This is a genomic window from Nocardia implantans, from assembly GCF_035544775.1.
GTDB classification, from domain to species: Bacteria; Actinomycetota; Actinomycetes; order Mycobacteriales; family Mycobacteriaceae; genus Nocardia; species Nocardia implantans.
In genome coordinates this window covers 1-56,483 of sequence record NZ_JAYKYQ010000013.1, presented here as the reverse complement: position 1 = coordinate 56,483, position 56,483 = coordinate 1, and the positions used below count along the sequence as shown (strand labels likewise).

57 protein-coding genes and 1 pseudogene (1 of these 58 running past the window's edge) are annotated in these 56,483 nt (G+C 68.4%); 30 read left to right on the top strand and 28 right to left on the bottom strand.

What is annotated here, in order from left to right; genetic code table 11:
* The 13 genes and pseudogenes from U3653_RS27165 to hpf all read left to right on the top strand — a co-directional run.
* Positions 1–299 carry the 3' portion of an NUDIX hydrolase gene (locus U3653_RS27165; protein ID WP_195082034.1) on the top strand. 220 nt of this gene lie to the left of the window's left edge, so the window shows 299 of its 519 coding nt (coding positions 221–519); its start codon lies beyond the left edge, outside the window; it ends in the stop codon at positions 297–299.
* A gap of 177 nt (positions 300–476) precedes the next feature.
* Entirely contained in the window at positions 477–1,727 is a 1,251-nt protein-coding gene (locus U3653_RS27160) for an alkane 1-monooxygenase (protein WP_195082033.1), read from the top strand.
* Entirely contained in the window at positions 1,724–1,897 is a 174-nt protein-coding gene (locus tag U3653_RS27155) for a rubredoxin (protein ID WP_195082032.1), read from the top strand. The genes U3653_RS27160 and U3653_RS27155 overlap by 4 nt, the downstream gene beginning before the upstream one ends.
* Entirely contained in the window at positions 1,894–2,076 is a 183-nt protein-coding gene (locus U3653_RS27150) for a rubredoxin (protein ID WP_043730863.1), read from the top strand. Before U3653_RS27155 ends, U3653_RS27150 begins: the two co-directional genes overlap by 4 nt.
* A gap of 40 nt (positions 2,077–2,116) precedes the next feature.
* Positions 2,117–2,737, top strand: coding sequence for a TetR/AcrR family transcriptional regulator (locus U3653_RS27145; protein ID WP_195082031.1), 621 nt, complete (start codon positions 2,117–2,119; stop codon positions 2,735–2,737).
* Between the two features lie 190 nt (positions 2,738–2,927).
* Positions 2,928–4,109: an alkane 1-monooxygenase gene (locus U3653_RS27140; protein ID WP_195082030.1), complete on the top strand. Its 1,182-nt coding sequence runs from the start codon at positions 2,928–2,930 to the stop codon at positions 4,107–4,109.
* 60 nt (positions 4,110–4,169) lie between these two features.
* A complete protein-coding gene (gene ahcY, locus U3653_RS27135) occupies positions 4,170–5,654 on the top strand; it encodes an adenosylhomocysteinase (protein WP_195082029.1) in 1,485 nt (494 codons plus the stop codon).
* Positions 5,655–5,848: 194 nt separating this feature from the next.
* The gene (locus U3653_RS27130; protein ID WP_195082028.1) at positions 5,849–6,496 is read left to right on the top strand and encodes a dTMP kinase; all 648 of its coding nucleotides are present in this window, start codon (positions 5,849–5,851) and stop codon (positions 6,494–6,496) included.
* Positions 6,497–6,574: 78 nt separating this feature from the next.
* Positions 6,575–7,252: an MtrAB system response regulator MtrA gene (mtrA, locus tag U3653_RS27125; RefSeq protein WP_039800350.1), complete on the top strand. Its 678-nt coding sequence runs from the start codon at positions 6,575–6,577 to the stop codon at positions 7,250–7,252.
* Positions 7,253–7,296: 44 nt separating this feature from the next.
* Positions 7,297–7,908 (top strand): annotated as a pseudogene (locus tag U3653_RS33350) (two-component sensor histidine kinase); the annotation flags it as partial.
* Positions 7,909–8,501: 593 nt separating this feature from the next.
* A complete protein-coding gene (gene lpqB / locus U3653_RS27115) occupies positions 8,502–10,325 on the top strand; it encodes an MtrAB system accessory lipoprotein LpqB (RefSeq protein WP_195082027.1) in 1,824 nt (607 codons plus the stop codon).
* Between the two features lie 177 nt (positions 10,326–10,502).
* Positions 10,503–11,147, top strand: coding sequence for a ComF family protein (locus tag U3653_RS27110; RefSeq protein WP_195082026.1), 645 nt, complete (start codon positions 10,503–10,505; stop codon positions 11,145–11,147).
* 228 nt (positions 11,148–11,375) lie between these two features.
* On the top strand, positions 11,376–12,062 hold the full coding sequence (gene hpf, locus U3653_RS27105; RefSeq protein ID WP_195082025.1) for a ribosome hibernation-promoting factor, HPF/YfiA family: 687 nt from the start codon (positions 11,376–11,378) through the stop codon (positions 12,060–12,062).
* Between the two features lie 81 nt (positions 12,063–12,143).
* Here the strand turns inward: hpf and U3653_RS27100 are convergent, their stop codons facing one another.
* Genes U3653_RS27100 through U3653_RS27090 form a run of 3 tightly spaced genes read right to left on the bottom strand, consistent with a single transcriptional unit; the run spans position 12,144 to position 13,865 of the window.
* Positions 12,144–12,668, bottom strand: a complete 525-nt coding sequence (locus U3653_RS27100) for a hypothetical protein (RefSeq protein WP_195082024.1) — start codon at positions 12,666–12,668, stop codon at positions 12,144–12,146.
* A 47-nt stretch (positions 12,669–12,715) separates the two neighbouring features.
* Positions 12,716–13,153 carry a hypothetical protein gene (locus U3653_RS27095; RefSeq protein ID WP_195082023.1) on the bottom strand — a complete coding sequence of 146 codons (438 nt, stop codon included), beginning with the start codon at positions 13,151–13,153 and terminating at the stop codon, positions 12,716–12,718.
* A gap of 10 nt (positions 13,154–13,163) precedes the next feature.
* Positions 13,164–13,865 carry a helix-turn-helix domain-containing protein gene (locus U3653_RS27090; protein ID WP_195082022.1) on the bottom strand — a complete coding sequence of 234 codons (702 nt, stop codon included), beginning with the start codon at positions 13,863–13,865 and terminating at the stop codon, positions 13,164–13,166.
* Positions 13,866–14,170: 305 nt separating this feature from the next.
* Here U3653_RS27090 and U3653_RS27085 point away from each other — a divergent pair, with 305 nt between their 5' ends.
* The gene (locus tag U3653_RS27085) at positions 14,171–15,463 is read left to right on the top strand and encodes an acetyl-CoA C-acyltransferase (RefSeq protein WP_195082021.1); all 1,293 of its coding nucleotides are present in this window, start codon (positions 14,171–14,173) and stop codon (positions 15,461–15,463) included.
* Between the two features lie 36 nt (positions 15,464–15,499).
* Here the strand turns inward: U3653_RS27085 and U3653_RS27080 are convergent, their stop codons facing one another.
* The 7 genes from U3653_RS27080 to U3653_RS27050 all read right to left on the bottom strand — a co-directional run bounded on the left by U3653_RS27080 (position 15,500) and on the right by U3653_RS27050 (position 22,605).
* On the bottom strand, positions 15,500–15,661 hold the full coding sequence (locus tag U3653_RS27080; RefSeq protein WP_157111850.1) for a hypothetical protein: 162 nt from the start codon (positions 15,659–15,661) through the stop codon (positions 15,500–15,502).
* A gap of 147 nt (positions 15,662–15,808) precedes the next feature.
* Positions 15,809–16,429, bottom strand: coding sequence for a 5,6-dimethylbenzimidazole synthase (gene bluB, locus U3653_RS27075; protein ID WP_195082146.1), 621 nt, complete (start codon positions 16,427–16,429; stop codon positions 15,809–15,811).
* Positions 16,430–16,508: 79 nt separating this feature from the next.
* Positions 16,509–17,765, bottom strand: a complete 1,257-nt coding sequence (locus U3653_RS27070; RefSeq protein ID WP_195082020.1) for a fatty acid desaturase family protein — start codon at positions 17,763–17,765, stop codon at positions 16,509–16,511.
* A gap of 99 nt (positions 17,766–17,864) precedes the next feature.
* Positions 17,865–19,301 carry a fatty acid desaturase gene (locus tag U3653_RS27065; protein ID WP_195082019.1) on the bottom strand — a complete coding sequence of 479 codons (1,437 nt, stop codon included), beginning with the start codon at positions 19,299–19,301 and terminating at the stop codon, positions 17,865–17,867.
* Between the two features lie 45 nt (positions 19,302–19,346).
* A complete protein-coding gene (locus U3653_RS27060; protein ID WP_195082018.1) occupies positions 19,347–20,504 on the bottom strand; it encodes a ferredoxin reductase in 1,158 nt (385 codons plus the stop codon).
* Positions 20,505–20,630: 126 nt separating this feature from the next.
* Positions 20,631–21,143: a DUF6912 family protein gene (locus U3653_RS27055; RefSeq protein ID WP_397071490.1), complete on the bottom strand. Its 513-nt coding sequence runs from the start codon at positions 21,141–21,143 to the stop codon at positions 20,631–20,633.
* A 40-nt stretch (positions 21,144–21,183) separates the two neighbouring features.
* Entirely contained in the window at positions 21,184–22,605 is a 1,422-nt protein-coding gene (locus tag U3653_RS27050) for a WS/DGAT/MGAT family O-acyltransferase (protein ID WP_195082017.1), read from the bottom strand.
* An 891-nt stretch (positions 22,606–23,496) separates the two neighbouring features.
* On the opposite strand from U3653_RS27050, the gene secA reads away from it, so the two are divergent.
* A complete protein-coding gene (gene secA / locus U3653_RS27045; RefSeq protein ID WP_195082016.1) occupies positions 23,497–26,361 on the top strand; it encodes a preprotein translocase subunit SecA in 2,865 nt (954 codons plus the stop codon).
* Positions 26,362–26,429: 68 nt separating this feature from the next.
* Here secA and U3653_RS27040 read toward each other — a convergent pair whose 3' ends face one another.
* From U3653_RS27040 to U3653_RS27025, 4 genes are all read right to left on the bottom strand, one after another.
* The gene (locus U3653_RS27040) at positions 26,430–26,849 is read right to left on the bottom strand and encodes a DUF732 domain-containing protein (RefSeq protein WP_067810555.1); all 420 of its coding nucleotides are present in this window, start codon (positions 26,847–26,849) and stop codon (positions 26,430–26,432) included.
* A gap of 245 nt (positions 26,850–27,094) precedes the next feature.
* The gene (gene rsgA, locus U3653_RS27035; protein WP_397071473.1) at positions 27,095–27,976 is read right to left on the bottom strand and encodes a ribosome small subunit-dependent GTPase A; all 882 of its coding nucleotides are present in this window, start codon (positions 27,974–27,976) and stop codon (positions 27,095–27,097) included.
* Positions 27,977–28,092: 116 nt separating this feature from the next.
* Entirely contained in the window at positions 28,093–29,385 is a 1,293-nt protein-coding gene (gene aroA, locus U3653_RS27030; protein ID WP_195082015.1) for a 3-phosphoshikimate 1-carboxyvinyltransferase, read from the bottom strand.
* A 726-nt stretch (positions 29,386–30,111) separates the two neighbouring features.
* On the bottom strand, positions 30,112–31,620 hold the full coding sequence (locus tag U3653_RS27025) for an aldehyde dehydrogenase family protein (RefSeq protein WP_195082014.1): 1,509 nt from the start codon (positions 31,618–31,620) through the stop codon (positions 30,112–30,114).
* 166 nt (positions 31,621–31,786) lie between these two features.
* On the opposite strand from U3653_RS27025, the gene U3653_RS27020 reads away from it, so the two are divergent.
* Positions 31,787–32,575 (top strand): SOS response-associated peptidase, encoded by a 789-nt coding sequence (locus U3653_RS27020; protein WP_195082013.1) that lies wholly within the window; start codon positions 31,787–31,789, stop codon positions 32,573–32,575.
* Positions 32,576–33,100: 525 nt separating this feature from the next.
* Here U3653_RS27020 and U3653_RS27015 read toward each other — a convergent pair.
* Positions 33,101–33,382 carry a hypothetical protein gene (locus U3653_RS27015; protein WP_195082012.1) on the bottom strand — a complete coding sequence of 94 codons (282 nt, stop codon included), beginning with the start codon at positions 33,380–33,382 and terminating at the stop codon, positions 33,101–33,103.
* Positions 33,383–33,472: 90 nt separating this feature from the next.
* Positions 33,473–33,967, bottom strand: a complete 495-nt coding sequence (gene ybaK / locus U3653_RS27010; RefSeq protein WP_195046644.1) for a Cys-tRNA(Pro) deacylase — start codon at positions 33,965–33,967, stop codon at positions 33,473–33,475.
* A gap of 297 nt (positions 33,968–34,264) precedes the next feature.
* Between ybaK and U3653_RS27005 the strand changes: the two genes are divergently transcribed.
* Together U3653_RS27005 and rsrA are read left to right on the top strand one after the other, a co-directional pair.
* A complete protein-coding gene (locus tag U3653_RS27005) occupies positions 34,265–34,897 on the top strand; it encodes a sigma-70 family RNA polymerase sigma factor (protein WP_051021205.1) in 633 nt (210 codons plus the stop codon).
* A gap of 20 nt (positions 34,898–34,917) precedes the next feature.
* On the top strand, positions 34,918–35,184 hold the full coding sequence (gene rsrA / locus U3653_RS27000; RefSeq protein ID WP_195082143.1) for a mycothiol system anti-sigma-R factor: 267 nt from the start codon (positions 34,918–34,920) through the stop codon (positions 35,182–35,184).
* 77 nt (positions 35,185–35,261) lie between these two features.
* Here the strand turns inward: rsrA and U3653_RS33345 are convergent, their stop codons facing one another.
* The gene (locus U3653_RS33345) at positions 35,262–35,336 is read right to left on the bottom strand and encodes a 50S ribosomal protein bL37 (protein ID WP_022597109.1); all 75 of its coding nucleotides are present in this window, start codon (positions 35,334–35,336) and stop codon (positions 35,262–35,264) included.
* Positions 35,337–35,426: 90 nt separating this feature from the next.
* On the opposite strand from U3653_RS33345, the gene U3653_RS26995 reads away from it, so the two are divergent.
* The gene (locus U3653_RS26995) at positions 35,427–35,642 is read left to right on the top strand and encodes a biotin/lipoyl-binding carrier protein (RefSeq protein ID WP_067810563.1); all 216 of its coding nucleotides are present in this window, start codon (positions 35,427–35,429) and stop codon (positions 35,640–35,642) included.
* Positions 35,643–35,664: 22 nt separating this feature from the next.
* Positions 35,665–37,179 (top strand): sensor histidine kinase, encoded by a 1,515-nt coding sequence (locus tag U3653_RS26990; protein ID WP_195082011.1) that lies wholly within the window; start codon positions 35,665–35,667, stop codon positions 37,177–37,179.
* 497 nt (positions 37,180–37,676) lie between these two features.
* Here U3653_RS26990 and U3653_RS26985 read toward each other — a convergent pair whose 3' ends face one another.
* Positions 37,677–37,931, bottom strand: a complete 255-nt coding sequence (locus U3653_RS26985) for a WhiB family transcriptional regulator (RefSeq protein WP_011211115.1) — start codon at positions 37,929–37,931, stop codon at positions 37,677–37,679.
* Between the two features lie 255 nt (positions 37,932–38,186).
* Positions 38,187–39,131, bottom strand: a complete 945-nt coding sequence (locus U3653_RS26980) for a diacylglycerol/lipid kinase family protein (protein WP_195082010.1) — start codon at positions 39,129–39,131, stop codon at positions 38,187–38,189.
* 198 nt (positions 39,132–39,329) lie between these two features.
* On the opposite strand from U3653_RS26980, the gene U3653_RS26975 reads away from it, so the two are divergent.
* Complete coding sequence (locus U3653_RS26975; RefSeq protein ID WP_397071493.1) at positions 39,330–39,752, top strand: hypothetical protein; 423 nt, start codon at positions 39,330–39,332, stop codon at positions 39,750–39,752.
* On the opposite strand, the gene U3653_RS26970 is transcribed toward U3653_RS26975, so the two are convergent.
* The 6 genes from U3653_RS26970 to U3653_RS26945 all read right to left on the bottom strand — a co-directional run bounded on the left by U3653_RS26970 (position 39,749) and on the right by U3653_RS26945 (position 45,119).
* Positions 39,749–40,441 carry an endonuclease V gene (locus U3653_RS26970; RefSeq protein ID WP_195082009.1) on the bottom strand — a complete coding sequence of 231 codons (693 nt, stop codon included), beginning with the start codon at positions 40,439–40,441 and terminating at the stop codon, positions 39,749–39,751. The genes U3653_RS26975 and U3653_RS26970 overlap by 4 nt on opposite strands.
* Positions 40,442–40,445: 4 nt before the next feature.
* Positions 40,446–40,922, bottom strand: coding sequence for a GNAT family N-acetyltransferase (locus tag U3653_RS26965; protein WP_195082141.1), 477 nt, complete (start codon positions 40,920–40,922; stop codon positions 40,446–40,448).
* 44 nt (positions 40,923–40,966) lie between these two features.
* Positions 40,967–41,572 carry an acid phosphatase gene (locus U3653_RS26960; RefSeq protein ID WP_195082008.1) on the bottom strand — a complete coding sequence of 202 codons (606 nt, stop codon included), beginning with the start codon at positions 41,570–41,572 and terminating at the stop codon, positions 40,967–40,969.
* Positions 41,573–41,640: 68 nt separating this feature from the next.
* Entirely contained in the window at positions 41,641–42,153 is a 513-nt protein-coding gene (locus U3653_RS26955; protein ID WP_195082007.1) for a nitroreductase/quinone reductase family protein, read from the bottom strand.
* A gap of 44 nt (positions 42,154–42,197) precedes the next feature.
* The gene (locus U3653_RS26950) at positions 42,198–43,415 is read right to left on the bottom strand and encodes an Rv3212 family protein (protein ID WP_195082006.1); all 1,218 of its coding nucleotides are present in this window, start codon (positions 43,413–43,415) and stop codon (positions 42,198–42,200) included.
* Between the two features lie 27 nt (positions 43,416–43,442).
* Positions 43,443–45,119: a DEAD/DEAH box helicase gene (locus U3653_RS26945; protein WP_323124401.1), complete on the bottom strand. Its 1,677-nt coding sequence runs from the start codon at positions 45,117–45,119 to the stop codon at positions 43,443–43,445.
* 464 nt (positions 45,120–45,583) lie between these two features.
* Between U3653_RS26945 and U3653_RS26940 the strand changes: the two genes are divergently transcribed.
* The 3 genes from U3653_RS26940 to U3653_RS26930 are packed head-to-tail and all read left to right on the top strand — an operon-like array spanning position 45,584 to position 48,280.
* Complete coding sequence (locus U3653_RS26940) at positions 45,584–46,441, top strand: SCO6745 family protein (protein WP_195082005.1); 858 nt, start codon at positions 45,584–45,586, stop codon at positions 46,439–46,441.
* Between the two features lie 54 nt (positions 46,442–46,495).
* A complete protein-coding gene (locus U3653_RS26935) occupies positions 46,496–47,551 on the top strand; it encodes an alpha/beta fold hydrolase (protein ID WP_195082004.1) in 1,056 nt (351 codons plus the stop codon).
* 27 nt (positions 47,552–47,578) lie between these two features.
* Positions 47,579–48,280, top strand: a complete 702-nt coding sequence (locus U3653_RS26930; protein ID WP_195082003.1) for a ferritin-like fold-containing protein — start codon at positions 47,579–47,581, stop codon at positions 48,278–48,280.
* Between the two features lies 1 nt (position 48,281).
* Here the strand turns inward: U3653_RS26930 and U3653_RS26925 are convergent, their stop codons facing one another.
* Complete coding sequence (locus tag U3653_RS26925) at positions 48,282–49,121, bottom strand: helix-turn-helix domain-containing protein (RefSeq protein ID WP_195082002.1); 840 nt, start codon at positions 49,119–49,121, stop codon at positions 48,282–48,284.
* Between the two features lie 102 nt (positions 49,122–49,223).
* On the opposite strand from U3653_RS26925, the gene U3653_RS26920 reads away from it, so the two are divergent.
* Positions 49,224–49,763, top strand: a complete 540-nt coding sequence (locus tag U3653_RS26920; RefSeq protein ID WP_195082001.1) for a YceI family protein — start codon at positions 49,224–49,226, stop codon at positions 49,761–49,763.
* A 67-nt stretch (positions 49,764–49,830) separates the two neighbouring features.
* Positions 49,831–50,058 (top strand): DUF3107 domain-containing protein, encoded by a 228-nt coding sequence (locus tag U3653_RS26915; RefSeq protein WP_067810591.1) that lies wholly within the window; start codon positions 49,831–49,833, stop codon positions 50,056–50,058.
* A gap of 72 nt (positions 50,059–50,130) precedes the next feature.
* On the opposite strand, the gene fasR is transcribed toward U3653_RS26915, so the two are convergent.
* On the bottom strand, positions 50,131–50,796 hold the full coding sequence (gene fasR / locus U3653_RS26910) for an HTH-type transcriptional activator FasR (RefSeq protein ID WP_067810596.1): 666 nt from the start codon (positions 50,794–50,796) through the stop codon (positions 50,131–50,133).
* A 479-nt stretch (positions 50,797–51,275) separates the two neighbouring features.
* Here fasR and U3653_RS26905 point away from each other — a divergent pair, with 479 nt between their 5' ends.
* From U3653_RS26905 to U3653_RS26890, 4 genes are all read left to right on the top strand, one after another.
* Complete coding sequence (locus U3653_RS26905; RefSeq protein ID WP_323124402.1) at positions 51,276–52,247, top strand: DUF3152 domain-containing protein; 972 nt, start codon at positions 51,276–51,278, stop codon at positions 52,245–52,247.
* Positions 52,248–52,389: 142 nt separating this feature from the next.
* Positions 52,390–53,574 carry an adenylyltransferase/sulfurtransferase MoeZ gene (gene moeZ, locus U3653_RS26900; protein ID WP_195081999.1) on the top strand — a complete coding sequence of 395 codons (1,185 nt, stop codon included), beginning with the start codon at positions 52,390–52,392 and terminating at the stop codon, positions 53,572–53,574.
* A 417-nt stretch (positions 53,575–53,991) separates the two neighbouring features.
* Entirely contained in the window at positions 53,992–54,843 is an 852-nt protein-coding gene (locus tag U3653_RS26895) for a TIGR02569 family protein (RefSeq protein WP_195081998.1), read from the top strand.
* A 216-nt stretch (positions 54,844–55,059) separates the two neighbouring features.
* Entirely contained in the window at positions 55,060–56,172 is a 1,113-nt protein-coding gene (locus tag U3653_RS26890) for a C40 family peptidase (RefSeq protein ID WP_195081997.1), read from the top strand.
* A gap of 66 nt (positions 56,173–56,238) precedes the next feature.
* Here the strand turns inward: U3653_RS26890 and U3653_RS26885 are convergent.
* Positions 56,239–56,483, bottom strand: a 245-nt coding sequence (locus U3653_RS26885; RefSeq protein ID WP_324722483.1) for a DNA-directed RNA polymerase subunit beta, incomplete at its 5' end; no start/stop codon positions are given.

Here is a 56,483-nt window from a genome sequence, read left to right as displayed (position 1 = left end):
GGCGCTGGATCCAGCTCGGCGGCCACTGCGAAGAGCGGGACGAGACGGTCGCGGACGCCGCGTTGCGCGAGGCCACCGAGGAGTCCGGCATCGCGGGCCTGCGGCTGGAACCGGGACTGTACGGCGCCCAAGCGCATCCCATCACCTGCTCCCTCGGCGTCCCGACCAGACACCTGGACCTCCTGTTCCGCATCACCGCCCCCGCGGGCGCGCTCCCGGTGCGAAGTCACGAATCCACCGACCTGCGCTGGTGGCCGGTGCACGCCTTGCCCACCGACGCCGACGTGCTGTTGCGCTGAGTCGGCCACCCGACGAGCCCCGGCCGGAGTCCCCTCCGGCCGGGGCTTTCTCGTTCTCTCGCCGCGCGGTTTACAAATTGCCGCATTTGTCTAGACAAGCGACAAATGTCCGTCTATCGTCCACAAGTGAGGTAATGCACGTCACATGTGGCGTGCTCTTCGGGAATGGAGACGACGATGTCGACGCACGCCGACGCGTCCGCCCAGCCGGTCGAGGTACCGGCGTGGCGGGATCGCAAGCGCTATATGTGGCTGTGGGGTCTGTTCGCCCCGGCCGGCCTGTTCCTCATCGGCCTGCCGCTGATCTGGGGACTCAACGAGTTGGGCTGGCATCGCCTCGCGCAGGTGCCGTTCTGGCTCGGGCCGATCCTGGTCTACGTGCTGATCCCGATCGCGGACATCTTCTTCGGCCCGGACGGCGACAACCCGCCCGACGAGGTGATGGAGTACCTGGAGAACGACAAGTACTACCGCTACCTCACCTACCTGTACCTGCCCTTCCAATACGCCACGCTGGTGATGGCGGCCTACCTGATCACCGCCGACGACGTCAGCTGGCTCGGCATCGACGGCGGGCTGCACGTGGTGGACAAGATCGGACTGGCGATCACCGTCGGCATGATCGGCGGCATCGGCATCAACACCGCGCACGAGCTCGGCCACAAGAAGGTGGACCTGGAGCGCTGGCTGTCGCGGATCGCGCTGGCCCAGTCCTGCTACGGGCACTTCTACATCGAGCACAACCGCGGCCATCACGTGCGCGTCGCGACGCCGGAGGACCCGGCGAGTTCCCGTGTGGGCGAGACGTTCTGGGCCTTCTGGCCGCGCACCGTGTGGGGCAGCCTGAAGTCGTCCTGGCAGTTGGAGAAGGTGCGGCTGGACCGGCTCGGCAAGAAGCCGTGGAGCCTGCGCAACGAAGTGCTCAGCGCCTGGCTGATGTCGGCGGTGCTGTTCGCGGTCTTGATCGCGGTGTTCGGCATCGAGCTGCTGCCGTATCTGATCCTGCAGGCCGTGGTGGGCTTCAGCCTGCTGGAGGCGGTCAACTACCTGGAGCACTACGGCCTGGTGCGGCAGCGCACGGCGAGCGGCCGGTACGAGCGCCCCGCCCCGGTGCACAGCTGGAACAGCGACCACATCGTCACCAACATCTTCCTGTACCACCTGCAGCGGCACAGCGACCACCACGCCTACCCGACCCGGCGCTACCAGACGTTGCGCAGCTGGGACGGCGCCCCCAACCTGCCCAGCGGCTACGCCAGCATGATCCTGCTCGCCTACTTCCCGCCGCTGTGGCGTCGCGTCATGGACAAGCGCGTGCTCGCGCACTACGGCGGCGACATCACCCGGGCCAACATCGATCCCGGCAAGCGGGAGAAGGTGCTGGCGCGCTACGGCGCGCGGAAGGCTGCCGAAGGGGACGAGGCATGAGCGCGTATCGCTGCCCCGTCTGCGACTACGTCTTCGACGAGGCGAAAGGCGCTCCGCACGAGGGCTTCCCGCCGGGCACCCGGTGGGAGACGGTGCCGGACGATTGGTGCTGCCCGGATTGCGGCGTGCGGGAGAAGATCGATTTCGAGCCGATAGGGGCAAGGAAATGACCGAGTACAAGCTGTATCAGTGCATCCAGTGCGGCTTCGAATACGACGAAGCCGAGGGCTGGCCGGAGGACGGCATCGCGCCGGGCACCCGCTGGGACGACATCCCCGACGACTGGACCTGTCCGGACTGCGGCGCCGCCAAGGCGGATTTCTACATGGTCGAAATCGAACGGTCGTGAGATTTTGACTGCGGCGGGCGCCCGTGACAGTGTCGCGGGTATGCCGCGCACCGGAACCAGGATTTCCTACCAGGAGGCCGCGCGGGACCTGCTGCGGACGTCGGTGCTGGACGCGATGCGCGAGCTGCTCACCGAGCGGGACTGGTCCAAGATCACCCTCGGTGACGTCGCGGCCAGGGCGGGGGTGAGCAGGCAGACGCTGTACAACGAGTTCGGCTCCCGCGCAGGCCTCACCCAGGCCTACGCCCTGCGCCTGGCCGACTTCCTGGTCGATCATGTGGACGCCGCCATCAACGGCAATGTCGGTGACGTCCGCGCCGCGTTCCGCGACGGTATGGCGAACTTCTTCTTCGACGCGGCGTCCGACCCGCTGGTGCAGTCGTTGGTCGCGGGTGAGGTGAAGCTGGATCTGCTGCGCCTGATCACTCTGGACGCGGGACCGTTGCTGGAGCACGCGACCGAACGTCTCTCGCGCGCCTTCCAGCACAGCTGGGTGGCTTCGACGGCGGCCGAATCGGACGTCATCGCGCACGCCCTGGTGCGGATCGCCCTCAGCTACATCCCAACTCCGCCCGGCCCTGGCCGCGACGCGCCCGCGGAATTGAGCGCGCTGCTGAGTCCCTACGTCGAAGCGATCCTCGCCGCGCGCGTGCAAAGCTGAGCCCGAATGAGCAACCGGCTCGCGACTGGCGCACATGCAGCACATTGAAAACAGACTGTGCGGCTTGTAATAGCGATCACGTCTCAACCCACGGCTTGGTTGTAACAGACAACAAGTCAAGAAGTATTCTCAGGCGACGGTGTTCGGGTCTTCTTCGAGTGGGGCAAAAGTGCAAACGGTTGGCAAATCGATGGGATCGCCCGATCCCAAGCGCCATCTGTGGGTTCTCGGCTTGCTTCCGCCCGCGTCGGCATTGCTGCCGTCGCAGCTGGTGCTGCACACCGGCCTGGACGTCTTCTGGTGGATCGGCCCGATCATCGTGCTGATCGCCATTCCGCTGCTGGACTGGTCGATCGGCGTCGACGGCACCAATCCGAAGGACGAGGACTACGAGCGGCTCTCCAACGACCGGTACTACCGGTGGTGCACCTATCTGATGCTGCCCGTGCAGCTGATCGGCTTGGTGATCGCGAGCTACATGTGGGCCGGCGACGAGCTGAGCGTGGTCGACAAGCTCGGCCTCGCCGCCACCCTCGGATTCGTCAGCGGCATCGGCATCAACGCCGCCCACGAACTCGGGCACCGGGTCGAGCGAATGGAGCGCTGGCTGGCCAAGATCGCGCTCGCGCAGTCCGGTTACGGGCACTTCTTCGTCGAGCACAACCGCGGCCACCACGTGCGGGTGGCGACTCCCGAGGACCCGGCCAGCGCTCGTCTCGGCGAGTCGCTGTGGGAGTTCTTGCCGCGCAGCGTGTCTGGCAGTTTCCGCTCGGCCATCGCCCTGGAGCGGGAGCGCCTCGCGCGCAAGGGCACGGGCTGGTGGAGCGTGCACAACCACATCCTGCAGGCCTGGTCGATGACGCTCGTGCTGTTCGGCGGCCTGGTCGCGGCGTTCGGCTATCAGGTGCTGCCGTGGCTGCTGCTGCAAGCCGTGATCGGTTTCGGTCTGCTGGAGACGGTGAACTACGTCGAGCACTACGGCCTGCTGCGGGCCCGCCGCCCGGACGGCAGGTACGCCCGCTGCTCGCCGCGCGACAGCTGGAACAGCGACCATCTGGTCACCAACATCTTCCTGTTCCACTTGCAGCGGCACAGCGATCACCATGCCAACCCGGGCCGCCGCTACCAGACGCTGCGCACCTCCGAGCAGGCTCCGCAACTGCCCGCAGGCTACGCCGCCATGATCGTGCTCGCCGCCATTCCGCCGCTGTGGCGGCGGGTGATGGACGCCCGCGTCCTCGCCCACTACGGCGGCGACATCACCCTGGCGAACGTCCAGCCGCGGAAGCGGCGCCGCTTGCTGGCGGCTCGCGGCGTCCCGGCGGGAGCCGAGCCGGAGGCCGGTCCGCGTCTGGGAGGGACGGCCGCGTAGACCGGGCCGGGTCGTGAGCGACTAGCCTTGCCTCGGTACTTGCCGAACCAGGAGAGGCTGATGACCACCTCAGAACTTCCCGCACGCACGTCGTTGACCGCCGATGTCCGCAACGGCATCGACTACAAGGTGGCGGATCTGTCGCTGGCCGATTTCGGCCGCAAAGAGATCCGTCTGGCCGAACACGAGATGCCCGGTCTGATGGCGCTGCGCCGTGAGTACGCCGAGGTGCGGCCGCTGCAGGGCGCGCGCATCTCCGGCTCGCTGCACATGACCGTGCAGACCGCGGTGCTGATCGAGACCCTGACCAGCCTCGGCGCCGAGGTTCGCTGGGCCTCCTGCAACATCTTCTCCACCCAGGACCACGCGGCCGCCGCCGTGGTCGTCGGCCCCAACGGCACCGTCGACGAGCCGAAGGGCACCCCGGTGTTCGCCTGGAAGGGCGAGACCCTGGAGGAGTACTGGTGGGCCGCCGAGCAGATGCTCACCTGGCCGGGCGAGCCGGCCAACATGATCCTCGACGACGGCGGCGACGCCACCATGCTCGTGCTGCGCGGCGCGCAGTTCGAGAAGGCCGGCGTGGTGCCGCCGGAGGACGAGAACCACTCGGCCGAGTACAAGGTGTTCCTGAACCTGCTGCGCGAGCGCTTCGAGTCCGACCGAGGCAAGTGGACGAAGATCGCCGAATCGGTGCGCGGCGTCACCGAGGAGACCACCACCGGCGTGCTGCGGCTCTACCAGTTCGCGGCGGCGGGCGAGCTGGTGTTCCCGGCGATCAACGTCAACGACTCGGTCACCAAGAGCAAGTTCGACAACAAGTACGGCACCCGCCACTCGCTGATCGACGGCATCAACCGCGGCACCGACGTGCTCATCGGCGGCAAGAAGGTATTGATCTGCGGCTACGGCGATGTCGGCAAGGGCTGCGCGGAATCGCTTGCCGGACAGGGCGCCCGGGTGCAGGTCACCGAGATCGACCCGATCAACGCGCTGCAGGCGCTGATGGACGGCTACGACGTGGTGACCGTGGAGAAGGCGATCGGCGATGCCGACATCGTCATCACCGCGACCGGCAACAAGGACATCATCACCCTCGAGCACATGAAGGCGATGAAGGACCAGGCCATCCTCGGCAACATCGGTCACTTCGACAACGAGATCGACATGGCCGCGCTGGAGCGTTCCGGCGCAACGAAATTGAACATCAAGCCGCAGGTCGACCTGTGGACGTTCAAGGAGACCGGCCGCTCGATCCTGGTGCTGTCGGAGGGTCGTCTGCTCAACCTCGGCAACGCGACCGGCCACCCGTCGTTCGTGATGTCCAACAGCTTCTCCAACCAGGTGATCGCGCAGATCGAGCTGTGGACCAAGCCGGAGGAGTACGACAACGAGGTCTACCGGCTGCCGAAGCACCTGGACGAGAAGGTCGCCCGCATCCACGTCGAAGCGCTCGGCGGCGAGCTGACCAAGCTCACCAAGGACCAGGCCGAGTACATCGGCGTCGATGTCGAGGGCCCGTACAAGCCGGAGCACTACCGCTACTGAGCCCGCGTAACCACCGGGGTCGCCGGCGCCTGAAGGTGTCGGCGACCTCCGGGGTCGCCCGGATCGCCGAGTGCGGTGCCATGGCCGCCGTACGAGGACCGGCACGCGCGTTCCCGCAGCCCCTGCTCAGCCCGGCATACACGCTGGTGAGGTGGTGTCGGTTCCTGCTGCGAGGCGGGGTATTGTGCCAGGTCATGGGAGTGCTGATAGCGGTCGAGGGGCTCGACGGCGCCGGTAAGCGGACGCTGATCGAGCGGGTGGTCGCGGAGCTGCGCGGTCGCGGGCTGCGGGTCGCGACGATGGCCTTCCCGCGCTACCGCGTCTCGGTGCACGCCGACCTGGCCGCCGAGGCGCTGCGCGGCGCGCACGGCGACCTCGCGGGCTCGGTCAGCGGCATGGCGCTGCTGTTCGCGCTGGACCGCGCGGACGCCGCGGACGAGCTGTCGAAGCTGTTGGCCGACAACGACGTTGTGCTTCTCGACCGTTACGTCGCTTCCAACGCCGCCTATTCGGCCGCCCGCCTCGGGCAGTCGGCGGACGGTGAAATCGTGGACTGGGTGGGCGAATTGGAGTTCGGCAGATTCGCCCTTCCCGCTCCGGCGCTGCAAGTGTTGCTGGACGTTCCCGTCGAACTCGCGGCCGAGCGTGCCCGCAGGCGTGGCGAACTCGACGCCGAACGCGCGCTCGACGTCTACGAGCGCGACGGCGGTCTGCAGCACCGCACCGGCGCGGTGTACCGTGAGCTGGCCGAACGCGACTGGCGCGGACCGTGGTGGACATACCGATCCGAGGACGGTCCGGCTACGCTGGCCGCGCGCATCGCCGAAATCGTTGGTCGATAAGGTTGGCTGTGCCGCGGGTTCGCACCAGTGTTGGCGTGGCGGCCCGATCCTGGCCTGGGAGATGACAACATAGTAGTTATGAAGCCGAAGATTCTGGTCGTCGACGACGATATGGCACTCGCTGAGATGCTCACGATCGTCTTGCGCGGGGAAGGGTTCGACCCGCATGTGGTCGGCGACGGCACACAGGCCCTGGCGGCGGTTCGCGAGATCCGCCCCGATTTGGTGCTGCTGGACCTGATGCTGCCCGGCATGAACGGCATCGACGTGTGCCGTGTGCTGCGGGCCGATTCCGGGGTTCCGATCGTGATGCTCACGGCGAAGACCGACACGGTCGACGTCGTGCTCGGTCTGGAGTCCGGCGCCGACGATTACATCGTCAAGCCCTTCAAGCCGAAGGAGCTGGTGGCCCGGGTGCGGGCCCGCCTGCGCCGCACCGAGGAGGAGCCCGCCGAGCTGTTGTCGATCGCCGATATCGTGATCGATGTGCCCGCGCACAAGGTCAGCCGCGGCGGCGCGCAGATCTCGCTGACGCCGCTGGAGTTCGACCTGCTCGTCGCCCTGGCCCGCAAGCCGCGCCAGGTGTTCACCCGTGAGGTCCTGCTCGAGCAGGTCTGGGGCTACCGGCACGCCGCCGACACCCGCCTGGTGAACGTGCACGTGCAGCGGTTGCGGGCGAAGGTCGAGAAGGATCCGGAGAACCCGGAGATCGTGCTGACCGTCCGCGGTGTCGGTTACAAGGCCGGACCGCCGTGATCCATGGCGTCCTCGCGCGTCTGGAACGATCGCTGGCTCCGGTGGTGGCCTGGTTCCAAGCGGTCGGCATTGCCCTAGGCCACCTGTGGCGTCGTTCGCTGCAATTGCGCGTCATCGTGTCGACGCTGACGTTGTCGCTGATCGTCATCACGATCCTCGGTGTCGTGCTGACCAGCCAGATCACCGACCGGCTGCTGGACGCCAAGATCAACGCTGCGGTCGAGGAGATGGACCGCGCGCGCAACACGGTGGAGAGCCAGCTGGCCGGTGTGCACGACATCGGCGCGCAGCCGCAGCGGCTGGAGGAGGCCCGCAACGCGCTGTCCAACCGCGGCGGCAGCGGGCAGTCCACCGGCGCCGCGGGCAGCTTCGTCTCTGCGCTGAGCGTCATCGGCGGTATGCCGCCGCAGCAGATCCCGCGCGGCCCGATCCAGGAAGTGCCCGACGAGCTGCGCCGGTTCGTGCAGCGCAACCAGGTCAGCTACCAGTTCGCCACCGTCGAGGACGCGGATGGCTACAGCGGTCGCGCGCTGATCATCGGCAGCCCGAGCGCCGAGATCCCGACCCTGGAGATCTACCTGATCTTCCCGCTGGCCAACGAGGAGCGCAGCCTGTCGCTGATGCGCGGCACCATGCTGGTCGGCGGCACCGGCCTCGGTCTGTCGATCAGCGTGGAGGACGCGAACCTGCACGAGGGCAGGCTCGAAGCGTGGGGCGAGGTCGGGGTCGGCGCCAGCTTCCGGCTGACGCTGCCGCTGGTACGTGGCAAGAAGCTCGGCCCGAGTCCGCTTCCGCTGGAGCCCGCGCGCAAATCCATGCATGTGGTGGAGCCGGAACCGCCGGTCGATCGTGAGGCGACCGAATCCGAAACGGCGCGACCGGCCGCCGCCGAGCCGGGTGCCGCGCAGGTGACGAACGCCGTGGGGCAAGGCGCGCAGGCGGACGCTGCCGATCCGGTCGGTGTGCCTCCGGCCGGCGTCGAGACCACCGAGCCGGACCCGGTGCGTTCGGAGATCGGGAGCGAGTCGGCCGGGACGGGCAGCGGTGAGCCGGACGCCGCGGAGGCGGAGGGCGGCGCAGCGGCGGAGCCGAGCGCGAGTAGTCGGCCCGCAGCGGCCGAAAGCACGGTGACGCCCACCGACAACGCGCAGGCCGAACAGCAGCCCGCGTCCGGGTCGAATGGCTCGCCCGCGTCGGAGTCGGCGCAGGCCGGGGGCGGCGGTGCGCGCGAACCGGGGGACGTACAGTCATGAGAATGCGTGTCGGATCTGCGCGGATGCGGCGGCTGACCGTGCTGACAGCGGCGGTTCTCGCGGTCGTGATGCCGCTCACCGCCTGTGCCAGCCTGCCCGAGTCGTCCGCGCCGGAGGCGCTGGGCACCATCAATCGCGAGCCCACGTCCGAGGGCCCGCCGCCCCCGGTCGCCAACCGTGATCCGGATCTGCTGCTGCGCGATTTCCTCCAGGCCACCGCCGATCCGGCCAACCGGCATCTGGCCGCCCGGCAGTACATGACGCCCGCGGCCTCCACCCAGTGGGACGACGCGGCGGGCACCGTCATCGTCGAGAAACCCGACACCCTGCGGGAATCGCGCTCCGGCGACAAGGCCAACTATCTGATCCGCGCGCGCAAGGTCGGCGAGCTGTCCGCGGACGGCGGTTACCGGCCCAACGACGACATCCCGTTCGTCGAGAACAAGATCGAGCTGACCAAGATCGACGGCGAGTGGCGCATCGATGAATTGCCCGACGGTGTGGTCATGGACTCCACCGCGTTCTTCAAGTCCTACCGCCGCTACACGCTGTACTTCATCGATCCGAGCGGCAATATGGCCGTGCCGGATCTGCGCTGGCTCGCGGTGCCCAAAGCGCAGCTGACCCAGCGGTTGATCAGCTCGCTGCTGGAGGGGCCGCAGCCCACGCTGTCGTCGGTGCTGCACAGTGAGTTGACGCCGCCGATCGCGCTGCGCGGGACGATCACCAAGGCCAACGGCGACCCCGACGGCGTCGGCATCGGGCTCGGCGGCGTGCGGATCGACTTCGCCGGCGCGTCGGCGCTGAATCCGCGCGAGCGCGAACTACTGGCCGCGCAGGTGGTGCTCACGTTGTCCAGCGCCGACATCCTCGGGCCGTACATGCTGCTCGCCGACGGCAAGCCGCTGGACGAGCGTTTCGCCGCCAACGGGTGGAACGTGGCGGACGTGCAGCAGTTCAATCCGGCCGCCGCCGCCCGCAACCCCACCGGGCTGCACGCGCTGCGCGGCGGCGGGCTGGTGCAGATCGCCGACAACGGCGGTATCACGCCCACGCCCGGCTACTTCGGCGGAGTGAACAATCTGCAGTCCGCGACGCTGTCTCCGGATGGTCAGTTCGTCGCCGCGGTGGCCGAAGCGGGACGACCGCCGGGCGTGCCGTCGCGGACGCTGATGGTCGGCACCTACGGCGGCAACGCTTTTCCGGTGGCCGAGGGCTTCACCATCACCCGGCCCTCGTGGACCGCGGACGGCAGCGCGGCATGGGCGGTGGTCGACGGTGACCGGGTGATCCGCGCGGTCAACGATCGCGGCACCGGAAACGTTTCGGTACAGAACGTCGACATCTCCGGATTGACGGCGGCCTCATCGGCCACGGCGCCCCGGCTACCGATCACCGAGCTGCGCATCTCCCGGACCGGTGTGCGGGCGGCGATGATCGCCGACGGACGGGTCTACGTGGCGGTCGTCGTGCCGCAGCCGGACGGGAAGCTGGCGCTGACCTCGGCGCTGCCCGTCGGTGTCGGGCTCAGCACGGCCGCGGTGTCGGTGGACTGGCTCGACGCGGACACGATCATCATCGCGCGCGAGGGCAATGTCGACCCGGTGAGCACCGTGTCGGTCGACGGCTCGGAGCCGACCCCGCTGACGTCGCAGAATCTCACGGCGCCGGTGCGCTCGGTGAGCGCGAGCCCGGACCACCAGTACGTCGCCGACTCGCGCGCGGTGCTGGAGCTGACCTCCGCGCCGGATCAAGGGCAGCCCTACTGGCGTGAGGTGCCGGGGCTGGGCGCGAACGCCATCCCCGTCCTGCCCGGCTGAGCGGCGACCGGTCGCGAGTACGAAGGAACTCGTGCTCGGCGCGATCGCACGGGAGGTTGCGGCAGCGGTTCGTGCGCGGCGTAAACGGCTTCGCCGCAAGGTATCAACGCTCTGCTAGGCGCAATGTCGTCTGCCTGATCGAGCGAATCTGTCGGAGCGCGGGCGCACACTCGGTCGATGCGAACCTTGCTCGATCTGGTCTTGCCCGCCGCATGCGCGGGCTGCGGGCGTTCCGGAGCCGATTGGTGCGCCGACTGCGCCGTCACGTTGGCCGGTCCGCCGGTACGCGTGTGGCCGCGCAGTGACCCGGGCGTTCCTTGCTGGGCGCTCGGGCCGTATGCCGGGCCCGCGCGCCGGGCAGTGCTCGCCGCCAAGGAAAGAGGACGGCGGGACTTGGCGCTGCCACTCGGCAAGGCGCTCGCGGGCGCGCTCGCCGAGTTGCGTTCGCCGCGCCTGCCCTTGGTGCTGGTGCCCGCGCCGAGCAGACGCGTGGCGGCGCGGCGCAGGGGCGGCGACCCGGTGCTGCGCTCGGCCTCGGTAGCTACGCGGTGGCTGCCCAACTGCCGAGTGTTGCCTGTGTTGCGGCTGGGGCGCGGGGTGCGTGATTCGGTGGGCTTGACACCCATCGAGCGCGCTCGCAACCTGAAGGGGCGGGTGACCACGGCGCCCGGTCCCGCCGCGGAGTGGGGAATACCGGCGAATGCCGAGGTGGTACTGGTCGACGACGTGCTGACCACCGGTGCGACGGCCCGCGAGTCGGTGCGCGCGCTACTGGGCGCCGGATTGCCGACACGTGGCGTTCTGGTTACTTGTGCTGCTTGACTCCGGGAAATTTGCGTGAACACTGGCGATCAGCCCGTCGGCGGACTAGCGTCGCGGACACACACCCGAACCGCAAGTTTGGAGGTGGCGCCTCGGACGTCTAGTGCCGAGCAATCGTCGTTCGGCACGGTTCAATCCCGCCGCACTGGAATCGGTCGGTGCGGCCAGATCCGGGAGGTACGCGTGACGACTTCTTCACGACCTTCAGTGAAAGATCCCGCTGCTTCGATGCTGGAGTCCAGCACCAAGGAAGCACTCGAGCAACCCACAGCGGAACGACCACGGGCGCCACGCGGCGACATCGTGGTGAAGGGTCGCAATGTAGAGGTGCCCGATCATTTTCGTATCTACGTCGCGGAAAAACTCTCCCGATTAGAACGCTTCGACCCGTCGATCTTCCTCTTCGACGTCGAGCTGTTCCACGAACGCAACCGGCGCCAGCGCAAGAACTGTCAGCGCGTCGAAATCACCGCGCGCGGAAAGGGTCCCGTTGTGCGGGCCGAGGCTTGCGCGGACAGCTTCTACGCCGCCTTCGAGTCGGTGACCGCGAAGCTGGAGAGCAGGCTGCGCCGCACCAAGGACCGGCGCCGGGTGCACTACGGCGACAAGACGCCGCTGTCGGTCGCCCAGGCCACTGCCGATCTGGTGGACGACTCCCTGTTCGAGCGGCTCGGTGAGTCGAGCGCCGCGCACGCGCACCAGGAGCAGGAGCGGGAGCCGGAGTACGACGCCGGTCCCGGCCACATCGTGCGCACGAAGGTGCACTCGGCGACGCCCATGACCGTCGACGACGCCCTGTACCAGATGGAACTCGTCGGCCACGATTTCTTCTTGTTCCAGGACAAGGAGACCGACCGGCCGTCGGTGGTCTACCGCCGCCATGCGTTCGACTACGGCCTGATCCGCCTGGCCTGACCACATCGAAACCGCACGTTCCCCCTTCTCCGGGCATTCGGCTCACCTACCGGATGTCCGGAGAATTTCGTCGGGGCGAGGTTACCGCCGCCGGTCGCGGAAGAACGTGCGGTGCAGCAGCGAATCGCGGCGCGGTGGGCGCATGGCGTGCAGCATCACCATGTCGGCGAACGTTTCCGCGTCGCGCTCGCGCATGGTTCCGTAGTCGGTGCGGCCGAGCACGTGGGCGATCGACTCTGGCGAGATCGAGGGCAGCAGGTCGGCGACCGCCGCCACCGTCGGGGTGCTGGTGGTCGGCTCACCGGGCCGGTGCTGCTCCGGGCCGTGCCCGAGCAGCATGTGCCCCAGTTCGTGCACGATGATGTGCTCGGCGTGCCATTCGGTGGTGTCGGCGCCGTAGACGATGACGTCGCTGTCCTGCTTCGCGATCCACAGACCGCTGCCCGTGCCGCAACCGGTGCCCGCCAGTAGGGCGGTGTCGATCGGCCACAGGCTGATGCTGCGACCGCGGTGCTCCGCGACGGCATCGAGATAGGCCTGCAGATTCCATGGGTGGGGTATCGGGAGGTCCCGGGTCAAGCTCCGGAACCGGGCCTGGATGGCCATGTGATCGGTCTCCTACAAAAGCTCAGTGGCCCATGTAGAGAAGCATGCTACCGACTCGGCGGCACCGACCCTTCCGTGCTCTGGATGATCTTGGCGAGCATGGCCCGATCGATGTTCGAACCGCGCAGCGCGATGCTGGCGACGTTCGCGTCGCGCATGGTGGCGAGCAGTTCGAGTTCGCGGTCGATCGCCTCCGCCGCGGGGCCGCGGGTGAGCAGGTAGTCGGCGGCGACGCCGAAGCTGCGCGCCACCGCGCCCAGGATGTCGGCATCCGCCGCGGCGCAGGCGTCGCGGTCGTCGAACTCGCCGTCGCGCAGGCGCGCGAGGTAACCGGGCGGCACCGGGCGGCCGAGGATCTCACCGGCCTGCCGGGCGACGGATTCGGTGCTGCGCTCCGGAGCGTCGCGCGGATGCACGACGGCGAACAACCGGTTGATCTTGCGGCTGAGGGTGAGTTCCGTGGAGTTCGGTCCCTGGTCGGTCATGGTTGCCTCGTCACTCGCCGTTTCCGAACGCGGGCGGGGCCATATTGGCCGCCAGCCAGCGTGCGCGGAACCGAGCTTCGGTCGCCGCATCGATATCCTCCGATCGGCCGGCCAGCCAGCGGCGGTACCGGCGTTCCTGTAGCTCGTCGGGATCGCTGGCCGCCGCGGGGACCGCGAGCAGGTGCGCGAAGGCCATCTCCACCAGCGGGTGCAATTGCCTGCCCGGTCCGCCGTTGCGTTCCAGCATGGCGGTCGCGTACCGCGCCGACAGCTTGGAGACCACTCGGTTGAGCTCCGCGATCGCGGCGACCACCTGAGGGTCGGTGGTGCGACCGTGTTCGACGGCGTCGTTGAGCCTGCCCGACGCCGCGAGCAGCCCGGTCAGGTCGGAGATCTCGAAGCGGATCGCGTCCGGACCGGCCACCACCGAGTCGCCCGCGCCGCGCGCGGCGTTCGCGGGTTCGTCGGCGGCGGGGACGCCGCCGGCATAGGTGCGTGCGGCGCTGCCCGGCAGCCATCGCAGCGGCGCGTCGAGCTTGTTCAGCGTCTGCATGCTGATGGTCGCCTCGCCGTCCTCGATCTTCCGGATGGTCGGCGCCGAAGGTCCCCCGAGGTCGCCGATCTGTAGCTGGGTGAGGCCGAGCTCGTCCCGGCGTTCTTTGATGATTCGCCCGAATCTCTTCTGCCGCGACAGCTCCGAAGGGCTATGCATAGTGGGTTCATGGTAAGCCGATGGGAGGTATCAGGCAAACCAATAGAAACTATTTGGAAAATCGGTCGAAAGTTTGTTACGGTTCTTTCCGTCGGATGACGGAGTGCATGCGACGGTTCCGGGACGGGCAGGGGCGTTCGCCGGGACGGACGTCTCGGTCCGGCGCGCAACGGCGCGCGGCGGACCGGTCAGCGGCGGTGGAGGGGATCGCCGCTGTGTCGGGGGTTCACCGTCGGCGAAGGGGGTCGACGGTGAACTTACTTTGCAGTAAGTTTGGTGGACGTAGGCTTTCGAAAGGAAATCGCATGGCCACCAAAGCCGCTCGCCGTGCCGTGATCGTGTCCGGTGCCCGCACGCCGTTCCTGCGCGCGTTCACCGGATACACCCGAATGGATTCCATCGCGCTCGCCGATGCCGCGGTCCGGGGACTGCTGGAGCGCACCGGGCTGCCCGGCACGCAAGTGGAGGCGATCGTCTGGGGCGGGGTCATCCTGCCCGGCGCGGCGCCGAACATCGCCCGCGAGATCGCGCTCGACCTGCGGCTGGATCCTGGCTGCGAGGGCTACACGGTGACCAGGGCCTGCGCCTCCGGCTTACAGGCCGTCACCTCGGCGGCGGCCGCGATCGAGCGCGGCGAATACGACATCATGATCGCGGGCGGCAGCGATTCCACCTCGAACGCCGAAGTCAAACTGCCGCAGAAGGTGGTACACGCGGCGGCTCCGCTGGCTCTGGGCAAGCCGAAGCCGAAGGACTACCTGTCCGCGGTCGCGCGCCTTGCGCCGTTCACCGACCTGCTGCCGAGCCGGCCCAAGATCGCCGAACGCACCACCGGCGAGGTCATGGGCGAGTCGGCCGAGAAAATGGCTCGCATCCACGGCGTGAGCCGCGCGGATCAGGACGAGTTCGCCGCACGCTCACATCACCGCGCGGCGGCCGCCATCGAGTCCGGCCGGTTCGACGACGAGGTGCTGCGGGTTCGCACCCCCGAAGACGTGGAGATCCTGCGCGACGGCTTGGTGCGCGGCGACACCAGCCTCGCCAAACTGGCCGCGCTGAAGCCGGTTTTCGCCGCCGACGGCAGCGTGACCGCGGGCAACGCCAGCCCCCTCACCGACGGCGCCGCCGCGGTGCTGCTGATGAGCGAGGAGAAAGCGCACGCCCTCGGATACCGGCCGCTGGCGGCGTTCCGGTCGTGGAGCTACGTGAGCGTCGACCCGGCTGATCAGGTGCTGATCGGGCCGGCCATCTCGATGCCACGCGCGCTGGAGAAGGCCGGAATGTCCTTGGGCGACGCCGATCTGGTCGATATCCACGAGGCCTTCGCCGCCCAGACCCTGGCGGTGCTGACCGCGCTGGCCAGCGACGAATGGGCCAAGACCCGGCTGGATCGCGACACCGCCGTCGGCGAGGTGGACATCGACAAGTTGAACGTGCACGGCGGCTCGATCTCGCTCGGCCACCCGTTCGGCGCCACCGGGGCGCGCATGGTGACCACCATGGCCAACGAACTCGCGCGCACGGGAAAGAACACGGCCTTGCTCGGTATCTGCGCCGCGGGCGGCATCGGCGCGTCGGCGGTGCTCGAACGGGTCTGAGGCGGCGCGTGCGCCCCTGTCCCGCCGGGGCCTCGGTCAGGCCTTGCCGCGCCGCTTGCGTCCCTCGTCGGCCAGGATGCGCAGACAGGTCTGGTGCTTGGTCTCGCCGGGGATGCCTTCCCGGCGCAGGCGCAGCGTCGCCTGTGCCAGATCGATGCCCAGCTCGCTCGACAGCCGAACAGCATCGACATTGGCCATTGCACAAACCTCCTGGAACGACGAAACCACGATGAAGAGCACTGCGTCAGAGGCAGTTTCGCCCTTGTCGTACCCAGTGGGGATCCGATTGAACCATGAACGATCCACACAGTTGGGTAACGATGCGCGACCGGGGCCGCCGCGCGGTCAGCCGCGGTAGGTCTCGCGGTGCACCGCGTCCGTGAGCGGTCTGCCCGCGCGCCAGCCGAAGCGCTCCAGGTCGGGAACGCGCTGGAACTCGCGCACCGGCCCGACGCACAGCCAGGCCACGGTGCGGACGTTCCGCGGCAGGCCGATCAGATCGGAGAGGAAACCGGGATCGTAGAACGACACCCATCCCACGCCGATGCCTTCCGCGGTGGCGGCCAGCCACAGATTCTGGATGGCGAGAACCGCCGAGTAGACACCGGTTTCGGGCACCGTGGCCCGGCCGAGCACCTGCGGTCCGCCGCGATCGTGGTCATAGCAGACCACCACCCCGGTACCGCTCTCCAGAATGCCCTCGATCTTGATCGGCTCGAAGGTGGCGGCGCGCTCGGGCGGCAGCGCGTCGCGGAACTCGAGGCGCTTGCCTGCCACGTGATCGGCGAACTTGCGCAGCGTCGCCGGATCGCGGACCACCACGAAATCCCATGGCTGCGAATTGCCCACGCTCGGCGCCCGGTGCGCGGCATCCAGCAGCCGCCACAGTGTCGCGTCCTCGACCAGTTCGCCGGTGAACTCCGCGCGTACGTCGCGGCGGCGCCGGATGGCCTCGTAGACACTCAGAACCTCAGCATGCACCGCCCGAGTCAATCAAACCCGGCGAACTCACCGCGCACGGCGTCGGCCGCGCGGGACGTGGAACTCAGCGCGCCGCGGCCACGCCGCGCCGGGCGAGCCTGCGCCGTCCGTTGGCCAGCGCGGTGCGCAGACCGCGGCGACGGCCGGTCACCGGGTCGATGGTGGCCGTGGTGCGGCCGCCGAACTTGCGCTCGGAGGCGGTCTCCGGCGCGTCGTCGGCGGTGGCCCGCAGGTACTTGTTCGGCAGCGACAGCTTGAGAATGGTGCGCCACGCCTTGAAGTACTGCACCGGCAGCGAGCCGGTGGTGTAGGGCAGGTCGTACTTGTCGGCCAGCTCGCGCACCCGCACGGCGATGTCGGCGTACCGGTTGCTCGGCAGGTCGGGGAACAGGTGGTGTTCGATCTGGTGGCTCAGATTGCCGGTCATGAAGTGCATGACCGGGCCGCCGGAGATGTTCGCGCTGCCGAGCATCTGGCGCAGATACCACTCGCCCTGCGTTTCGCCGTCGATGTCGGCCTTGGTGAACTTCTCCGCGCCGTCGGGGAAGTGCCCGCAGAAGATCACCGCGTTGGACCACACGTTGCGGATGGCGTTCGCGGCCAGGTTGGCCGTCAGCGTGGAGAAGAACGCGCGACCGGTGAGGGCGGGGAAGATCACGTAGTCCTTGAGGACCTGCTTGCCCATCTTGGTGAGCGCTTCGTCACGCCTGCGCTCGAAGTCGGCGCGCTCGGGGGTGCCCGGCTTGTACCGGCCCGCGACCAGCTTGCCCAGCTCCAGGTGCTGGATCGCGACGCCGTATTCGAAGAACAGCTGCAACACCAGGTTGTAGACCGGGTTGCCCAGGTTGAACGGCTTCCAGCGCTGGTCACGGGTCACCCGCAGCAGGCCGTAGCCGATGTCGTCGTCCATGCCGAGCACATTGGTGTACTTGTGGTGCAGGTAGTTGTGGGTGTGCTTCCAGTGCTTGGCCGCGCCCGTGTTGTCCCATTCCCACGAACTGGAGTGGATCTCCGGATCGTTCATCCAGTCCCACTGCCCGTGCATGACGTTGTGCCCGATCTCCATGTTCTCGATGATCTTGGCGGTGCTGAGCAGGGCGACGCCCGCCAGCCACGCCGGGCGCTTGGGACTGGCGAAGAGCACCGCCCGGCCACCGATCTCGAGAGCGCGCTGCAACCGGATGACGTTGCGGATGTACTTCGCGTCGCGCGCGCCGCGCGAGGCTTCGATTTCCCGCCGGATCGCGTCGAATTCCGCGCCGAGTGCTTCCACGTCGGCCTCGGTGAGATGCGCGTATTCCTTGACATCCGAGATCGCCATACGGGTTACCTTACCGTAAGTTACGACAGCGTAGGTTCCGAGATCTGGCTTGGGGATGTGTCAAATACCCTATTGCGATACCGAGGCTCGACTGGTACGTTAGCGCACCCTTCGCTGGAAGCGAAAACGCCTGTCGCGCTTGGCTTTCTCGCGCAGCGCCGCTTGTTCGTGGCGGGCGCGCTCCTGGAGCGCGAGCTTGGCATCGCGCAGGACCTGCCGCTCGTGTTCGGCCTTCTCCTGCAGGGCCGCTTTGGCCTCGCGGAGCATCTCTTTCTCCTGCCGCGCCTTCTCGCGCAGCACGATCTTCGCCTCGTGCAGCGCCGAACGCAGACCGCGCCGCTTGCCGGTCTCCGGATCGACGCGCAGCCAGTGGGTGGACTCCGTGCCGCGTGACGGCAGCGTGATGCCGGCGAACTTGCGTTCCGACGAGGTCTCCGGCGCGTTGTCGGCGGTGGCCTTGAGGAAGCGGTCCGGCAGCGCCAGCTTGTGGATCGTGCGGAAGGCCAGCAGATACTGCTTGCCCAGCGACCCGGTGGTGTAAGGCAGGTCGTACTTGTCGCACAGCTCGCGCACGCGCACCGCGATCTCCGGATACCGATTGCTCGGCAGATCGGGGAACAGGTGGTGCTCGATCTGGTAGCAGAGGTTGCCGCTCATGAACGCCATGGCGGGCCCGGCCTTGAAGTTCGCGCTGCCGAGCATCTGGCGCAGATACCACTCGCCGCTGGTCTCGTTCTCCAACTGCTCGATGGTGAACTTCTCCGCGCCGTCGGGGAAGTGGCCGCAGAAGATCACCGCGTACGCCCACAGGTTGCGCACCAGGTTCGCCGTCGCGTTGGCCTTCAACGTGTGCTTGAACGCCGGACCGGTGAGCGCGGGGTGGATGAGAAAGTCCTTGGCCACCTGACGGCAGATCTTGCGCGCGAATGCCCTGTTCGGCTCCGAGGTCAGGTGCCAGCGCGGCGTGTTCGACAGCTCCTTCTCGATGCTCCAGTCGTGCAGCGCGATGCCCCACTCGAAGGTCGCGGCCAGCAGCAGATTCGCCAGCGGCTGCACCAGGTGGATCGGCCGCCACTGCTCGTCGCGGGTCATCCGCAGGATGCCGAACCCGAGATCCTCGTCCTTGCCCAGGACGTTGGTATAGGTGTGGTGGGAGTAGTTGTGCGCCCGGCGCCACTGCGCGGAGGGACCCGTCATGTCCCACTCCCAGGAGCTGGAGTGGATCTCCGGGTCGTTCATCCAGTCCCATTGCCCGTGGCTGACGTTGTGCCCGAGCTCCATGTTCTCGATGATCTTGGCCACCGACAGCAACGCGGTACCGGTCAACCAGGCCCAGCGGTTGCGGCTGCCGAACAGCACTACCCTGGCGGCTACCTCGAGACCGCGTTGCGCTGCGATCGCGCGCCGGATGTATTTCGCGTCGCGCTCGCCACGGGACAGCTCCACCGAACGCCGGATGGAATCGAGTTCCTGGCCCAGTGTCTCGATATCGGTCGCCGTGAGGTGGGCGAAGGTCTTGATGTCGGTGATGGCCACCGGGGTCCTTTCCCTACTCGATACACCTCGAGGGTACCTGGCGGACTACACGTCCAGGGTGCAGTCGCCCGCCGCGGCCGAGATGCAGGTCTGCACCTTGTCGCCTTCGCGGCGCTCCTCACCGTTGCGCAGGTCGCGCGCGTGCCCGGAACTCAAGGTGACCACGCAGGTCTGGCAGATGCCCATCCGGCAGCCGAACGGCATCTGAACGCCCGCCGACTCGCCTGCCTCGAGCAGGCTGGTCGCGCCGTCGGCGGCGACGGTGCGGCCGGTCTTGCCGAAGGTGACCGTGCCGCCTTCGCCGACCGCGGAGCGCTCGATCTCGAACCGCTCCACGTGCAGCCGGTCCGACAGGCCTGCCTCGCGCCAGTGCTGCTCGATCTCGTCGAGCATCCCGGCTGGGCCGCAGGCCCAGGTCTGGCGCTCGCGCCAGTCCGGGAACTCGGTGTCGAGATCGGCGAGGGCGAACTTGCCCCGCTCTGCGGTGAGATGCAGCCGGGTGTCGAAGCCCGCATTGCGCTCGTGCAGCTCGGCCAGTTCCGCACCGAACATCACGTCGTCGGCGGTGCGGGCCGAATGCAGGTGCGCCACGTCGGTGAACACCTCGCGACGGTCCATCGCGCGCAGCATGGACATCACGGGGGTGATGCCGCTGCCCGCGGTGAGGAACAGCACTTTCCGCGGCGGCGGGTACGGCAGCACGAAGCCGCCTTGCGGCGCGGCCAGCCGGACGATGGTGCCGACCGGAACGCCGCTGACCAGATGGCTGGACAGGAAGCCCTCCGGCATCGCCTTCACGGCGATGGAGATCAGCCGCTTGCCGCCGTGGCCGGGGTCGGACCAATCCGGCGGGCAGGTCAGCGAGTACGAGCGCCAATGCCAGCGGCCGTCGACCAGGATGCCGATGCCGATGTACTGGCCGGGCTGGTATTTGAAGTCGAAACCCCAGCCCGGCTGGATCACCAGCGTCGCGGAGTCGGCGGTCTCCTTGCGCACCTCGACGATGCGCCCGCGCAGCTCGCGCGCCGACCACAGCGGGTTGGCCAGGTGCAGGTAGTCGTCGGGCAGCAACGGTGTGGTCACCCGCGCCACGGCGCCGCGCAGCACGTTCAGCTTGCCGCCGCGCTCCGCGACACTCGCGGCAGGCGCCTCCAGCCACGCGCGGACACTTCGCACGGAGAAGCTCCCAATTTTCGAACCCATCGCTGCCGTTGGTCTCCCTGTCGTCGGATGCGCGGGCCGCCGACTCGCCGATCGGAGGCCCTCGCCAGCAAGGTTACGGCATCGTAGGTTACGGCGGTGGGCCAGTGGCGCGCCCACCGTCGCGATTCACAGCAGCTCGAGCAGAAACGGCAGCTCCTGGGCCGCGTACCAGGCCAATTGATGGTCCTCGGCGTCGCCGAGGACGAACTCCGCGTCGGTGTCGCCGAGATCGGCGGCGTCCACCACGTCGACGGCCTTGGCCACCTGAGGTTCGGCGTCGGCCAGGTCGACGTGCACGGAGGCGATCTGCTGGTAGCCGATCGGGCCCGCCAGCCGGACCACCGCGTCGTCGAGGTCGGGTCGCAGCTTCGCGCCGGTCACGTCGGCGGCGATGACCGCACGGCGGTAGACCGGGCTGCCGCCCGCGACCGGCGCGTCCTCGTCGCCGGCCTCCTGCGAGACCGCATCGCGTTCGGCGGCGAGCAGTCGCAGTGAAGCGCGCGCGGCCTCGTTCATGGCGACTTCCCCGAGTTCCTCGTCGTCGCCGGAGGCGTAGGCCTCGCGCAGCGTGGGCGTCACCGCGAACGCGGTCCCGCCGACGGCAGCCAGTTCCCGGTTGTCGACCAGCTCGCGCAGCATCGGCACCGTAGCCGGGATGTAGACCCGCAGCTTCTTCTGATCAGACGCAGGCACCGAGCATCTCCTCCATGGAATCGCGCACCGCCGTGGCGAGCACGCCGATGTCGGCCATCGCGTCGCGGTCGGCGTTGAGACCGTAGAAGACACGTCCGTCGTAGGACGTGATCCCGATGCTCGACGCCTGATTGCGCAGCAGTGGCGACACCGGGTACATCTCCAGCATCCGCGCGCCGCCGATGTACATCGGCGCTTGCGGACCCGGCGCGTTGGTGATCACCAGATTGAACGTGTGTTCTGCGAACGTACTCGCCGCGCGCACACTCATCGCATGCAGGCTGGCCGGAGCGAAACCGGCCAGGTGCACGAGCGTCCGCGCGCGGACGCCGCGCCGCTGACGTCCGTTGAGCTCGGTGGCGTGCGCGATGTGCGACAACCGCATCACCGGGTTCGGTTCGCCGACCGGCAGATCGATCAGGAACGACGACACCTCGCTCGCCGAGTGCGTCTGGTCGCCGTCGTTCCCCTCGACGTACACCGACATCGGCACCACCGCCCGCAGCGTGGTGGACTCGGTCAGCGCTTCCCCGCGCGAGAGCAGCCAGTTGCGCAGCGCGCCGGTGACCACCGCGAGGATGGCGTCGTTGGTCGAGCAATCGAACCGCCTGCGGATCGTGCGGTAGTCCGCCAGGTCGGTGCGCACCACGTCGAAGCGCCGATTTCGCGAGGTACGTGTGTTCAGGGGGCTGGCGGGCGCTCCGGTCGCCGCGGTGCGCACCGCGCCGATGACCGACTCGACCGCCTTGCCCGCCGTCCCGAGCACCGCGAACGCGCCCGCGCTGGCGTCCCTGGCCACCTCGACGGCCTTGCGCGGCTGTGCGGCGAGATGGGCGAGCGCGCCCACCAGCAGTTCCATCTCGCCGGGCTCGCGCGGGGCGATCCAGTCGTCGCAGGCCAGTTCGCGGGGCGCAGGCCCGGCGTCGAGGATCACGTGCCCGATCTCGAGCGCGGTGTCCCCGTCCACCAGGGCGGCATGCGTCTTGGTGAAGATGGCGCAGCGGCCGTCGGACAACCGTTCGATCAGGTACATCTCCCACAGCGGACGGGCTGGATCCAAGGGGTGGGAGACGAGCCGGGCGACCAGATCGTGCAGCTGCTCGTCGGTGCCCGGACCGGGCAGAGCCGAACGCCGGACGTGGTAGGTGATGTCGAACCGGCTGTCCTCGACCCATACCGGCCGCCCGAGCGACAGCGGGATCTCCCGCACTTTGCGCCGGTATCTGGGCACCAGCGAGAGCCTGCTCTCGACCAGATCGACCAGCCGGTCGTAGTCCAGGATCGCCTCGCCCGCGCCGTCGCCGATTTCGGTGTTCCGCACGATCGCGAGAGAGCCGATATGGATCGGATTGCTGCTCGACTCGAGCCGGTAGAAGGCCGTGTCCTGCGGCGTCAGTCTCGTGATCACGCTGCCCGGTGCTCCTTCTCCGATGCCGTCCCCGCTTCATTGTGCTGCCGCACCGACCGTCGGCCCGGCTGTTGCGCCATTTCTGATGAATTCCGTACACGTTTTTCCGCGCCGGAGTTCCATGACACGCTGGCCCACTCGAGTTCTGCGAACCGATTCGATCACAGGGCGGACCGAGGTGCAGGGCAAAGATCCGATCGCGCCCGGCGGCGCTACCGGAAACGGCCCAGGCCCGCCGACCAGCCCGAAGCTGCACCCCAACCCCTCGCTGCCGAGAAACCCGAGAGAGGCATGTGCTTGGCCTACTTCCCGCGCGGCCGCCATCACGCTCGCCAGAAAGCCACAAGCAGTGCCGTTCCCACAACTCCTCTCCGCCGCGTCCGACGGCGCCTACCGGCGCGGATGAGGTGATCCAACTCTCGGCCCCGACCCGAACCGAACGACCACTTCCGCCGAACCAGGAGCAGCGATCACCTCGGCACAGCCGGCGGACGGGAACCAGCGTCAGTCGCGGCGGCGTGATCGCTCCTGCGAAACCGCTCAGCTATACCGCTACCCAGCTCCGCAGGGCCGCATACACCGAGGTCATGCCGCTACCACCACACGCAACCACCCACCTCAACCACGTCTTTCGAGCGAAGCGAGACCGAGCATCCGCCGTTCGCGGCCCGGCTCGCGTCCGAGTGACCGCCGCGTCCGCGACGAAGTCGCCAGCGGCGGTCACTCGGACGCGAGCCACAAAGGGGCCGCGAACACGCAGCGCCGAAGGCGCTGCCATCGAACAGAGCATTACCATGGGGCATGCAGCGGATTCCGCGCAACCGCGTGGGCCGCACCGGCCCGGGGGCCGACGACAGATTTGACACACCGACCAGAGGACTGACGAGACCCGTGCCTGCGCTGACACTGACGAGGTTGCTACGGATTGGTGAGGGTCGCATTGTCAAGCGGCTCTCGCATTTCGCCGACCAAGTCCTCGCCCTCGAACCGGAGTACGAAGACCTCAGCGACGCGGAGCTACGGGCCAAGACCGACGAGTTCCGCGAGCGGTACGCCGAGATGGTCGAGGACGGCGAGCCCGATCCGCTCGGCCAGTTGATGGCCGAGGCGTTCGCGGTCGCACGGGAGGCGTCCTGGCGCGTGCTCAGCCAGAAGCACTACAAGGTGCAGGTCATGGGCGGCGCGGCGCTGCACACCGGCAACATCGCCGAGATGAAGACCGGTGAGGGCAAGACCCTGACCTGTGTGCTGCCCGCGTACCTGAACGCGATCAGCGGTGACGGCGTGCACGTCGTGACGGTGAACGACTACCTGGCCAAGCGCGACGCGGAGTGGATGGGCCGCGTGCACCGCTTCCTCGGCCTCGAGGTCGGCGTCATCCTGTCCGGCATGAGCCCCGCCCAGCGGCGGGTGGCCTACAACGCCGACATCACCTACGGCACGAACAACGAGTTCGGCTTCGACTACCTGCGCGACAACATGACGCACTCGCTGGACGACTTGGTGCAGCGCGGGCACAACTTCGCCATCGTCGACGAGGTCGACTCCATCCTCATCGACGAGGCGCGCACCCCGCTGATCATCTCCGGTCCCGCCGACGCGTCGTCGAAGTGGTACGCCGAGTTCGCGCGCATCGCGCCGCTGCTGAAGAAGGACGTGCACTACGAGGTCGACATCAAGAAGCGCACGATCGGCGTGCACGAGGCCGGCGTCGAGTTCGTCGAAGACCAGCTCGGCATCGACAACCTCTACGAGGCCGCCAACTCGCCGCTGGTGAGCTACCTGAACAACGCCATCAAGGCCAAGGAGCTCTACACCCGCGACAAGGACTACATCGTCCGCGACGGCGAGGTGATCATCGTCGACGAGTTCACCGGCCGCATCCTGGTCGGGCGCCGCTACAACGAGGGCATGCACCAGGCGATCGAGGCCAAGGAAGGGGTGGAGATCCAGCCGGAGAACCAGACCCTGGCCACGATCACCCTGCAGAACTACTTCCGCCTCTACGACAAGCTCTCCGGCATGACCGGCACCGCCGAGACCGAGGCGGCCGAGCTGCACCAGATCTACAACCTCGGCGTGGTCCCGATCCCGACCAACAAGCCGATGATCCGCGCCGACCAGTCCGACCTGATCTACAAGACGGAGGAGGCCAAGTTCTCCGCCGTGGTCGACGACGTCACCGAGCGGCACGAGAAGGGCCAGCCGGTGCTGATCGGCACCACCAGCGTCGAGCGCTCGGAGTACCTGTCCAAGCAGTTCACCAAGCGCGGCATTCCGCACAACGTGCTGAACGCGAAGTTCCACGAGAAGGAAGCCGAGATCATCGCCGAGGCCGGCAGGCCGGGCGCGGTGACCGTCGCCACGAACATGGCCGGCCGCGGTACCGACATCGTGCTCGGCGGCAACCCGGACATCATCGCCGACATCCTGCTGCGCAAGCAGGGTCTGGACCCGGTCGAGACGCCGGAGGAGTACGAGCGCGCCTGGCTGCCGACGCTGGACCAGGTCAAGGCCCAGACCGCCGAGGACGCCGACGCGGTGCGCGACGCCGGCGGCCTCTACGTGCTCGGCACCGAGCGGCACGAGTCGCGCCGCATCGACAACCAGCTGCGCGGCCGTTCCGGCCGTCAGGGCGACCCGGGTGAGTCCCGCTTCTACCTGTCGCTGGGCGACGAGCTGATGCGCCGGTTCAACGGCGCGGCGCTGGAAGCGATCATGACCCGGCTGAATCTGCCCGACGACGTGCCGATCGAGGCGAAGATGGTCTCCAAGGCCATCAAGAGCGCGCAGACGCAGGTCGAGCAGCAGAACTTCGAGATCCGCAAGAACGTGCTCAAGTACGACGAGGTGATGAACCAGCAGCGCACCGTCATCTACGGCGAGCGCAACCGGATCCTGCGCGGCGAGGACATGGAGGGCCAGGTCCAGAGCATGATCACCGACGTGATCACCGCTTACGTGGACGGCGCCACCGCCGAGGGCTACGTCGAGGACTGGGATCTGGACAAGCTGTGGACGGCGCTGAAGACGCTGTACCCGGTGAGCCTGGACTACCGGGACCTGACCGGCGAAACCGACATCGGCGAGGCCGGCGAGCTCACCCGCGAGGAACTGCTGGAGGCGCTGCTGGACGACGCGCACGCCGCCTACGAGCGCCGCGAAGCCGAGATCGACGGTCTCGCGGGCGAGGGCAGCATGCGCAATCTGGAACGGCAGGTGCTGCTGTCGGTGCTCGACCGCAAGTGGCGGGAACATCTCTACGAGATGGACTACCTCAAGGAGGGCATCGGCCTGCGCGCGATGGCCCAGCGTGACCCGCTGGTGGAGTACCAGCGCGAGGGCTTCGACATGTTCACCGCGATGCTCGACGGTCTCAAGGAGGAGTCGGTCGGCTTCCTGTTCAACCTGCAGGTCGAGGTGCAGCAACCGCAGCCGGAAGGCGTCGCCGTCGGTACCGGTCTTCGTTCGCCGGTCGGAGCCATGACCGCCCCGCGTCCGCTGCCCACCGAGGAGGCGCAGGTCGCCAACGGGCACGGCGCGCCGGCGGCGCTGCGCGCCAGGGGTATCGATGACACCGCTCCGCGCGGTTTCAGCTACTCCGGCCCTGACGAGGGCGGCCGCGCCGCGGTGCACAGCGACGCCGAGGAGTACGGCGTGGACGGTGGCCCGCAGCAGACCCGGCGCGAGCGCCGCGAGGCCGCCCGCGCGGAGGCGAAGGGCCGCCGCGGCCCGAAGTCCCGCCGCCGCCACTGATCCGCTGAACTACGAAGGCGCTCAGAGCTTCTCTGGGCGCCTTCGTCGTTCTCGGATGATTCGGAGGGTCAGATGCTGTTCCACGGACAGTACGCATCGATCGCGGCGTCCAAGAAGATGTAGGGATACTCGACGGCGTCGCGAGAACTCTCGGCGAGTGTGATGTGATTGCGGGCCGAATTGCCGTGCGCGTCGAGCCAGTTGCACTCCGAATGCGCCAGCGCTATCGCCGCGTCTTGGACGTCGTAATCGGCTCCGGCGTAATAGCTTTCGCGTAGGAACTTCCGGTCCGCGGCGCTGCGGGCAGGTCCAGAGCTTCCTCCCGCCGATCCGGAACTGCCCGACGCCGATCCGGAACTGCCGGACGCCGAGCCGGAACCGGGTGCGGCGAGGGCGGTCTGGCTGCCGCCGAGCAGCAGTGCGGCCGCCGTGGTGGCGACGAGAAATGTGTTGTACATGGTGGCTTTCGCGCGGGCAGAGCTGTCCATAGGTCCTCGAGACAAGGGATAGGCGGATTGCCTTCGGAGGGCATGGACAACGCTCCGAGCCCTCGGCGGCAGGGCCCGAACGTTAGCGGGACCCGCTGTGCGGTAGAGGCTTTCGACCGATCACGAGGGGTCGTTCGGGAGCTCCGGCTGCTTCCGGTCCGGACGCGCCGGGGCCAGCGCGCATCGAGGCCGGAAACGGCGGCGCGAACCGGGCGGTCCCGCACCGTCGCGGTAGGCCGAGACGATCACCAGGGGTCGTTGGACATGAGGGCGACGAGCAGACGGCGGATGGCGACCACCCGGTGTTCCTTGCCCGGCAGCTGGTCCAGCGCGCATTCCGGATCGGCGGGCGGGCCGAGATGGGTGCAGCCCCGCGGGCAGTCCTCGATGGCGTCGGCGAGGTCGGTGAACGCGGCGATCACGTCGTCCGGGGTGATGTGCGCCAGGCCGAACGATCGCACGCCGGGTGTGTCGATGACCCAGCCGCCTCCGGGCAGGGGGAGCGCCACCGACTGGGTGGAGGTGTGCTTGCCCTTGCCAACGCCGGACACCTCGCCCACGGCCCGCTCCGCTTCCGGGACAAGACGATTGACCAGCGTCGACTTGCCGACGCCGGAGTGGCCGATCAGCGCGGTGAGGTGATCGGTGAGCAGGTCGAGGACCGGATCGAGCGGATCGTCGATGCCGCCGTAGACGATGGTGAGATCGAGATCCTCGAACGTGGCCGCGAATTCGGAATCGGCCGCCAGATCGTGCTTGGTCAAGCACAGAACCGGTTGCAGCCCACCGGCATAGGCGGCGACCATGGCGCGCTCCACGAAACCGGTGCGCGGGGGCGGGTCGGCGAGCGCGACCACGATGAACAGCCGCTCCGCGTTGCCGACCACGATGCGCTCGAACGGATCGGTGTCGTCGGCGGTGCGGCGCAGCACCGTCCTGCGGTCGGCGACCCGGACGATACGCGCGAGGGTGTCCGGTCGCCCGGACAGGTCGCCGACCACGTCCACCTGGTCGCCGACCACGATCGGCGTGCGGCCCAGCTCCCTGGCGCGCATCGCGACGATGCGGCGATCCGGATCACCGCCGAGGACGCATCCCCACCGGCCCCGGTCGACCGACACCACCATGGCCGACTGGGCGTCGTTGTGCTGCGGCCGGGTCTTCGTGCGGGGACGGGAACTGCGCCCCGGACGAACCCGGACGTCGGATTCGTCGTAGCTGGCCGCTGATCGTCGTCCCCGGTTCAGTGCGCCGCTCCCTCGTCGGATAGCGCGGGCTCGAGCATCTGCTCCCACAAGGCGACGAAATTCGGCAGGGTCTTGGCCGTGGTCCCGATGTCCTCGATCTCCACGCCGGGCACCCGAAGGCCGAGAATGGCTCCCGCCGTGGCCATCCGGTGGTCGGCGTAGGAATGCCATTTGCCGCCGTGCAGGTCGGCGGGCACGATCTCCAGTCCGTCCTCGGTCTCGGTCACCTTGCCGCCGAGGCGGTTGATCTCGGTGGACAGCGCGGCCAGCCGGTCGGTCTCGTGCCCACGCAGATGGGAGATGCCGCGCAGCACGGACGGCGAGTCGGCCAGCGCGGCCAGCGCCGCCACGGTGGGCGTCAGCTCGCCCACGTCGTGCAGGTCGATATCGATGCCCGCGAGCCGGTCGGGGCCGTGCACGGTGAGCACGCCGTCGAAGATCCGCGCTTCCGCGCCCATGCGCACCAGGATCTCGCGGATGACGTCACCCGGCTGGGTGGTCAGCCGCGGCCAGTGCGGGATGCTGACCGTTCCGCCCGTGATCGCGGCCGCGGCCAGGAACGGGGTGGCGTTGGACAGGTCCGGCTCCACCTCCCAGTCCACCGCGCGGATCGGCCCGTGCTCGACGGTCCAGGTCTGCGCCTTGAAGCTGTCCGCGGGCGCCTGCACCCGCACGTCTGCGCGGCGCAGCATCTCCACGGTCATCTCGATGTGCGGCATAGACGGCAGCGCCTTGCCGTCGTGGTGCACCACCAAGCCCTCGTCGAAGCGCGCGGCCGACAGCAGCAGACCCGAGACGAACTGCGAGGATCCGGACGCGTCGATCGTCACGGTGCCGCCGCGCAGCGCGCCGGTGCCGTGCACGGTGAACGGCAAGGCGTCGCCGTCGATATCGGCGCCGAGCGAGCGCAGCGCGTCCAGTATGGTGCGCAGCGGCCGGATCCTGGCCTGCTCGTCACCGTCGAAGGCCACATCGCCCGACGCCAAGGCGGCGACCGGCGGCAAGAAGCGCATCACCGTGCCCGCGAGCCCGCAGTCGACCGTGCCGCCGCCCAGCGGGGCCGGAGTGACGGTCAACGTGTCGCCCTCACCCTCGATGCCGACGCCGAGCGCGCACAGCGCGGCGATCATCAGGTTCGTGTCCCGGCTGCGCAGCGCACCGGTGATGGTGGAGGGACCGTCGGCAAGGGCGGCCAGGATGAGCGCCCGGTTCGTGATCGATTTCGACCCGGGCAGGGTCACGGTCGCGTGTACGGGGACCTCGACATGGGGCGCTGGCCAAAAGTTCACCAGTCCATCATCACACGGTGCTGATTGGCAGCGCCTTCGGCGCTGCGTGTTCGCGGCCCTCTCATGGCTCGCGTTTGCGCGACCGCCGCTTGCTCCTTCGTCGCGTACGCGGCGGCCACGCAAACGCGAGCCGGGCCGCGAACGCGCATGCTTGGTCTCGCTTCGCTCGAAAGACGTGGTTGCGGTGCGCTGGGCGCGTCGGTGTCCGAGCTTGCTATCGAGTGCATGCGGTTTGTGGTGGGCGGTGCCGGATCGGGTCCGACTGCCGTTGTCGTTTGTCGCCTGCGGTGCTGCGTGTTCGCGGCCTCTTGGTGGGCTCGCTGGCCGCGAGCGGGGTGTTCGGTCTCGCTGCGCTCGGAAGGCGTGGTTGCAGTGCGGTGCGTCGGTATCGACCCCTACTGGTGCATGGTTTGTAGTGGTTCGGCTCGGCTGCCGCTTGTTCTTGTCACCACGCGGCGGCGGATGGCGCATGCTCGGTCTCGCTCCGACCCGGCGGGTCGGCCGAAGTTGTTGCGGTGGAAAACACACCGGATCGGGGATGCACGCGAGCTGTGCCGGTCGAGTGCCCCGGTTGTCATCGGGGGCGCGGACGACGCGCGGCCGACTTCGTCCGGTCTCATAGCGCCTCGCAGGCGCGTTCACCTGGCGGATGCTCGGTTGGTCTCACCTATGGCGCGGGGCCGGGCGCTCGATGGGGTCGAGTGCCCGGCCCCGGCCGTCGGGTTCTTACTTGTGCCGTCCGTGCAGGAACGGGACGAGCTTGCGCAGCAGCTTCATCGTGGAGTCGGTGCGGCTGTAGCTCAGCAACGCCATGCCGGGAACGGTGAAGCGCTGCACCGCGATCGAGTGCGGGCGGGTGAACTCGCGCAGGCCCGGTTCGCCGTGGATGCGGCCGATGCCGGAATCGCCGACGCCGCCGAAGGGCAGGCCGGGGATGGCGGCGAAGGCGAGCACGGAGTTCACCGAGGTGGCGCCGACGCGCAGCTTGCGTGCGATGTCCAGGCCGTTCTTCTTCGAGTAGACCGCGGAGGACAGGCCGTACTTGGAGTTGTTGGCCAGTTTCACCGCTTCGTCGACGCTGTCGACGGTGCGGATGGTGATGGTCGGGCCGAAGGTCTCCTCGGCCACCGCCTCGGAGTTCTCGTCCACGTCGACCAGCACGACGGGTTCGATGAACGGCGCCTTGACCGATTCGGGGCCGCCGAGCACCGCGGTGCCGCCGTTCTTCAGCGCGTCATCGATGTGGCGGCGCACGATGTCGATCTGGCTCGGCATGGTCATCGGGCCGTAGGCGGCCTTGTCGTCGGAGCCGGGCTTGATGTCGGTGAGGATGCGCTTGACCTCCGCGACGAACTCCTCGCGCACCGAACGGTCGACGTAGACCCGCTCGACGCCGGCGCAGGTCTGGCCGCTGTTGGCGGTGGCGCCCCAGGCGACCGCGTCGGCCGCGGCCTTGATGTCGGCGTCGGGGGCGACGATCACCGCGTCCTTGCCGCCGCACTCGAGCAGCACGGGGGTGAGCCGCTCGGCGGCGGCGGCCATGATCCGCTTACCGGTGGCGGTGGAGCCGGTGAACGCGATCTTGTCGATGTCCGAGCGGACCAGCGCCGCGCCGGTGGCGCCATACCCGTTGATCGTGATGAAGACGCCCTCTGGCAGTTCGCGATTGGCTTCGGCGAACGCGTCGGCGAGGAAGTTGCCGATGCTCGTGGAGTACTCGCTCGGCTTGAACACGACGGTGTTGCCCGCGGCCAGCGCGTAGGCGATGGAGCCGTTGGGCGTGTAGACCGGGTAGTTCCACGGACCGATCACGCCGACGACGCCGAGCGGGCGCTGCTCGAGCCGGGCGCTGAAGTTCGACATCAACGCGCCGGGGGAGACCTTCTTCGGGCCGAGCACCTTCTTGGCGTTCTTGGCCGCCCAGGAGATGTGCTCGAGGGCGAGCATCAATTCCAGGAAGGCGTCGTCGACCGGCTTGCCGTTCTCGGCGTGGATCAGCGCGCAGAATTCCTCCGATTTCTGCACCAGCCTGCTCGACCAGCGCAGCAGATGCGTGCGCCGCTGGTCGAAACTCAGCGCGCCCCACGTGGCGGCGGCTGCGCGCGCCTTGGCGACCGCGGCGGCGACCGCCGCGTCGTCGGCGATGACGTGCGTGCCGATCACCTCGCCTGTCGCCGGATTGACCGACGTCAGTGCCGTGTCGTGATCGGCGGGTTTGGTGTCGGTGGATGTCACAGTGGTTCTCCTCTTGCCGTCTGCGGTGGACGGTCGATGCGCGGGTCCGAGTGGACGGGCGACCCGTCCTTCCGATGAGAGAATGCTATGCCACAACTCTCAACAGGTCATCAGCTATGCACCAATTCTTCCCGACGCTGTCGGTGGCAAGTGGGACTATCGGGATATGTGCGGACGATATGCGACCACGACCAACCCCGGCAGGCTCGCGGTCGAATTGGATGCGATCGATGAGACCGGCGCGGCCGACCAGGGTTCGTTCACCAATTACAACGTCGCTCCGACCACCCAGGTGCTCACCGTGGTCGAGCGGCACGACCAAGGCCGCGAAGACGATGACCCCAAACTGCGTATCCGGCGCATGCGCTGGGGACTGATCCCGGTGTGGACGAAAGCGGCCGAGCCAGGCGTCCCGGTCAAAGGCAAACCGCTGTTCAACGCCCGCGCCGACAAGGCCGCCACCACGCCTTCCTTCCGTGACGCGGTGAAATACCGGCGCTGCCTGGTGCCGATGGACGGCTGGTACGAGTGGGTCGTCGAGCCGAACGGCGACAAGGGCGGAAAAGGCAAGGTCGCCAAGCACCCGTACTACATGGCCAACGCGGACGGTTCCCGGCTCTACATGGCAGGTCTGTGGTCGGTCTGGCGCGACCGTTCGCAGCCGGAGAGCGCCCCGCTGCTGTCGTGCACCATCCTCACCACCGACGCGGTCGGCGACCTCACCCGCATCCACGACCGTATGCCGCTGCCCATGCCCCGCGAACACTGGGACGCCTGGCTGGACCCCGATCACCCGGCTCCCGCGAGCCTGCTGGAGACCCCTTCCGAGGAGGTCGTCGCCGGAATCGTGCCCCGCCCGGTGCCCGCCCTGGTCAACAGCGTCCGCAACAACGGCCCGGAACTACTCGCCCCAGTGGATGAACAGAAGGAAGCCGAGCAGATCAGCCTGCTGTAAAGGTTCACTGACCAACGCCCGGACTCCCGCGCAACTGCAAACAACGGTCCTGTTCGTGCGGAGTGACGCGCAATCGGATATCGGCCCGACTCGGATCTCCACCGTGAAGACTTGCGTGCGCGATGGGCGATCGAAGGCCGCGCTATGCACCGCGCTCACGTCTCGCAGCGACCGCCCCTGCACAAACGGCATCAACCCAGCTCCGGCCTAGAGATAGCGAGACCGAGCATCCGCCGTTCGTCGCCGGACCCAGCTCCATCAGTTGAAGCCGCATTCCGAGCGCCGTGGGTGGCGCTCGACTGGACGGTCGCCATCGGGCGCGCGCTGAATCGTGACTAAGACCGCTGACGTGCCCAGCCGACCTCCACCACGTCTTCCGAGCGAAGCGAGACCGAGCATCCTCCGTTCGCGGCCCGGATCGCGTTCGACCGGTCGACGCGTAGGCGACGAAGGAGCAAGCGTCGGCCGGTCGAACGCGAGCCATAAGGGGGCCGCGAACACGCAGCGCCGCAGGCGCTGCAAAAATTACAGACTGCACTTCACGCTGGGTGAAGCGATATTCAGCCCGCACTTGATGATTCCGGCGACCAGGTCGATCAGCTTGGTGGTGACAGTGCCGCTCAGCTTCTCGGCTTTCCCGGCCTTGTCGTCACTCTTCGAACCCTGACCGTCGAAGTCGAACACGGAATCGCTGACCTGCGTGACCTGCGGGCTGTCCGGTGCGGCGGCTGCCTCGGGGGCGAGGAGCGTTACCGAACCGAGAGCCACGACGAGAGTTCCGAACAACGCGACGATCACGGTGCGCAAACGCTGCTGCGTAGACATTCGCATCACATCCTCGAGTCGGTTCGATCTGGCCTGTTCAGTAACGCACAGATCGCGGCGATCGTGGCCGAATTACGCGGATGTCACGGGCGCGGTCACCGCGCCGGTCAGCCGGATCAGGTCGGCGGGCGCAAGTTCGATCTCCAGTCCGCGCCGTCCTGCGCTGCACAGCATCCGGTCCCAGGTCAGCGCCGATTCGTCGATCACGGTGGGCAGCCGCTTGCGTTGACCGAGCGGGGAGATGCCACCGAGGACGTACCCGGTCGTCTTCTCCGCCCGCGTCTTGTCCGCCATGCTCGCCTTGGACGCGCCGAGCGCGGCCGCCGCGGCCTTGAGCGACAACGTGTTCGGCACCGGGAGCACGGCCACCGCGAGCGAGCCGGTGGCGAGTTCGATGACCAAGGTTTTGAAGATCTGCCCGGCCGCGACCCCCAGTTCGGCGCCGAGCGCGTCGACCGCCTCGGTGCCGTAGGAGTCGGAGCGCGGATCGTGCTGGTAGGTGTGCACCCGGTGGGCCACCTTCGCCTGGGTCAACGCGCGGATCGCCGGAGTCGAGCCTGCTGCCATGAGCCACACCCTAACGACGGCCGCAGCCGGGCCCGCAACGGGATTTCGCGCGAATTCGCCGGGCGCCCGCGGGCCGGTGGGAACACCGGACGGCTCGAGCATGTTGTAGCCGGTACACCGCGCTCGGAATGCTTTCCACCGGTGAGCAGGCCCTATGGAGACGACAAGGAGATGCCTGTGCCCGTGCTGCTCGACGACCGTCCGGTGGGGACCGAGGTGTCCCGGACCGACGGCGGATTCTCCTTCGATGTGCCGATGCCGGTAGATTTGGCAGGTACGGCGATCGAAGGGACAGGTGTGACGAGCGACGATGACGTGGCGGCCGACGATGTCGCCGCCGTCGACGATGCCGAGCTGGCACAGCGGTTCGAACGGGACGCGCTCCCGCTGCTCGACCAGCTCTACGGCGCCGCGCTGCGCATGACCAGGAACCCGGCGGATGCCGAGGACCTGGTCCAGGAGACCTACGTGAAGGCCTACCAGGGCTTCAAGTCGTTCCGGGAGGGCACCAACCTGCGTGCCTGGCTGTACCGGATCCTGACCAACACCTACATCAACTCCTACCGCAAGAAGCAGCGCCAGCCCGCGCAGTATCCGACCGACGAGATCACCGACTGGCAGCTGGCCGCGACCGCGGAGCACACCTCGCAGGGCCTGCGGTCGGCCGAGGTCGAGGCGCTGGACGCGTTGCCGGACGACGACATCAAGGCCGCGCTGCAGGAACTTCCGGAGGAGTTCCGTATGGCGGTGTACTACGCCGACGTCGAGGGTTTCCCGTACAAGGAGATCGCCGACATCATGGGCACGCCCATCGGCACGGTGATGTCCCGGCTGCACCGCGGCCGGAAACAGCTCAAGGGTCTGCTCGCCGATGTCGCGCGGGAGCGCGGATTCAACCGTTCGGGGGAACGCCAGGAGGTCAAGCAGTGAGTACCGAGCGGGACCCCGACATGGAACTCGACTGCACGGCGGTGCTCGCCGACGTGTGGTTGATGCTGGATGGGGAGTGCGACGACGCGACTCGGGAACGGTTGCAGCACCACATGGAGCACTGCAGCCCTTGTATCGAGGCCTACGGCATCGAAGAGAAGATCAAGAGCCTGCTCAGCCGCAAGTGCGGCGGTGATCGCGCGCCCGCGTCGCTGCGTGAACGCCTGACCGTCGAGCTGCGCCGGACGTTCGTGACCAAGGAGACTTCGGTCGAGACCTCCGACTAGTCCGATCGGTGAGACACGAGCGGCACGCCTTCCTGCTGGAAGTGCGTGCCGCTTCGTGCTTGCGGGCCGAGCGTCGCTCAGGCGTTGGGCCGCTTGCCGTGGTTGGCTGCGTTCCCCTTGCGGCTACGCTTCTTACGTCCGCGCTTACCCATGAGTAGTCTCCCTTCTGGTTGAAGGCCATTCTTTCACGTGTGGTTGGCTGTACCGTCAGCGGATGCAGGCCAACGAGGATATGGGGTGTCATGGCTGAGGAAGTGCTCGCCGAACTGGTGTCGGTCGTCTACCAGGTGGTCGCCAAGGAGGGCGACGAGGTGAAGGAAGGCGACACCCTGGTGATCCTCGAGTCGATGAAGATGGAGATCCCTGTGGTCGCGGAGTCCAGCGGCACGGTGACCTCGATCGGCGTGAAGGAAGGCGACGCGATCAAGGCGGGCCACCTGATCGCGGTCATCTCCTGATCGATTGCGGCGGTAGATCTGCATGGCGACACTGAGCGAGCTGCTGGCCGAGCACACCGACCTCCCCGGCGTCGCCGTGGATCATCTGCAGCGAGTGGTGGGTGATTGGCAGCTGCTGTCCGATCTGTCCTTCGCCGATCTGCTGCTGTGGGTCGGCGCCGGACCGGTGACCGAGGGCGCGGACATCGTCTGCGTCGCGCAGTGCCGTCCCACCACCGCTCCCACCGTGCACCAGGAGGACCTGGTGGGCACGGTCGCCCTGCGGGCAGACCATCCGCAGGTGTTCGACGCCCTGGTCAGCGGCGAGATCGTGCGATCAGACAGCGAGGTCGAGGCGTCGGGCGTCTACCACCCGCATCCGGTGCACGCGATCCGCGAGGCCATCCCGGTCCGCTGCGGCGACGACGTGATCGCGGTACTGAGCCGGGACACCGACATGCAACGTTCCCGGGTGCGCAGTCAGCTGGAGAGCGCCTACGTGGCGTGCGCCGACGACCTGTGCCAGATGATCGCCGACGGCACCTTCCCGACCACGGAGGATCGCGCCGCCACCCATTCCAGCCCGCGCGCGGGAGACGGGTTCATCCGCCTCGACACCGAGGGCATCGTCGTCTACGCCAGCCCCAACGCCTTGTCGGCCTATCACCGGATGGGTCTGCAAGCCGACCTGGCAGGTCAGGATCTCGCCGCCACCACCCGTTCGCTGATCACCGACCCGTTCGACGCCCAAGAGGTGGTCGGCGACATCCAAGCCGCTCTGGCCGGGCGCACCGGGCGGCGGATGGAGGTCGAGGCGCGCGGAGCCACCGTGCTGCTGCGCACCCTCGTGCTGCGCCCGCACGGTGAGCTGGCAGGCGCCGCGGTGCTGGTGCGCGACGTCACCGAGGTGAAGCGGCGCGATCGCGCGCTGCTGAGCAAGGACGCCACCATCCGGGAGATCCACCACCGGGTCAAGAACAACCTACAGACCGTCGCCGCGCTGCTGCGCCTGCAAGCCCGCCGCACCGAGAACGAGGAGGCGCAGGTCGCGCTCACCGAATCGGTGCGCAGGGTCACCTCCATCGCCTCGGTGCACGAGATGCTGTCGATGTCGGTGGACGAAGAGGTCGATCTGGACGAGGTCGTCGACCGGCTGCTGCCGATCATGGCCGACGTGGCCACGGTGCACACCGCGCGCATCAAAGTGCGCCGCGCCGGCTCCCTCGGCGTCTTCTCCGCCGAGCGCGCGACCCCGTTGGTGATGGTGCTCACCGAACTGGTGCAGAACGCCATCGAGCACGCCTTCGATTCCGGCGAAAACGGCACGGTGACAATCCGTTCCGAGCGTTCGGCCCGCTGGCTGGACGTGATCATCAGCGACGACGGCCGCGGTCTGCCGCCCGGATTCAGCCTGGAATCCTCCGATCGGCTCGGCCTCCAGATCGTGCGCACCCTGGTGACCGCCGAACTCGGCGGTTCCATCGGCCTGCACCCCGGCGCCGACATCGGCACCGATGCCGTCCTGCGCGTCCCGCTGGGGCGTCGTTCCGGCCGCTGACCGGCCCGTTCGGTACGCGAGGGGTACAGCGCGGTAGCTCCACGTCGAGAGCGAGCGGCGGCGTTTCCGCCGCCGCGATATCGGTCGCGTCCGCCCTCGCCGCGCGCTGTTGCTCGGATGTCGCGGGCGGGCCGCTACCGAGGTGTCGTTCGCGGCTTGCCGCGCGGTGACTTCGTGAATGTCCGCATCGAGTGGAATGCGAGGTGTCGCATGGATTGGCGACCGTGCGAAGCCGCTTGGAAACCAACCACTTTCCCACAGGTTCCGCTGGATCGCGAGTCGAACCGCGGCGGTGTCGCGCGGTTATCCGCGCTGCCGATATTGCCGTCCGAGGCAACCGCATTGATCGGCTTCCGGATTCGTCGCGAAGCGAGACCGATCATTTCCAGTTCGCGGACGAGCGTACAAAAACAACACAGCCCGGCACCGTCGGGTGCCGGGCTGAAATGCGTTACCGGGCCGGGCTGAATGGCCCGGTAAGGCCGGTCGTCTCTGGATCAGACGACGGTGCGGGTGCGGGTGCGCGCGTTGCGACGCTTGAGCGCCCGGCGCTCGTCTTCGCTCATACCACCCCACACGCCGGCGTCTTGTCCGGACTTCAGGGCCCAGGACAGGCAGTCGGCGGTTACGGGGCAGCGAGCGCAGACCAGCTTGGCATCGGCAATCTGTGCGAGCGCCGGACCACTGTTACCCACGGGGAAAAACAGCTCGGGGTCCTCATCGCGACAGATGGCCTTGTGGCGCCAGTCCATTCCTCTGCTCCTTTGCTGGGCGCCGCGCAGGGCGCCGATGGTTTGTGGATCGTTCACTTGTGCGACTCGAATGTTTCCGCACGGTTGCTTGTGAATGCTTTCACGAACACCGTAGATGTCAATAGGCACGCGGTGCACCGTGGGGAAGCTCACGCTCTGAAGGCCCCCGTGTTGGGAAGCCTGCCCGGTCCTTTGTACTCGCTCTACCGGCTTTTCGCAGCACTACCCGCGATGTTTTTCGCGGTGTTTCGCCCGTCAGCGCGGTCGCGGCGCGACGACGGCGAGCACGTCGGGCACGGCAGTGAAATCCACCACGTTGCGCTTGCCGATGAAGTCGCCATCGATTTGCAGGCCGATCGGTTCTTTGGCCTCGATTCGTACGGCGGGAACGTCGTCTTCGCGAAATAAATTGCGGGACTTGGGATTCCCGTTGGCCGCGAGGAGGTGTCGCGCGAGCAGGAGCGTGGGGAGGACGGCCATCGAGCGCACCGCGAACACTCCGAGCCCGGTTTCGAACCGGGTGCCAGGGTTGGTGTGCACCGGCGTGGCGTTGAGATATGTCCAGGGTGTGGTGTTGGTAACGAAGGCGTAATGCACCCCGTCCACGGGATCGCGGCCGGGAATTTCGACCTGAACGCCGGGTTCCTTCCGTTTCGCGCGGAAGAATTGTCGCACTGTTGTTCGAACATAGCGGCCCGGAGTGGCGGCGCGGCCACGGGCGCGGCTGGCGTCGATCGCCTCGCACACGTCGGCGTCGAGTCCGACGCCGGCGCTGAAGCAGAACCAGCGGTCGTCGGCCAGCCCCAGACCGATCCGGCGATCGGCGTCCAGTGTGAGCAGGTCGATGAGCTGGTTGGTCGCGGTCACCGGGTCGGGGGAGATGCCGAGCGCCCTGGCGAAGACATTGGCCGAGCCGCCAGGGATCACGCCGAGGCGCGGCAACCAGGCTTGACCGTCGTCGAGGACGGGCAGCGGCAGGAAGCCGTTGATGGTCTCGTTGACCGTCCCGTCGCCGCCGTGCACGACGATCAGGTCCATTTCGTTGGTGGCTGCCCATTGGGCCAGTTCGGCGGCGTGGCCGCGGTGCTGGGTGTGCGCAACGGTCAACTGGGTGCGGCTCTCCAACGCGTGCGCCAGGAGGTCCCGGGTCGCCGGTGTGGTCGAGGTGGCATTCGGGTTCACGATCAGCAGCGTCCGCACGGATGGCAGCCTAGTTGGCGGCCGGCCGGCTCCCGAAAAGCGGCGAGCGATGCGCCGGACGCCGCTGCACGGGCGTACGCCGGGACGATGACGCGGACCGGCGGGGTCGTAGGCTTGCCGCGTGAACGAGCGTCAGCAAGGGAAGCGAGGACACCGTGCGCTGCGGCGCGCGACGGAGCCGGATGCGGGCGGGGCGCGATCGTGAGCGACAAGAGCGCGGCCGCGGGGACGGTGCCGACGACGGTGCGGGCGGCCGGGGGACTGGTGACGCTGGAGGGCGTCGTCGCCGTGGGAGTCGCGATCGTGCTGGTGGTGCGGGGGCTGCTCGGGCACGACCAGTCCACGACCAGCGGCTACGGCACCGCGGCCTGGTTCGGCGTCCTCGGCGGCGCGGTGCTGGCCGCGGGTATCGGGCTCCTGCTGGGGAAGCGCTGGGGCCGCGCCATCGCCGTCATCGCGCAGCTGCTGCTGCTCCCGGTCACCTGGTCGCTGCTCACCGACTCGCATCAGCCGGTCTACGGCACGGTGCTCGGGGTGGTCGCGGTCGCCGCGCTGGTGCTGCTGTTCGCGCCGCCGTCCACGCGCTGGATGGCGCAGGACTACGGGGTCGAACCGGATTAGTTCCCCGTCGCCGTGCGCAACGCCGCCCGGCAGAGGTGGTCGGCGTGCCTGGTGGTCTCCGGCAGCCGGTAGCGCGGGGTCAGCGCAAGCACCTGTGCGCAGGCGGTGTCGAGGTCGATGCGATGACCCACGGAGACGAACACCGGCTTGACGCCCGCTCTGGTGCGCAATGCCCGCCCGACCACCGCTCCGTCGATGGTGATGTCGGTGGCCGCACCGCGTTCGGGACCCGGTTCGGCATATTCGCCCCACACGGTCTTCGCCACGCCGATCGTCGGCACGCCGGTGAGCAGGCCGAGGTGGCAGGCGAGGCCGAAGCGGCGGCGCGGATGGGCGAGTCCTTGCCCGTCGCAGACCAGGAGATCGGGTGCGGTGCAGAGCTTTTCGAGCGCGGCGAACGTGGCCGGGATCTCCCGGAAAGCCAGCAGGCCGGGAACGTACGGGAAGGCGGCGGCGCCGTGCGCGACCGCTGAGGCGACCGGCCGCAGGGTGTCGGCCGCCAGGACGACGACGGCCGCGGTCACAGCCCCGGTGTCGGCGTAGGCCGAATCGAGCCTTGCGACCGTGCGGAATCGCGCACCCGGAGGGGTGACCGGACAGATCAGCGGCCGCAGTTCGTCCTGTAGTGCCATGGCCTTTTCGGCGGTGGTGGGCCAGGACGTGAGATCGAGCGGCGGGAGCCAGGACATCGCGCTACCGCGCGTCGGCGGCCAGCTTGCCGAGCGCGTCGCCGGCCAGCCGGTAGCCCAGCCATTCGTCCTGAGCGACGGCGCCGATCGATTCGTAGAAGTCGATCGAGGGCTTGTTCCAGGTCAGCACCGCCCACGACACGCGGCTGTAGCCCTGGTCGACCGCTTCCTTCGCCAGGGCCGTGAGCAGCGCTTTGCCGTAGCCCTTACCCCTGGTTCCCGGCCGGACGTAGAGGTCCTCCAGATAGATGCCGTGCACGCCGTCCCAGGTGGAGAAGTTGAGGAACCAGATGGCGCAGCCGAGCAGACCGGACTCGTCCGCCACCACATGCGCGAACAACTTCGGCTCCGGCCCGAACAGCGCCGAGCGCAACTGCTCGGCGGTGACCGTGCACTCGTGGCGTGCCTTCTCGTATTCGGCCAGGTCGTAGATCAGATCGACCAGTCCGGGCACGTCGGAGGGCACGGCGCGGCGCAGCACGGCGGAGCCGAGGTCGACGGCGGTGGGATCGGTGTCGGGTCGGGTCACTGTGACGCTCCGTTGGGTACCAAGTTGTGCGCGCGGATCGCGCGCGCGTCGTGTTCGTAGCCGAGCACGGTCAGCCCGCCGGTCGACATGGCGAATCGGCGGCCCTCCCTGATCTCGAACTCGGCCCAGCGGGCGATCAGCGCCCGGGAGAAGTGGCCGTGCCCCACCAGCACGATATCCCGCTCCGGCAGCGCGGCTGTCACGCCGGCCAGCACGCGGTCGGCGCGTTCGCGCACCTGCTGTGCGGTCTCGCCGTCCGGGACCGGGCCGGTCCAGATGGTCCATCCCGGCACGGACTCGCGGATCTGCGGGGTGGTCAGGCCCTCGTAGGCGCCGTAGTCCCATTCGGCGAGGTCGTCGTCGACGACGGCTCCGGTGAGCCCGGCCAGCTCCGCGGTGTGCATCGCCCGTAGTCGTGGGCTGGTGCGCACCAACGGATTCCGGAGTTCCAGTGTGGCGAGCAAGCCGCCTGCCGCCCTGGCCTGTTCTTCCCCGCGCTCGGTGAGCGGGAGATCGGTGCGGCCGGTGTGCCTTCGCTGCGTGGACCAGCTGGTCTCGCCGTGCCGGAGCAGCACAACGCGGGCATCGTCGAGTGCGGACATGCCTCCATGATGGTCCACGGTTGATCATGCGGCGGCACGGTGGTCTCCCGCGACGGTGACGAAGCGGGCTACGACCCGACCGGCTCCCCGAGTTCCAGCACTACCAGCGGCAGCGGCCGCGAGACCTTGGCCTGGTAGTCGGCGAGCAACGGATTGTTCGCGATCACCCACGCGGCGAACTCGTCGTACTCGGCGGCCTCCAGCGCCCGCGCCGTGCCCCGATAGGTGGTGGGCCCCAGCTCGATGGTGACGCTGGAATGGGCTTTGACGTTGTGATACCAGGCCGGGTATCGGTCCTCGATGAACGAACTCACGTACATCGTTTCGCCGCGGCGCAACAGGCCGAGCGGAACGACGTGCGGTTTGCCGCTCTTGGCGCCGGTGGTCGTGAGCAGCAACAGTTCACCGCCCGCGTAGGCGCCGCCGACCTTGCCCGCGTTGTCGCGGAACTCTTCGATCACGCCGTCGTTCCAACGCGCCATCTCCTCCTCGGAGTGCTCCTGGTTCCACGGTGCGTCGGGATCGTCGTAGGCCGTGATGGCAGCGGCGTTTTCCTTTGGGGCGGCCTGGGTTTCGCTCATTGCCTCAGTGTGCTGCAAGGCACCGACAGATTTCGCCGGGCGCCTCAGCCGAAGGCGTGCAGTTCTCCGTCGCGCAGTTCCAGCACGGTGTTCCCGATGACGGTGAGCGAGATCGGACTTCCGGTGTAGCCGGGCCGCTCCACCGGGACGCGTCCCGTTTCGGCTCCCGTGGCCGGGTCGAGGACGGTGAGCGCGCCGGTGGTGGGCAGCAGCAGTTTGCCCGCCATCAGCGCGGGTGAGCCGAGCGCGCCGCCCGCCGTCCACAGCGGGTCGAACGTGCTTCCGTTCAAGGCGATCACGCTGTTCCCGGTGAAGACCAGATAGGCCGATCCGATCCGGGTGGTCGTGGCCGTCTGGCTCAGCGGGGCCGAAAGTTGATGCATCACAACGGGGTTGCCGTTCCCGTCGTAGACGGCCAAGCGCGGCGGCAGCGATTCGGCGGCGGGGAAGTAGAGCACGATCCGGCTGTCGGACACCGCCAGCACCCGCGCTTCCGCGGAATCCGTTCCCGGACCGGTCAATACGTGCGAGCCGTACTCCTCCGGCACGGTGTTGTCCTTGGGGGCCGGGTTGAGCACCGTGAGCCGCTCGGCCGGATCGGCGGGGCAGCGCTCCAGCACGGCGAGCCGAGAGGAACTGGAACTCGACGACAGCAGCGTGCACCCTTTGCGCGGCTGCGTCTTGACGTTCACCGGAGCGTCGACGAAGCCGTACTCCACCGTGCGCACCAGATCCGAGCGCCACATCTCCAGCCGCTGCGGTCCCTGCGCCAGCAGGTAGGTGCCGTCGACCGACAGCCGCACGTCCTTGTCCATGTAGCTGCTGCGCGCGGTGCGGCGGGCGCCGCTGTCGCCGGCCAGCATGGTGGCCTGGCTGCACCCGCGCTCGTCACGGTAGACCGCGATCACCATGCCGTATTGGCCCTCGACCCCGCACAGCGGCATGTCCCGCCGGTATTTCCAGAGCTGCTCGCCGGTGCGCGGGTCGCGGCCGGTGACCGTGTCGTCGTCGCCGGTCACCGCGACACCGCCGGACACCAGCGCACGCGCGCTCGCGCGGTCGGGCGCGTGCCACAGCTCCCGCAGCGCGGTGGGCAGCTGATCGGCCGCGGCCGGCGTGGGCACCGTGGAGGACGCGGTCACCGATTCGGTGCCGTGCGCGTCTCCGCGCACCCACACCAAGGCCCCGGCGACCGCGACGAGAACCGCGATCGCGACTGCGGAGATGATATCGGCGCGCGTCCGCCGCTCGGGTGCGAGCACGGATGCGAGACTAGCCGATCCGCGCGGTCAGGCCGACGCGGCGGCCGCGGGCTCGGCCGCGCTCCCGGTGTCCTCCGCGGTGAGGTCCCCTTCGCCCGAACGACGCCGCCTGCGCCTGCGGCGAGCGGGACGGTCGGAGGTCTCGGATTCCTCCGCGCCGCCGTTGTCGTCCGCGGCCTCCGTGCTCGACTCGTCGGTGGCGGTGACGTCGGTGGCGTCTCCGGTCGACTTGCGCCGCCTGCGCCTGCGGCGGGCGGGCTTGTCGGCCGCATCCGCCTCGCCGGCCTGCTCCGCGTCGGCAACGGCGGTGTCGGTCGAATCGGCGGTCTCGGGGGCGTCGTCGATCGGCTTACCGCCGCGGGTGCGCTTACGGTTGCGCTTGCGCGGAGCGCGGGCCGTACGTTCGACCACCACCGCGTCCGGGTCGCGCTCCGGCTTCGGCTTGCGGATCACGCCGGTCACGCCCTCGGGAATACCGAGGTCGGTGTACAGGTGCGGCGAGCGCGAGTACGTCTCGACCGGTTCGGGGATGCCGAGCCCGAGCGCGCTGTCGATCGCCGACCAGCGGTTGAGTTCGTCCCAGTCGATCAGCGTCACCGCCACGCCGGTGCGCCCGGCCCGGCCGGTGCGACCGATCCGGTGCACGTAGGTCTTCTCGTCCTCGGGGCACTGGTAGTTGATGACGTGCGTGACGTCGTCGATGTCGATGCCGCGCGCCGCGACGTCGGTGGCGACCAGCACGTCGATGGCGCCCTTGCGGAACTTGGTCAGCGCCTTCTCGCGGGCGATCTGGCCGAGGTCGCCGTGCACGGCGCCCACCGCGAACCCGCGCTCGGCGAGATCGTCGGCCACCTTCTGCGCCGTGCGCTTGGTGCGCGTGAAGATCATCGTCGCGCCCCGGCTCTCGGCCTGCAGGATGCGCGCGATCAGCTCGCTCTTGTCCAGGGCGTGCGCGCGGTAGACGAACTGCGCGGTGCGGTCGTGCACCGCCGAGTCGTGCGGCTCCTCCGCCCTGATGTGCGTCGGCCGGTTCAGGAAGGTGCGCGCCAGGGTGATGATCGGCCCGGGCATGGTCGCGGAGAACAGCATGGTCTGGCGTTTGTCCGGGACCATGCCGAGGATGCGCTCGATGTCGGGCAGGAAGCCGAGGTCGAGCATCTCGTCGGCCTCGTCCAGCACCAGCACGCCGATCTTGCCGAGGATGAGGTGCTGCTGGTCGGCGAGGTCCAGTAGTCGGCCCGGCGTGCCGACCACCACGTCGACGCCCGCGCGCAGCGCCTCGATCTGCGCCTCGTAGGGGCGGCCACCGTAGATGGAGGCGACGCGCAGCGGCCCCTGGTGGTTGGTGAGGTACTTGCTCGCGTTCTCCAGATCCTTGGTGACCTGGATGCACAGCTCGCGCGTCGGCACGATGACCAGCGCGCGCGGCGTGCCGTCCAGCGGCGTCGTGCCGGATTCCGCGGTGGCGATCCGGTGCAGCAGCGGCACGCCGAATCCGAAGGTTTTGCCCATGCCGGTGCGGGCCTGACCGATGAGATCTTCACCCGCGAGCGCCAGCGGGAGGGTCAGTTCTTGAATGGCGAAAGTACGTTCGATTCCGATCTCGCCGAGTGCGCGGACGATTTCGGCGCGCACGCCCAATTCGGCGAAAGTCGGGGCGGTGTGCGTCGCGTCCAGTTCGGCCGTCAACAGGGTCTCCGCCAGACCTGGTTCCTGATCGACTGTGATCTTGCTCAGGGTTCGTGCCTTCCTCGTAATCACGTCCCGCGCGCACGAGGTGGGGCGGACCGGGCGGTCCACGACGACCACGACTCCGCAGGTGATACTTCACCCGGCCACGCTCCGGATGCCGGGCGCCTGCCGTGAAAAACGGCGGCTACCTCGCAAAACATCGGCGCGGCGCACTGGTGACGCGGATTGGTGCGCGCACATTTTCGGTGTCCAACGAAAACTTCGCACTCGAAACCGGTCGGCGGTCGCAGCGGCGTCCGCGCGGTGTGCGTGAGCGCGACGTCCGGCAACTCTGTCGAGCGAAACTTTTCGTTGTCCGACGCGATTGTAGCGTGATATTGTGCCCCGCTCGAATTGCCAGCGCGGCGCGCTATCGGAAATGCTCCTGACCCGCGGTGTGCTTTCGCCGCGCCGGGGGTCCACGTACGCTGCGCGACATGGGAATTCATCCGGCGCGGCAAATCTGGGCGACGCTCGAACCGCTACACGATGTGGTCTATTTCGGAACCGGCGTCAAGGAGTCGGGCGTCGGGATCGGATTGCGCGGCTACTGGCAGACGTACTTCGCTTTCCGCGCCGCGCCGCTGGGCGCGGTGACGCCCGCCGCCGTGCAGGCGGTCTTCGCCGGATTCCACCCCGGCATGGTGCGTCGCGCGCTGCCGGAAGCGTGGGAGCGCGCCACCCCGCAACGCTGCCTGGTCGCTCGGCTGGAGCTGGCCACCGGCCTGCTGCGCGGCGTCGGCGCGGGCGACGCGGTGTCGGCTCGCGCGGTCGAACTGCTCGCGCCGGTGCAGCGCGCGGCGGATCCGACGGGGCGGGCGCTGTTCGCCGCGAACGCGGCTCTGCCGCTGCCCGCCGACCCGGTGGCCGCGCTGTGGCAGCTGGCCACCTCCCTGCGCGAGCATCGCGGCGACGGCCATGTCGCGGCCCTGGTCACCCACGGCCTCACCGGACGGCAAGCGCTGATCGTGCAGGTAGCCGCGGGCAAGGCGCCGGAATCGGTGATGCGTCCGGCGCGCGGCGTGTCGGAGGCGGAGTGGGCGGAGGACTTCGACGAGCTGCGTGCCCGCGGCCTGGTCGCCGGGGAGCCGGTCACTCCCACCCTCACCGGCGGCGGCGCGGAGTTGCTGGCCGCGGTCGAGGCCGACACCGACGAAGCGGCGTGGACCGGCGCGCTCGCGGTGCTGTCGGCCGACGCGATCACCGAGCTGACCACCTCGCTCGCGCCGCTGGTGCGCAGCGTCCAGGAGTCGGTGGTGCCGCCGCTCAACCCCGTGGGCATGGGGCCGCGGTAGCACGGCGGGGAGTTGCCTGTTACCGACGGTACCGAGTATGAGAATCTCTTCGCTGTGAGCCTTGCCGACACTGTCACCATCGCCGCGCGCAACGCCTGGGCGCTGACCTTCGGCTCCGGCATCGAGGCGCCGGACCCGACCCCCGCGACGATCCTGTGGAACCAGCCGCACCGGCAACTGCGCCGGTTCGAGGGAGCCGACGGCGACGCGGCGTCGGCGGATTCGGCCGTGCTGCTGGTCCCGCCGCTGGCCGCGCCCGCGACCTGTTTCGATCTGCGGCCCGACCAGAGCCTGGCGCGCTTCCTGCTGGAGATCGGCCGCAGCCCGTACGTCGTCGACTACGGCGAGATCACCTTCGCCGACCGGCGCATGGGCTTCGAGGACTGGATCGACGACATCCTGCCCGAGGCGGTGTTGCGCACCAGCGCCGACCGCGACGGAGGCGCGGTGGACCTGGTCGGCTGGTCGCTCGGTGGCACGCTGGCCCTGCTCACCGCCGCGGCGCATCCCGAGTTGCCCATCCGGTCCATCACGGCGGTCGGCTCGCCGCTGGACTACGACCGGATGACCGGCGTGCCGCAGCTGCGCGCCGTCGCGAAGCTCACGGGTGGCCGCGCCACCTCGACCGTCATCCGCGCGGCCGGTGGCGTTCCTGCGACACTGACTCGAATCGGCTACAAGGTCACCGCCTGGGATCGTGAGCTGACCCGGCCCTGGTTCGTCGCGAGCAACATCGCGCGCACCGAGGCGCTGGCGAAGATGGAGACGATCGACCGGTTCATGGCCGAGATGCCCGGCTACCCCGGCCGCTTCTACGGTCAGCTGTGGGGCCGGTTCATCCTGAACAACGACATCGGGCGCGGTGTGGTCCGGCTCGGCGCGCGCCGCATCGAACTGGCGAAGGTGACCGCGCCGGTGCTGCTGGTCGGCGGGCCGTCCGACGTGATCACTCCGGCGGCGGCCGTCGAAGGCGGTGCGCACGTGCTCACCGGAGCGGCCACGGTCCGCTACGAGACCGCTCCAGGCAGCCATCTGGGCATCCTGGCCGCGCCGACCGCGCGTGACACGACATGGAGTTACCTCGAGAAGTTCCTCGCCGAGACCGCCTGATCCGCGGTGAGTATTACGCTGGGGCGCATGGGAGCACAGTCACCTGCCGCGTTAGGTGTTTCGTCGACCGACCCAGCAAGCATTTCCATCCCCGCGAGCCATCCCGGCGTGACCGACCTGTTCGCGGTGCTCGCCTACGGCGAGATCTCCGCGTTCTACCGGCTGGCCGAGGAGGCCAAGCTGTCGCCGACCCTGCGGGGCAAGGTGGCGGTCGCGACGATGGCCGCGGCCGAGATGGAGCATTTCAAGACACTGGAGTCCGCGTTGGCCGCGCGCGGCGCCGACGTCTTCGACGCGATGGCGCCGTTCGTGCGCGCGCTGGACGACTACCACGCGTCCACCGACCCTTCGACGTGGCTCGAGTCGATGGTGAAGTTCTACGTCGGTGACGGCATCGCCGCGGACTTCTACACCGAGATCGCGGGCGCGCTGACCCCGGACGTCGCCGCGGTGGTCCGCGACGTGCTCGCCGAGACCAGTCACTCCGAGTTCGTCGTCGAGGAGGTGCGCCGGGCGGTCACCGAGAGCCGCTCCGAACGCGACCGGCTCACGCTCTGGGGCAGGCGGCTGCTCGGCGAGGCCATCACGCAGGCGCAGTTCGTCATGGCGCAGCGCGACGAACTCACCGATCTGGTGCTCACCGCCACCGGCGACCTCAACGGCATCGCCGCGCTGATCGAGCGCATGCAGGACAGTCACGCCGAGCGCATGGCGGTCCTCGGGATCTGAGCTATTCGTTCGCCGCGCGGTTGGGCACCAGCCGCAAACCGGGCGCGTGGATGCTCGCCCGGTCGACCAACCAGACGACGACGCTCTGATCCCTGCGGTCGGCTTCCAGCATCTCGAACGGGACCTCGACCGAGCCGTGCACGGGATGGTCGAGGTGCAGTGTGCCGGAGCCGGGTGCGCCCACCCGATGCGGCTTCCAGCGGTCGGCGAAATCGGGGAGCCCGCGCAGCGCTTCGATGGTCTCGAGCAGTGCGTCGTCTCCGGGCCAGTGCAGTTTGGCGCGGCAGAGTGCCGCCGTGAAGGTGTCGGCGGCTTCCTCCCAGTTGCGCAGGACGCGCCGCGCGGCGGGATGCATGAAGATGTACCAGGCGAGATCGGGCTGATCCGGTCCGTCCAGCAGGCCCAGCGGAGCGACGAAATCGGCCCACGCCTGGTTCCAGCCGAGCACGTTCAGCCTGCGGCCGACCACGAACGCCGGCGTCGGCTGCAACGCCCGCAGGATCGTTTCGATCGTCGGAGCCACCTGTTCCTGAGCGGATTCGCTTCCGGGGCATCGGGATTCGTTGCCGGAAGCCATCGCGAGCATGCCGAAGTACTGACGGTCGTCGCCACGCAGCAGCAGCGCGTCGGCCAGCGCGTCGATCACCGCGAGCGACGGGTTGGTGTCGCGGCCCTGCTCCAGCCGGGCCAGATAGTCGGCGCTGACGCCCGCTCGGACGGCGACCTCCTCGCGCCGCAGCCCCGGCGTCCTACGGCGGCCGCCCTCGGGCAAGCCGACATCCGACGGCCGCAGCTCGGCGCGCCGGGCGATGAGGAACTCCGCGAATCCATTGCTTGCCATGGTTTCCATCGTGCCGGGTCCGGGGACGATCAACCTCGCCCTGCCAGGTCCAGGATAACGGCGGTCTGGCTACCGGACCGCGGTCCGGCCATTGTCGGAGGCATGACTTCTACCTCGGAATCCACCACGCTGAAATCCGGTTCGTGGGCCCTCGACGCCGCGCACTCCTCGGTCGCCTTCACCATTCGCCATCTCGGCATCTCCAAGGTGCGTGGCGGATTCACCCGGTTCGAGACCGAATTCGTGGTCGACGAATCGGGCGCCGCCACCGTCGGCGCGACGATCTACCTGGACTCCTTCGACACCGGCAACCCCGACCGGGACGCGCACATCCGCACCGCCGATTTCCTCGACGTCGCCAATCGCCCCACGCTGACCTTCCGCGCCGACCATCCCGTGGTCGTCGCCGAGACCTTCGAGGTCCGAGGGCAGGCCACGCTCGGCGCGATCACCAAGCCCGTCACACTGGAAGTCGAGTGGGGCGGCGTGCAGGACTTCGGTCCCACCGGCGACCGGCACGCGGGCTTCTCCGCCACCGGCACCATCAAGCGCACCGACTTCGGCGTCGGCGGCCCGCTGCCCGGCATGCTCAGCGACACCGTGAAGATCGAACTCGAGATCCAGCTCGTCGAGCCCAAGTGAGCGCCACCGGTGGCCACCACTAGCCTTGGAATCGACAGCACAGGACTCTCAGGTTCGGAGGTTGGCCGTGGAGGTCAAAATCGGTATTTCGGATAGCCCGCGCGAGCTGGTGATCAGCAGCGCGCAGACCCAGGAAGAGGTCGAGGCGCTGGTGTCCGGTGCGCTCGGCGGCGACGGTGGCGTCTTGACGCTCACCGATGAGAAAGGCCGCAAGTTCCTGATCCAGGCCGCGAAGGTCGCCTACGTCGAGATCGGCTCGACCACCGGCGGCCGCGTCGGTTTCGCCGCCGTCTGACTTCCGCTTCACACGCAGCGAGCCCCTGCCCCGAGCGATCGGGGACAGGGGCTCGTTCGTCGTCGGACCCGCTCAGTCGATCGGGTGCAGCGGCACGTGCTTCAGGCCGCCCCACGCGAGCTGGACGGTGGTGTCGACCGCCTCTTCCTTCGGGATCGGCCGATCGGCCTCCAGCCAGTAGCGCGCGGTGAACTGGCTCGCGCCGACCAAGCCGACGGCCAGGATGCGGGCCCGGTAGGGGTCGAGGCCGGAGTCGTGCGCGACGAGGTCGAAGACCGCGTCCACGCAGGCCTCGGTGGCCTGCTCGACCCGGCGCTGCACCTGCGGCTCGCTGGTCAGGTCGGACTCGAAGACCAGGCGGAAGCCCTGCATCTCGTTGTCCACGAAATCGAAGTACGCCTGCACCGCCGCGCGCACGCGCTGCTTGTTGTCGGTGGTGGAGCGCAGCGCTTGGCGCACACTGGAGACCAGCATGTCGACATAGTTCTGCAGCACCGCGAGGTACAGCTCCAGCTTGCTGCTGAAGTGCTGGTACAGCACCGGCTTGCTCACTCCGGCGCACTGCGAGATCTCGTCCATGCCCGCGGCGTGGTAGCCGCGCTGCACGAAGACTTCGCTTGCCGCCGCGAGTAGCTGTTGACGTCGCTCGTCGCGCGGAAGCCGGGTACCGCGTTTGGCGGGTGCCATGGCCTCGGACGACGATCTACGGGACGTCATCCGGTCCACGAGGTCAGTCATTTCGGCTCTCCCAGTCGATTCCCCGGCAAAGGGGTGTGCACCGGGTTATTTCAAGCACGATACCCGGTTGTCGCCTGCCCGCGGATCGGGGCCGGGCAACTGGTGCCACCCGCGGACACATTGTCGCACCGGATGAGCCGCCGGTGTGCCCGCAGGTGGGGATTCGCCGCTGTGAGACGCTGGTGAACGTGACCGACCGACCGGACAGACCACCCGCCGGGCGGCGCGGTACACGCGGCCCGGCTGGCTCCGGCGAGCCCGGTTCCGTAGGGTCGGACCACATGGCGAGAACCTGGCCAGAGGCGCGATCCAGTGGGGCGGCTCGGACCGGCGCAGCCAAGCGGTCCGGGGCGGGCGGCGGGTCGTCCGGTCGCGAGAAGAGCGAACGCAAGCGCGGCAAAGCGCCCGAACCTCCCGCGCCGCAGCCCGATTCCACCCCGACGCAGGGCGAACAGGATGCTGCCGACGATCCGGTCGGCATGTACTCGCACAAGGCCGAGCGATCCCATCAGCCGCTGCGCGCCCGCTGGGACCCCACCGCTCCCGACGAGGGCAGGACCAGGACGCGCCCCGAGCGGGACGCCAAGAAGCAGAGCGCGCTCGGCCGATTCGTCTCGACCTACGGCTGGCGGGCGTATGCGTTGCCGGTCCTGGTCGTGATCACCGTTCTGGTCGTGGTCGACGCGATCCGCGCCGCCGACGAGATCAACGCCGCGGGCTCCGACCCCGGGCTCGGGCGGCTCAGCCCGGCCACCGCCACCGCGGGCATCATCGGCGCCCCACCCGGTGATGGGCACTTTCCCACCGATCTCCCCACCGGCGCCCTGCCCGAAGGCGGCGCCTTCGCCGAATCCGGCGCGGGCGTCTGGCACGTGGTGCCCGGCACGACCGCCCAGATCGGCACCGGAACCGCGACCGCCTTCCGCTACACCGTGGAGATCGAGAACGGCGTGGACACCTCCGGCTTGGGCGGAGACGAGGCCGTCGCCAAGATGATCGATGCCACGCTGGCCAACCCGAAGAGCTGGACCCACGACCCCAAGTTCGCCTTCCGCCGGGTCGACCAGGGCGACGTGGACTTCCGCGTCTCGCTCACCTCACGAGAAACCAGCCGCAAGGAATGCGGTTTCGATATCCCGATCGATACCTCCTGCTACAACGCCGACGATCGCCGCGTGGTGCTGTCGGAGGTCAGGTGGGTGCGCGGCGCGCTGGCGTTCGAAGGCGATATCGGGTCCTACCGGCAGTACCTGATCAACCACGAGGTCGGCCACGCCATCGGCTACCACCAGCATCAGGCGTGCGAGACCGACGGCGGGCTCGCGCCGGTGATGATGCAGCAGACCTTCGGCACCCGCAACGACGACATCGCCGCGCTGGATCCGCACGGCGTGGTCCCGATGGACGGCAAACGCTGCCGCTTCAACCCCTGGCCCTATCCGAGGGGATGAGGGCGGTTGTCGCGCCGGGCCGGGTATACGGAACGATGGGCGGGAAGAACTGCCCGGTCGTCGGTGTTGCACTGTTGAACCAACCCGCCGCGGGCGTCATACCGCCGCAGCGATCGGCCGAGCGATTCGAGGAGTCCTGGACGTGTCATCACCCAAGTCCCTGCCGCCACTTGTCGAGCCGGCCGCGGAACTGACCAGGGATGAGGTAGCCCGCTACAGCCGACACCTGATCATCCCCGATCTGGGCGTGGACGGGCAGAAACGTCTGAAGAACGCCAAGGTACTGGTGATCGGCGCGGGTGGCCTCGGCTCGCCCGCCCTGCTGTACCTGGCCGCCGCCGGTGTCGGCACGCTGGGCATCGTCGAGTTCGACGAGGTCGACGCGTCGAACCTGCAGCGCCAGATCATCCACGGCGAGTCCGACATCGGCCGCTCCAAGGCCGACAGCGCGCGCGACTCGATCCTGGAGATCAACTCCGGCATCGATGTCCGGTTGCACAAGATCCGGCTGGAGCCGGAGAACGCGGTGCAGCTGTTCGAACAGTACGACCTGATCGTCGACGGCACCGACAACTTCGCCACCCGCTACCTGGTCAACGATGCCGCGGTGCTCGCGCGCAAGCCGTATGTGTGGGGCTCGATCTATCGCTTCGAGGGCCAAGTCTCGGTGTTCTGGGAGGACGCGCCGGACGGGCGCGGTATCAACTACCGCGACCTCTACCCGGAGGCCCCGCCGCCCGGCATGGTCCCCTCCTGCGCGGAGGGCGGCGTGCTCGGTGTGCTGTGCGCGTCCATCGGGTCGGTGATGGTCACCGAGGCGATCAAGCTGATCACCGGCATCGGTGAGCCGCTGCTGGGCCGTCTGATGGTGTACGACGCACTCGACATGAACTACCGCACCATCAAGCTGCGCCGCGATCCGGAGCGTCAGCCGATCACCGAGCTGATCGACTACGAGGCGTTCTGCGGCGTGGTGTCGGATGAGGGCCAAGCGGCCGCGGCCGGGTCCACCATCACCGCACGCGAGCTCGAGGAGCTGCTGGCGTCGGGTAAGGACATCGAGCTGATCGATGTGCGGGAGCCGGTCGAGTGGGACATCGTGCACATCGAGGGCGCGAAGCTCATCCCCAAGGACCGCATCCTGTCCGGCGAGGCGCTGGCCGAACTGCCCCAGAACCGCCCCATCGTGCTGCACTGCAAGACCGGCGTGCGCTCCGCCGAAGCCCTGGCCGCCCTCAAACGCGCGGGCTTCTCCGACGCCACCCACCTGCAAGGCGGCGTGATCGCCTGGGCGAACCAGGTGGACAAGTCACTGCCGGTGTACTGAGCGGGTAGAACGCCTACGCCTCGCCGTCAGCCGGGGTGTAGACGGCGGCTCGCGATCGCGCAACACGATGCCCAGATCCAGGCGGACGAAGTTGAGCGGGCTCTCGTGAACCCGAATCCTCGCGCGCTTGGTGGAATGACGGCAGTCGAATTTCGGGTGCCAAGGGCCGAGTCGCGAGTTGGAATGCCAACGCGCCCGGCTGAGCCCAGCTCCCGGTTTCGAGCGAAGCGAGACCGAGCATGCGCCGTTCGCGGCCCTGCTTGCGTCCGAGTGGCCGCCGCGTCCGCGACGAAGGAGCAAGCGGCGGTCGCTCGGACGTGAGCCGTAGAGGGCCGTGAACACGCAGCGCCGCAGGCGCTGCCAAACAACACGGCGCGCCGGAGGCGCGCCAAAACCGACACCACGTACGGTACGGCCGTGACTTCTGTGGAACCTCCCGAGCATGTGCGTGCCACGTTCGGTCTGCGCGAAGTGACCCCGGTTGCGCTCGGCGACTGGGAAGGCGGCTGGCGCTTGGGCGATGTGGTGCTCAGTCCGGTCACCGATCACGCGCGCGCGGCGTGGTCGGCGAAGGTCCGAGAGGCGTTGCGGGTGGACGGGCTGCGGCTGGCACGTCCGGTGCGGGCGACCGACGGCAGGTACGTGGTGTCGGGCTGGCGCGCGGACACCTATCTGGAGGGTATGCCGGAACCGCGGCATGACGAGGTGGTGTCGGTGTCGCTGCGCCTGCACAAGGCGACGGCGGATCTGGAGCGCCCGCGTTTCCTCGCTCAGCCACCGGTGGTGCCGTGGGTGGACATCGACGTGTTCGTCGCGGCCGATCGCGCCGCCTGGGAGCCGGTGCCGCTGCGCAGCCTGCGCGCGGGCGGCGCGTCGCTGTCGACCTCCCCGGACGGGCGGCGCAGCATCGAACTGATCGGCCAACTGGCCACCCTCCGCAAACCGGTGCAGTCGCCGCCACAGCTGGTGCACGGCGATCTGTTCGGCACCGTGTTGTTCGCGGGCGCGCAAACCCCCGGGCTCACCGACATCACCCCCTACTGGCGGCCGGTGCCGTGGGCGGCGGCGGTGATCGTGGTGGACGCGCTGGCCTGGGGCGGCGCGGACGACGGGTTGCTCGATCGCTGGGCGGACCTGCCGGAATGGCCGCAGATGTTGTTGCGCGCGGTCATGTTCCGGCTCGCGGTGCACGCGCTGCATCCGAGGTCCACTCCGCAGGCGTTTCCCGGCTTGGCGCGCACGGCGGACATGGTGCGCCTCACCCTCTGAATTCGCCGCGGCGCAGTGCGCTTCGCGGGAGCTGGTCGGCGGCACACCGACCCGATGCGGATGGGGCGGACAGTTGCCAATGCCGGGAATGCCCGATACTCGGCATTACAGCTGCGTCTGCCGCCACAGCGTCCGGCGGCATCGGCCGAGTGAGGTACGGATAATGCTCGTTGCGCCTTTTGGCATGTGTGCCTTGGCCGGAGGAAGGGGGTGCACATGACGACCACCCGTGCCGAGCTGATCGGGTTCGTCGAAGGTCTGTACGTTCCCCGTATCGCCAGCGGTGGCCTGAAATCCCTGATCCAAGCGGCGCAGGAATTCATCGAGACCTCGATTCTGCTGTTCGCCTCCGGGCAGGGTTCCCAGCAGCCGGATCTGCTGGCCTGGCTGGACAAGCAGAAGTTGCTCAGTGACGACGGCCTCGAAGAACCTCCGGGCGAGTCGGTGCTGATCGACAACTACAGCGCGCGCAAGGGCGAAATCGACACCAAGAAGAAGGAGATGGATCAGCAGGGTCGCAACGTCAAGGACGCCGCTTTCAAAACCTTCGATTTGACGAATGCCACCTATAAGTCGATCAAGGAACGGGTCGGCGAACTCGATGGCAACCTGCGCAGCATCAGGGAACGCACGGACAAGGAGGGCGCGTACCTGCCGCTGACGGCGGATGAGGAGAGTCGCGCGATGCGATACGTCCTGCAGGCCGTCGACGACGTGCACGACGCGGTGGCGGACACCTACGGGCAGATCCAGAACCAGGCCAACGGCATCGACGCCTCCCGTCCGTACTACCAGAGCCGAACGAGTCACCAACCAGGCCGGACCCTGTCCACTCCGTGGTCGAGGGGTGGTAGCTCGGTGCCCGCGAGCACCGCGACCTATGCGACCGGCGACGGCACCGTGGACGACATCCTGAAGATGGCGCGCAATGAACTGGGCGTGCGGGAGAACGGCACGAACCACGTCGACCGGCCCTACAACATCGACGACGCTTGGTGCGCCTCGTTCGCCACCTGGGTGTGGAAGAAGGCCGGGTATAAAGTCAACTGGACCAACAAAAATCTGGTGTCGGCCATCTGGTCCGATGCGAAGAAGCTTGGACTGCAGCGGTCCACCTCGAAAGCCCAACCCGGCGACATGGTCATCTTCGACTGGAACAACGACGGCAACCCGGACCACGTCGGCATCGTGGAATCCGTCAACGGCAACACGATCACCACCATCGAAGGCAATTCCAGCGACCAGGTGAAGCGCAATCACTACAACATGGGCAACTCGGATCTGGTCGGTGTCGTGCAGACGCCGTCGAAGAAGGCCGTGAGTGTCTAGCGCGCCGCGCACGGATCTTCTGACAGATCCGTGCGCGGCGTACTCAGCACAGTACGGCGGTCCCGATCAGCTCGACAGATCTTCCACCGACGCGGATTCACTGCCCGACAGCGAGATGCCCAGATTGGCGGCGGTGCGATCCACCTCGTCGTCGCCGTGCTGGAATTCGATGGCCGACCCCGCGGACAGCACTTCGACGTTGAGGCACAGCGACTGGAGTTCCTTGAGCAGGACCTTGAACGATTCCGGAATGCCCGGCTCCGGGATGTTCTCGCCCTTGACGATCGCTTCGTAGACCTTCACGCGACCGA

Bases quoted from the DNA above. Each gene is read 5' to 3' on its own strand.
- U3653_RS26970 (WP_195082009.1), bottom strand. From the start codon at position 40,441: ATGTCCTGGCTCCCGCCGCTCGATCTCACGTCCTGGCCCACCACCGCC.
- rsrA (WP_195082143.1), top strand. From the start codon at position 34,918: ATGGAACTCGACTGCACGGCGGTGCTCGCCGACGTGTGGTTGATGCTG.
- ybaK (WP_195046644.1), bottom strand. From the start codon at position 33,967: ATGGCAGCAGGCTCGACTCCGGCGATCCGCGCGTTGACCCAGGCGAAG.
- mtrA (WP_039800350.1), top strand. From the start codon at position 6,575: ATGAAGCCGAAGATTCTGGTCGTCGACGACGATATGGCACTCGCTGAG.
- U3653_RS26920 (WP_195082001.1), top strand. From the start codon at position 49,224: ATGACTTCTACCTCGGAATCCACCACGCTGAAATCCGGTTCGTGGGCC.
- U3653_RS26930 (WP_195082003.1), top strand. From the start codon at position 47,579: ATGGGAGCACAGTCACCTGCCGCGTTAGGTGTTTCGTCGACCGACCCA.
- ahcY (WP_195082029.1), top strand. From the start codon at position 4,170: ATGACCACCTCAGAACTTCCCGCACGCACGTCGTTGACCGCCGATGTC.
- U3653_RS27055 (WP_397071490.1), bottom strand. From the start codon at position 21,143: ATGCTGCGCGAGCTGGTCGACAACCGGGAACTGGCTGCCGTCGGCGGG.
- U3653_RS26940 (WP_195082005.1), top strand. From the start codon at position 45,584: ATGGGAATTCATCCGGCGCGGCAAATCTGGGCGACGCTCGAACCGCTA.
- U3653_RS26995 (WP_067810563.1), top strand. From the start codon at position 35,427: ATGGCTGAGGAAGTGCTCGCCGAACTGGTGTCGGTCGTCTACCAGGTG.
- U3653_RS27085 (WP_195082021.1), top strand. From the start codon at position 14,171: ATGGCCACCAAAGCCGCTCGCCGTGCCGTGATCGTGTCCGGTGCCCGC.
- U3653_RS26925 (WP_195082002.1), bottom strand. From the start codon at position 49,121: ATGGCAAGCAATGGATTCGCGGAGTTCCTCATCGCCCGGCGCGCCGAG.
- U3653_RS27020 (WP_195082013.1), top strand. From the start codon at position 31,787: ATGTGCGGACGATATGCGACCACGACCAACCCCGGCAGGCTCGCGGTC.
- U3653_RS27040 (WP_067810555.1), bottom strand. From the start codon at position 26,849: ATGGACAGCTCTGCCCGCGCGAAAGCCACCATGTACAACACATTTCTC.
- U3653_RS27110 (WP_195082026.1), top strand. From the start codon at position 10,503: ATGCGAACCTTGCTCGATCTGGTCTTGCCCGCCGCATGCGCGGGCTGC.
- rsgA (WP_397071473.1), bottom strand. From the start codon at position 27,976: ATGGTGGTGTCGGTCGACCGGGGCCGGTGGGGATGCGTCCTCGGCGGT.
- U3653_RS27090 (WP_195082022.1), bottom strand. From the start codon at position 13,865: ATGCATAGCCCTTCGGAGCTGTCGCGGCAGAAGAGATTCGGGCGAATC.
- U3653_RS26990 (WP_195082011.1), top strand. From the start codon at position 35,665: ATGGCGACACTGAGCGAGCTGCTGGCCGAGCACACCGACCTCCCCGGC.
- U3653_RS26985 (WP_011211115.1), bottom strand. From the start codon at position 37,931: ATGGACTGGCGCCACAAGGCCATCTGTCGCGATGAGGACCCCGAGCTG.
- U3653_RS27140 (WP_195082030.1), top strand. From the start codon at position 2,928: ATGGGATCGCCCGATCCCAAGCGCCATCTGTGGGTTCTCGGCTTGCTT.
- U3653_RS26905 (WP_323124402.1), top strand. From the start codon at position 51,276: ATGTACTCGCACAAGGCCGAGCGATCCCATCAGCCGCTGCGCGCCCGC.
- U3653_RS27155 (WP_195082032.1), top strand. From the start codon at position 1,724: ATGAGCGCGTATCGCTGCCCCGTCTGCGACTACGTCTTCGACGAGGCG.
- U3653_RS26960 (WP_195082008.1), bottom strand. From the start codon at position 41,572: ATGTCCGCACTCGACGATGCCCGCGTTGTGCTGCTCCGGCACGGCGAG.
- U3653_RS26955 (WP_195082007.1), bottom strand. From the start codon at position 42,153: ATGAGCGAAACCCAGGCCGCCCCAAAGGAAAACGCCGCTGCCATCACG.
- U3653_RS27095 (WP_195082023.1), bottom strand. From the start codon at position 13,153: ATGACCGACCAGGGACCGAACTCCACGGAACTCACCCTCAGCCGCAAG.
- U3653_RS27100 (WP_195082024.1), bottom strand. From the start codon at position 12,668: ATGGCCATCCAGGCCCGGTTCCGGAGCTTGACCCGGGACCTCCCGATA.
- lpqB (WP_195082027.1), top strand. From the start codon at position 8,502: ATGAGAATGCGTGTCGGATCTGCGCGGATGCGGCGGCTGACCGTGCTG.
- fasR (WP_067810596.1), bottom strand. From the start codon at position 50,796: ATGACTGACCTCGTGGACCGGATGACGTCCCGTAGATCGTCGTCCGAG.
- hpf (WP_195082025.1), top strand. From the start codon at position 11,376: ATGCTGGAGTCCAGCACCAAGGAAGCACTCGAGCAACCCACAGCGGAA.
- U3653_RS27060 (WP_195082018.1), bottom strand. From the start codon at position 20,504: ATGGGTTCGAAAATTGGGAGCTTCTCCGTGCGAAGTGTCCGCGCGTGG.
- U3653_RS27070 (WP_195082020.1), bottom strand. From the start codon at position 17,765: ATGGCGATCTCGGATGTCAAGGAATACGCGCATCTCACCGAGGCCGAC.
- U3653_RS27130 (WP_195082028.1), top strand. From the start codon at position 5,849: ATGGGAGTGCTGATAGCGGTCGAGGGGCTCGACGGCGCCGGTAAGCGG.
- U3653_RS26890 (WP_195081997.1), top strand. From the start codon at position 55,060: ATGACGACCACCCGTGCCGAGCTGATCGGGTTCGTCGAAGGTCTGTAC.
- U3653_RS27150 (WP_043730863.1), top strand. From the start codon at position 1,894: ATGACCGAGTACAAGCTGTATCAGTGCATCCAGTGCGGCTTCGAATAC.
- U3653_RS27160 (WP_195082033.1), top strand. From the start codon at position 477: ATGTCGACGCACGCCGACGCGTCCGCCCAGCCGGTCGAGGTACCGGCG.
- U3653_RS27145 (WP_195082031.1), top strand. From the start codon at position 2,117: ATGCCGCGCACCGGAACCAGGATTTCCTACCAGGAGGCCGCGCGGGAC.
- U3653_RS27080 (WP_157111850.1), bottom strand. From the start codon at position 15,661: ATGGCCAATGTCGATGCTGTTCGGCTGTCGAGCGAGCTGGGCATCGAT.